The sequence below is a fragment of the Myxococcus qinghaiensis genome, from assembly GCF_024198215.1.
GTDB classification, from domain to species: domain Bacteria; phylum Myxococcota; class Myxococcia; order Myxococcales; family Myxococcaceae; genus Myxococcus; species Myxococcus qinghaiensis.
Genome location: NZ_JAKCFA010000012.1, coordinates 170,150 through 227,523, shown reverse-complemented (window position 1 = coordinate 227,523; position 57,374 = coordinate 170,150). Strand labels below are relative to the sequence as shown.

Annotated in this window: 48 protein-coding genes (2 of these 48 running past the window's edge); 31 read left to right on the top strand and 17 right to left on the bottom strand. The window is 69.1% G+C overall.

The genetic code is table 11. From position 1 onward, the window contains the following. Positions 1-127: the 5' end (the start) of an insulinase family protein gene (locus tag LZ199_RS23695; RefSeq protein WP_253996010.1), read on the bottom strand. The gene continues 1,391 nt to the left of window position 1, outside the view; the window shows 127 of its 1,518 coding nt (coding positions 1-127); the start codon lies at positions 125-127; its stop codon lies beyond the left edge, outside the window. After that, the gene (locus LZ199_RS23690; protein ID WP_253996009.1) at positions 127-1,533 is read right to left on the bottom strand and encodes a M16 family metallopeptidase; all 1,407 of its coding nucleotides are present in this window, start codon (positions 1,531-1,533) and stop codon (positions 127-129) included. Before LZ199_RS23690 ends, LZ199_RS23695 begins: the two co-directional genes overlap by 1 nt. 194 nt (positions 1,534-1,727) lie before the next feature. On the opposite strand from LZ199_RS23690, the gene LZ199_RS23685 reads away from it, so the two are divergent. Next, positions 1,728-2,516, top strand: coding sequence for a DUF4190 domain-containing protein (locus tag LZ199_RS23685; protein WP_253996008.1), 789 nt, complete (start codon positions 1,728-1,730; stop codon positions 2,514-2,516). Between the two features lie 86 nt (positions 2,517-2,602). Then, positions 2,603-3,088, top strand: a complete 486-nt coding sequence (locus LZ199_RS23680; protein ID WP_253996007.1) for a DUF2267 domain-containing protein — start codon at positions 2,603-2,605, stop codon at positions 3,086-3,088. 12 nt (positions 3,089-3,100) lie between these two features. Here LZ199_RS23680 and LZ199_RS23675 read toward each other — a convergent pair whose 3' ends face one another. After that, on the bottom strand, positions 3,101-5,023 hold the full coding sequence (locus LZ199_RS23675) for a HEAT repeat domain-containing protein (protein WP_253996006.1): 1,923 nt from the start codon (positions 5,021-5,023) through the stop codon (positions 3,101-3,103). A gap of 94 nt (positions 5,024-5,117) precedes the next feature. Then, entirely contained in the window at positions 5,118-6,470 is a 1,353-nt protein-coding gene (gene dnaA, locus LZ199_RS23670; protein ID WP_253996005.1) for a chromosomal replication initiator protein DnaA, read from the bottom strand. A gap of 551 nt (positions 6,471-7,021) precedes the next feature. On the opposite strand from dnaA, the gene rpmH reads away from it, so the two are divergent. The 8 genes from rpmH to LZ199_RS23630 all read left to right on the top strand — a co-directional run bounded on the left by rpmH (position 7,022) and on the right by LZ199_RS23630 (position 12,834). Then, the gene (gene rpmH / locus LZ199_RS23665; RefSeq protein WP_141648952.1) at positions 7,022-7,174 is read left to right on the top strand and encodes a 50S ribosomal protein L34; all 153 of its coding nucleotides are present in this window, start codon (positions 7,022-7,024) and stop codon (positions 7,172-7,174) included. A 12-nt stretch (positions 7,175-7,186) separates the two neighbouring features. Next, on the top strand, positions 7,187-7,609 hold the full coding sequence (rnpA, locus tag LZ199_RS23660) for a ribonuclease P protein component (protein WP_163868635.1): 423 nt from the start codon (positions 7,187-7,189) through the stop codon (positions 7,607-7,609). Beyond that, the gene (yidD, locus tag LZ199_RS23655; protein WP_253996004.1) at positions 7,606-7,824 is read left to right on the top strand and encodes a membrane protein insertion efficiency factor YidD; all 219 of its coding nucleotides are present in this window, start codon (positions 7,606-7,608) and stop codon (positions 7,822-7,824) included. The genes rnpA and yidD overlap by 4 nt, the downstream gene beginning before the upstream one ends. A gap of 48 nt (positions 7,825-7,872) precedes the next feature. Then, a complete protein-coding gene (gene yidC / locus LZ199_RS23650; protein WP_253996003.1) occupies positions 7,873-9,693 on the top strand; it encodes a membrane protein insertase YidC in 1,821 nt (606 codons plus the stop codon). After that, on the top strand, positions 9,690-10,523 hold the full coding sequence (locus tag LZ199_RS23645; protein ID WP_253996002.1) for a hypothetical protein: 834 nt from the start codon (positions 9,690-9,692) through the stop codon (positions 10,521-10,523). The genes yidC and LZ199_RS23645 overlap by 4 nt, the downstream gene beginning before the upstream one ends. An 11-nt stretch (positions 10,524-10,534) precedes the next feature. Further along, entirely contained in the window at positions 10,535-10,762 is a 228-nt protein-coding gene (locus LZ199_RS23640; protein WP_141648817.1) for a hypothetical protein, read from the top strand. A 41-nt stretch (positions 10,763-10,803) separates the two neighbouring features. Continuing rightward, on the top strand, positions 10,804-12,144 hold the full coding sequence (mnmE, locus tag LZ199_RS23635) for a tRNA uridine-5-carboxymethylaminomethyl(34) synthesis GTPase MnmE (protein WP_253996001.1): 1,341 nt from the start codon (positions 10,804-10,806) through the stop codon (positions 12,142-12,144). Positions 12,145-12,222: 78 nt separating this feature from the next. Further along, positions 12,223-12,834 (top strand): Uma2 family endonuclease, encoded by a 612-nt coding sequence (locus LZ199_RS23630; RefSeq protein ID WP_253996000.1) that lies wholly within the window; start codon positions 12,223-12,225, stop codon positions 12,832-12,834. Positions 12,835-12,840: 6 nt separating this feature from the next. On the opposite strand, the gene LZ199_RS23625 is transcribed toward LZ199_RS23630, so the two are convergent. From LZ199_RS23625 to LZ199_RS23610, 4 genes are all read right to left on the bottom strand, one after another. Then, the gene (locus LZ199_RS23625) at positions 12,841-13,884 is read right to left on the bottom strand and encodes a GspE/PulE/PilB domain-containing protein (protein ID WP_267145155.1); all 1,044 of its coding nucleotides are present in this window, start codon (positions 13,882-13,884) and stop codon (positions 12,841-12,843) included. 336 nt (positions 13,885-14,220) lie between these two features. After that, positions 14,221-16,014, bottom strand: coding sequence for a signal peptide peptidase SppA (gene sppA, locus LZ199_RS23620; protein WP_253995999.1), 1,794 nt, complete (start codon positions 16,012-16,014; stop codon positions 14,221-14,223). Positions 16,015-16,211: 197 nt separating this feature from the next. Then, positions 16,212-16,865, bottom strand: a complete 654-nt coding sequence (locus LZ199_RS23615) for a metallophosphatase domain-containing protein (RefSeq protein WP_253995998.1) — start codon at positions 16,863-16,865, stop codon at positions 16,212-16,214. 121 nt (positions 16,866-16,986) lie between these two features. Beyond that, the gene (locus LZ199_RS23610; RefSeq protein ID WP_253995997.1) at positions 16,987-17,676 is read right to left on the bottom strand and encodes a hypothetical protein; all 690 of its coding nucleotides are present in this window, start codon (positions 17,674-17,676) and stop codon (positions 16,987-16,989) included. A gap of 280 nt (positions 17,677-17,956) precedes the next feature. On the opposite strand from LZ199_RS23610, the gene LZ199_RS23605 reads away from it, so the two are divergent. After that, positions 17,957-20,788: a M16 family metallopeptidase gene (locus tag LZ199_RS23605; RefSeq protein ID WP_253995996.1), complete on the top strand. Its 2,832-nt coding sequence runs from the start codon at positions 17,957-17,959 to the stop codon at positions 20,786-20,788. A 133-nt stretch (positions 20,789-20,921) separates the two neighbouring features. Here the strand turns inward: LZ199_RS23605 and LZ199_RS23600 are convergent, their stop codons facing one another. Continuing rightward, a complete protein-coding gene (locus LZ199_RS23600; protein ID WP_253995995.1) occupies positions 20,922-22,142 on the bottom strand; it encodes a multidrug effflux MFS transporter in 1,221 nt (406 codons plus the stop codon). Between the two features lie 785 nt (positions 22,143-22,927). On the opposite strand from LZ199_RS23600, the gene mnmG reads away from it, so the two are divergent. From mnmG to LZ199_RS23580, 4 genes are all read left to right on the top strand, one after another. Continuing rightward, complete coding sequence (gene mnmG, locus LZ199_RS23595) at positions 22,928-24,775, top strand: tRNA uridine-5-carboxymethylaminomethyl(34) synthesis enzyme MnmG (RefSeq protein WP_253995994.1); 1,848 nt, start codon at positions 22,928-22,930, stop codon at positions 24,773-24,775. Between the two features lie 98 nt (positions 24,776-24,873). Further along, entirely contained in the window at positions 24,874-25,527 is a 654-nt protein-coding gene (gene rsmG / locus LZ199_RS23590) for a 16S rRNA (guanine(527)-N(7))-methyltransferase RsmG (RefSeq protein WP_253995993.1), read from the top strand. 155 nt (positions 25,528-25,682) lie between these two features. After that, complete coding sequence (locus LZ199_RS23585) at positions 25,683-26,351, top strand: hypothetical protein (RefSeq protein ID WP_253995992.1); 669 nt, start codon at positions 25,683-25,685, stop codon at positions 26,349-26,351. Positions 26,352-26,553: 202 nt separating this feature from the next. After that, complete coding sequence (locus LZ199_RS23580) at positions 26,554-26,940, top strand: VOC family protein (protein ID WP_253995991.1); 387 nt, start codon at positions 26,554-26,556, stop codon at positions 26,938-26,940. A gap of 17 nt (positions 26,941-26,957) precedes the next feature. Here the strand turns inward: LZ199_RS23580 and LZ199_RS23575 are convergent, their stop codons facing one another. After that, the gene (locus LZ199_RS23575) at positions 26,958-27,842 is read right to left on the bottom strand and encodes a hypothetical protein (RefSeq protein ID WP_253995990.1); all 885 of its coding nucleotides are present in this window, start codon (positions 27,840-27,842) and stop codon (positions 26,958-26,960) included. A 6,439-nt stretch (positions 27,843-34,281) separates the two neighbouring features. On the opposite strand from LZ199_RS23575, the gene LZ199_RS23570 reads away from it, so the two are divergent. The 6 genes from LZ199_RS23570 (at position 34,282) to LZ199_RS23545 (ending at position 38,128) form a co-directional block, all read left to right on the top strand. Then, complete coding sequence (locus LZ199_RS23570; protein WP_253995989.1) at positions 34,282-35,073, top strand: ParA family protein; 792 nt, start codon at positions 34,282-34,284, stop codon at positions 35,071-35,073. 31 nt (positions 35,074-35,104) lie between these two features. Then, positions 35,105-35,992 carry a ParB/RepB/Spo0J family partition protein gene (locus tag LZ199_RS23565; RefSeq protein ID WP_163868622.1) on the top strand — a complete coding sequence of 296 codons (888 nt, stop codon included), beginning with the start codon at positions 35,105-35,107 and terminating at the stop codon, positions 35,990-35,992. A 3-nt stretch (positions 35,993-35,995) separates the two neighbouring features. Further along, entirely contained in the window at positions 35,996-36,451 is a 456-nt protein-coding gene (bacM, locus tag LZ199_RS23560; RefSeq protein WP_253995988.1) for a bactofilin BacM, read from the top strand. Further along, complete coding sequence (locus LZ199_RS23555; RefSeq protein WP_253995987.1) at positions 36,452-36,994, top strand: hypothetical protein; 543 nt, start codon at positions 36,452-36,454, stop codon at positions 36,992-36,994. Positions 36,995-37,214: 220 nt separating this feature from the next. Beyond that, positions 37,215-37,676, top strand: a complete 462-nt coding sequence (locus LZ199_RS23550; protein WP_253995986.1) for a CoA-binding protein — start codon at positions 37,215-37,217, stop codon at positions 37,674-37,676. 266 nt (positions 37,677-37,942) lie between these two features. Next, positions 37,943-38,128: a hypothetical protein gene (locus tag LZ199_RS23545; RefSeq protein WP_253995985.1), complete on the top strand. Its 186-nt coding sequence runs from the start codon at positions 37,943-37,945 to the stop codon at positions 38,126-38,128. 65 nt (positions 38,129-38,193) lie between these two features. Here the strand turns inward: LZ199_RS23545 and egtD are convergent, their stop codons facing one another. Further along, entirely contained in the window at positions 38,194-39,222 is a 1,029-nt protein-coding gene (egtD, locus tag LZ199_RS23540) for an L-histidine N(alpha)-methyltransferase (RefSeq protein ID WP_253995984.1), read from the bottom strand. Between the two features lie 9 nt (positions 39,223-39,231). Then, positions 39,232-40,575 (bottom strand): ergothioneine biosynthesis protein EgtB, encoded by a 1,344-nt coding sequence (gene egtB / locus LZ199_RS23535; protein WP_253995983.1) that lies wholly within the window; start codon positions 40,573-40,575, stop codon positions 39,232-39,234. Positions 40,576-40,872: 297 nt separating this feature from the next. Here egtB and LZ199_RS23530 point away from each other — a divergent pair, with 297 nt between their 5' ends. Beyond that, the gene (locus LZ199_RS23530; RefSeq protein WP_253995982.1) at positions 40,873-41,262 is read left to right on the top strand and encodes a response regulator; all 390 of its coding nucleotides are present in this window, start codon (positions 40,873-40,875) and stop codon (positions 41,260-41,262) included. Between the two features lie 25 nt (positions 41,263-41,287). Here the strand turns inward: LZ199_RS23530 and LZ199_RS23525 are convergent, their stop codons facing one another. Then, complete coding sequence (locus tag LZ199_RS23525; protein ID WP_253995981.1) at positions 41,288-41,557, bottom strand: hypothetical protein; 270 nt, start codon at positions 41,555-41,557, stop codon at positions 41,288-41,290. A 358-nt stretch (positions 41,558-41,915) separates the two neighbouring features. On the opposite strand from LZ199_RS23525, the gene LZ199_RS23520 reads away from it, so the two are divergent. After that, entirely contained in the window at positions 41,916-42,443 is a 528-nt protein-coding gene (locus tag LZ199_RS23520; protein ID WP_253995980.1) for a hypothetical protein, read from the top strand. 185 nt (positions 42,444-42,628) lie between these two features. After that, positions 42,629-43,009 carry a helix-turn-helix domain-containing protein gene (locus tag LZ199_RS23515; RefSeq protein ID WP_253995979.1) on the top strand — a complete coding sequence of 127 codons (381 nt, stop codon included), beginning with the start codon at positions 42,629-42,631 and terminating at the stop codon, positions 43,007-43,009. A 217-nt stretch (positions 43,010-43,226) separates the two neighbouring features. Here LZ199_RS23515 and LZ199_RS23510 read toward each other — a convergent pair whose 3' ends face one another. Next, positions 43,227-44,441 (bottom strand): serine/threonine-protein kinase, encoded by a 1,215-nt coding sequence (locus LZ199_RS23510; protein ID WP_253995978.1) that lies wholly within the window; start codon positions 44,439-44,441, stop codon positions 43,227-43,229. Positions 44,442-44,752: 311 nt separating this feature from the next. On the opposite strand from LZ199_RS23510, the gene LZ199_RS23505 reads away from it, so the two are divergent. Both LZ199_RS23505 and LZ199_RS23500 read left to right on the top strand, forming a co-directional pair. Beyond that, positions 44,753-45,247 (top strand): hypothetical protein, encoded by a 495-nt coding sequence (locus tag LZ199_RS23505; RefSeq protein ID WP_253995977.1) that lies wholly within the window; start codon positions 44,753-44,755, stop codon positions 45,245-45,247. A gap of 20 nt (positions 45,248-45,267) precedes the next feature. Next, positions 45,268-45,747 carry a cupin domain-containing protein gene (locus tag LZ199_RS23500; RefSeq protein WP_253995976.1) on the top strand — a complete coding sequence of 160 codons (480 nt, stop codon included), beginning with the start codon at positions 45,268-45,270 and terminating at the stop codon, positions 45,745-45,747. 9 nt (positions 45,748-45,756) lie between these two features. Here LZ199_RS23500 and LZ199_RS23495 read toward each other — a convergent pair whose 3' ends face one another. Further along, complete coding sequence (locus LZ199_RS23495) at positions 45,757-48,618, bottom strand: Ig-like domain-containing protein (RefSeq protein WP_253995975.1); 2,862 nt, start codon at positions 48,616-48,618, stop codon at positions 45,757-45,759. Positions 48,619-49,035: 417 nt separating this feature from the next. Beyond that, positions 49,036-51,891: an Ig-like domain-containing protein gene (locus LZ199_RS23490; RefSeq protein WP_253995974.1), complete on the bottom strand. Its 2,856-nt coding sequence runs from the start codon at positions 51,889-51,891 to the stop codon at positions 49,036-49,038. Between the two features lie 478 nt (positions 51,892-52,369). Between LZ199_RS23490 and LZ199_RS23485 the strand changes: the two genes are divergently transcribed. The 3 genes from LZ199_RS23485 to LZ199_RS23475 are packed head-to-tail and all read left to right on the top strand — an operon-like array spanning position 52,370 to position 54,367. Further along, positions 52,370-52,807 (top strand): hypothetical protein, encoded by a 438-nt coding sequence (locus LZ199_RS23485; protein ID WP_253995973.1) that lies wholly within the window; start codon positions 52,370-52,372, stop codon positions 52,805-52,807. A gap of 10 nt (positions 52,808-52,817) precedes the next feature. Continuing rightward, positions 52,818-53,303: a phage holin family protein gene (locus LZ199_RS23480; RefSeq protein ID WP_253995972.1), complete on the top strand. Its 486-nt coding sequence runs from the start codon at positions 52,818-52,820 to the stop codon at positions 53,301-53,303. After that, complete coding sequence (locus tag LZ199_RS23475; protein WP_253995971.1) at positions 53,249-54,367, top strand: ATP synthase subunit B family protein; 1,119 nt, start codon at positions 53,249-53,251, stop codon at positions 54,365-54,367. The genes LZ199_RS23480 and LZ199_RS23475 overlap by 55 nt, the downstream gene beginning before the upstream one ends. A 177-nt stretch (positions 54,368-54,544) precedes the next feature. Here LZ199_RS23475 and LZ199_RS23470 read toward each other — a convergent pair whose 3' ends face one another. Next, positions 54,545-55,504 (bottom strand): ornithine cyclodeaminase family protein, encoded by a 960-nt coding sequence (locus tag LZ199_RS23470; protein WP_253995970.1) that lies wholly within the window; start codon positions 55,502-55,504, stop codon positions 54,545-54,547. A 79-nt stretch (positions 55,505-55,583) separates the two neighbouring features. Between LZ199_RS23470 and LZ199_RS23465 the strand changes: the two genes are divergently transcribed. Further along, positions 55,584-56,534, top strand: a complete 951-nt coding sequence (locus LZ199_RS23465; RefSeq protein ID WP_253995969.1) for a DUF1152 domain-containing protein — start codon at positions 55,584-55,586, stop codon at positions 56,532-56,534. A 106-nt stretch (positions 56,535-56,640) separates the two neighbouring features. Beyond that, positions 56,641-57,374: the beginning of a protein kinase domain-containing protein gene (locus tag LZ199_RS46485; RefSeq protein ID WP_323389801.1), read on the top strand. Its footprint extends 2,887 nt past the window's final position; 734 of the gene's 3,621 nt are visible here — the first part of the coding sequence; the start codon lies at positions 56,641-56,643; its stop codon lies off the right edge, out of view.

The window sequence follows — 57,374 nt, the reverse complement described above, 5'->3', positions numbered from 1 at the left end:
CTGCGGGCGTCGCGGGCTTCGGGGCCTGAGGCGCGGAGGTGTCCTGGGGCTCGGACGTCGCGGGCTTCTGCTGGCTGGCGCAGCCGGCGAGCGAGACGGTGACGAGGGCGGTGATGAGGCGGCGCATCAGTGGCGCTCCTTCGGTTCGACGGGTGCCTGCTTCCGCGCGGGCGGCACGGCGTGGAGGATGACGCGAGCATCGGGACGCAGCGTGTCGCGGGTGAAGAGCTTCACGGACTCGGGCGTCACCGTCTCGTAGCGCGCCAGGTCCTGCGCCACGTAGCTGGGCTCGCCGACGAAGTGGTTGTAGCTCTGCAGCACGTCCGCCTTGCCACCGAAGCCGCCGATGGACTGGAGGCCCGCCAGCGTGCGCGTGTCATAGCGGGTGCGGGCGCGCTGGATTTCCTCCGGGGTGATGCCGTTGCGGCGGATGTCCTCGAGCACCGCGTCCACTTCCTTCAGCAGCGCGTCCGTGGACACGCCAGGCCGCGCCACCACGTCGAGCGTGAAGACGGACTGCGCGCCCTGGCTCTGCTGGGTGACGTTGACGCTCTGGGCCAGCTGCTTGTCGAGCACCAGGCGGCGGTAGAGGCGGCTCGCCTTGCCGGTGCCGAGCGCCGTGGCCACCACGTCCGCGGTGGCGTCCCCGTCCTCGAAGTACCCGGGCGTCAGCCACTGGATGGACAAGAGGGGCAGCGTGGCCACGCGCTCCTCCTGGCGGAGGACGACGGGCTTGGAGAGCTTCACCGAGGCGACCTCGGGCTTCGTCGGCTTGGGGTGGCTGGGCAGCGAGCCGAAGTACTTCTCGATGAGGGCCTTCGTCTTGGCCACGTCGAAGTCACCGACGACGGCGAGCGTGGCGTTGGAGGGCGCGTACCACTGGCGGAAGAAGGCCTTCACGTCGTCCGGCGTGGCGGCGTCCAGGTCCTTCATCGAGCCGATGACGTCCCCGTGGTACGGGTGCGGCAGGGGGAAGAGGGCGTGCCAGGCCGCCTCGCGGGCGAGGCCATAGGGGGCGGTCTCCGTGCCCTGGCGGCGCTCGTTCTTCACCACCTCGCGCTGGGTGGCGAGCTTCTCCGGGGTGAGCGCGTCGAGCAGGAAGCCCATGCGGTCGCTCTCCAGCCAGAGGGCGGTCTCCAGGTGGTGGGTGGGCACCGTCTCGAAGTAGTTGGTGCGGTCGAAGCTGGTGGTGCCGTTGAGGTCGGTGGCGCCGAGCTGCTCCAGCATGGGGATGTGCACGTCATCCGCCACGTTGCGCGAGCCCTGGAACATCATGTGCTCGAAGAGGTGGGCGAAGCCGGTGCGGCCGGGCTGCTCGTGGTAGGCGCCGACGTGGTACCAGATGTTGACGGAGACGACGGGGAGCTTGCGGTCGACGGAGAGGATGACCTCCAGTCCGTTCGGCAGCGTGTACTTCTCGTAGGGGATGGCGAGCGCTTCGCGACCGGGCTCCAGCGGCTTCGCCTCTTGTGCTGAGAGAGCGAGTGCCGGGAGCCCGAAGACGACGAGGGCTGCGGCGACGAGGGCCTTCATTCGGGACAAGGTTCCTCCGGGGCTTCCGTGCCAGGGACTCACCTCGCGCTTAGCACGCGTCCCTCGCCGGGTGGGCAAGGAATGACAGTCGGAATGGGTGGCGGGTGACAACTGTTGAGGGCCGCCTCGGTGGGGGGCGAGGTGTCGGCTGACTCGTGTCCCCGCGCGAGACGCTCCATGAGACACTGGAGTGCATGGTTTCCCCTGTCGGCGTCACGCCTCGCTGCGCGGTCCACCCGGAGGTGGACGCGGGGGCGACGTGTCAGCGCTGCGGCGGCTTCGTCTGCGAGGCGTGCACCACGTGGGTGATGGGCGTGCTGTATTGCGCGGCCTGCTCGCTGCGCCCGGAGGTGAACTACCTGGAGGTCTTCCGACTGAAGCTCTGGGGGCGGCGCGACACGAACGCGTGGCTGGTGGGGGGCGGGACGCTCGTGCTGCTCGCGGGGGTGCTGACGGCGTTCGTCGAGGGTGAGTGGCGGCTGGCGCTGGTGATGCTCGGCTCCGCGGGCGTGGGTGGGGCGTTCTACCTGGGGCAGCGCTGGGCGAGGACGGCGCTGGTGTTCACGCCGGTGGTCGCGGGCCTGGTGGGCATGGCGCTGTTCGGCCCGGTGATGTTGGTGGGTGGGTTCCTGCTTTTCGTCACCGCGTTGCAAATCTTCCTCGACCCGAGGAGCCGACTCTTCTTCCGGGTGGACGTGTCGGAGAAGGAGCTGCGGCGGCTGTGGGACTTGCGCGTGAACAACCCGTTGGCGAGGCATGCGCTGTCGATGGGCTTCGCGTCGTTCTTCTTTCCGTTGTTCGGTCCGCCGGCGGTGGTCCTGGGGGCTCTCGCGTTGCGGAAGGTGGATGCGCGGGCGAGGCCTCCCATCGGCCGGGGGTGGCAGGCGCTGGCGGGCATGCTGCTGGGCGCGGGAGGGATGGCGCTGTGGGTGCTGGTGCTGGGGCCGCTGATGAAGGGCCTGCTGGAGCGGCTTCCCGCCTGAGTGCCGGCTCGCCGCCCCGGCGCGCGCGGGGGGTGTGGTGCCTTCCATGGCCAAGGTGCCCACGGTGAGAGGTGGGAGGCCACGACATGGCGAATGAAAACGAGGGACGGGAAGAGGCAGGCGAGCGCCCGAGCACGTCGACGGAGGAGCTCCGCGCGAAGCGGCACGAGTCGCGGACGGCGCGGACGTACTCGTTCTTCTTGAAGGACCTGGAGGCGAGGGCGGGCGTCGACCGTCCGCTCGCGGAACGGGCGGCGGAGTCGGTGCTGTGCACGCTGGAGCAGCGATTGATGGGCGGAGAGGTGAAGGACCTGGAGGCGCAGCTTCCCGAGAAGGTCAGGGACCTTTTGCAACGCTGCCCACGACACGAGGGCCTGCCTCCCCGCAAGTTCAAGATGCTGGAGTTCATCCAGATGGTCGCCGACGATTTGGACACGACACCGAACGAAGCGGAGCGCCTCACGAGGGCCGTGTTCGCCACGGTGCGCGAGCATGTCTCCGAGGGCGAGACGGATGAAGTGATTGGCCAGCTCCCCGCGGACTTGCGCGCGCTGTGGGTTCCGGAGGTGTGAACCAGACGTGTGTCATTCCGCGAGGAGTGATGAAGCCAGACGGCGCACGTCCTCGGAGTCATCGCGGGCGACCACGTCGCGCAAGAGCTCACCGGCCGCGTGCTCCACGGTGAGCAGCGTCCCCAGCATCCGCACCACCTCGGCGCGGACCTGGGGTTCTGTCTCCATGCGCAGCGACTGCGCCACCGCGCGCAGGTGAGGCCCGGCCACGCGCCGCGAAATCATCACCGCCGCCTGCACGCGCACCCGCGCCTCCGGGTCCTCCAACAGCACCCGGTCCAACAAGACATCCACGTCCGTACCGGCCATCGCCCCCAGTGCCTCCGTGGCCGCCACGCGCACCTCCACAGAACGGTGTGACAGCGCCGCGCGCGCGTACTCCAACCCCCGAGCCGAGCCCGCCCGAGCCAGCGCCCGCAGGCACGTCTCCGCATCCAACCGCTTCGCCTCACATCGCCCCATCAATCCATCGAGCACCCCAAGCGCACGCCCAGGTTCGGAGCGCTCCATCCCCTTCACCAACGAACCCAACGCCAACCCGACCGCGCGCCTCAGCTCACCCTCCTTCGTCGCCCCCACGGCCCGCGCCAGCGCTTGCGTCAGCTCCGCCGAGGGCTGCGCCACCTTCCCCACCGCCGTCGCCACCAACGCTCGAGTCGTCACCCGCAGCCGCGACTCTCCCAGCAACCGCGCCAGCTCCCGCTGCGCCTCGAGAGTGCCAGCGCTCCCCAGTGCCTCCAGCACCTGCGCCACCACGCCTTCCTTCACCGCTCCCTGCCGCACACGCCGCGCCGCCAGCCCTGCCTTCGCTGGCAACAAGCGAAACAGCGCCGCCAATCGCTCACGAGCCTGACTCCGCTCCTGCTCTCGCGTCTCCGTCTCCAGCACACTGAGCAGTACATCCAGCGTCGCGTCCCCCACCAGCCGCCGGTCCCACTCCACCGCCACCGCCCCCACGCGCGGAGTCTCCAGCCCCGTGAGCGGCTCCGCACGCAGCCGACCCCGAGCCTCCCGAAACGTCCGCATCGACAACGCCGTATGCCTCGGAGTCTCCAGCCGGGTCAGCGCCACTCGAGTCTCCGCGCGAGTCTGGGGCAGCCCCGTCTCGCGGCCTCCCTGCTCCACCACGTCAGAGCCCGTCACCTCCCGCACCAACCCGTCCTCATCGAGCATGAAGTCCAGGTGCCCACGCAGCCGAGGCACCACCACGCCCGGCCCCCGAGGCCCCATTGGCGCCCACAGCGGCAGCTCCGTCCGCAGGTAGCGCCGCTTCGTCTTCACATACGTGTTCACGCTCCCCCCCGCGCGGTACTCCGACTCGTAGTCCCCCGTGGGGTCCGTCTCCTCCGTGCTCCAACTCCGTCCGTCCTCCGCGACGAACTGGGTGGCCGCCAGCAGCAGCCGCAAGAACCGTCGCGTCTCCGCATCCACCTCCTCCTCGAAGTGGACGGAGAGCACGCGCCCCCGCGCGTCCTGGGCCACGAACACGGGCCGCTCCAGTCGCGAGCGGAAGGCACTCAAAGCCTCATCGCTCAGCGGCTCCACCCGAGTGGGCTCCACCCGCGCCGAGAAGAAGTGCTGCCCTCCCTCCTCACCCAGGTAAGTCAGCTCCAGCACCCCACTCCAGCCAAGGTGCCTCCAGTTGCGCCCCGTCTCCGCGCCAGGAATGTGCTCGGCCGAGCGCACGTCCAAATCGAACGCATACCGGTGCTCCAGCCCTGGCTTCAGCACGCGCTGACGGCCGCGCTTCCCCGGTGGGACTGTCTTTGGGACAACGGTGGAAAGGGGCTCGTCGGAGCGCGGTGCGGGGTGGCTCACCGAGATGACCTGGGTCGTCGCGGGAGGCTTCCATCCCCTGGCCGACTCGAAGCTCCACAGGGCCACCAGCGCCAGCAAGGCGATGAGGAGCACCAGGTTCTTCGAGTGAGGGGACACGGCTCCTGGGGATACGGAGCCAGCCGCGCTTCCTGGTCGTCAGCCGCTCGTGACGCGGTGCCCCGACCTCCGCTCCCCCGCGCTCACCGAACGCTCAGTGACCGCCGAGCCGCAGCTCCAGCTCCGCCAGCTCCCGCTTCATGGTGGGGTCCGACTCGCGAAGTCCCTCCACCTTGCGCACGGCGGAGATGACGGTGGAGTGGTCCTTGCTGAAGCGCGACGCAATCTCCGGGAACGAGCTCTTGGTCAGCTTGCGGCTCAGGTACATCGCCACCTGCCGCGCATGCGCCAGCGCCTTGTGACGGCGGTCTTCCTTCAGCGACTCCACCGTGACTTTGTAGAAGCGGGCGACTTCGCGCTGGATGGCTTCCACGTCCACCACGTGCTGCGCGGGGAGGATGTCGCGCAGCACCTCCGCGGCGAACTCCTCCGTCACCGGCTGGCGCGTCAGGCTGTGCACCGCCGACAGCTTCACCAGCGCGCCCTCCAACTCGCGCACGTTCTTCTGGATGTGCTTGGCGATGAAGTGCGCCACCGCGTCCGGCAGGTCCAGGTTCTCCGCCACGGCCTTCTTCTGGAGGATGGCCACCCGAGTCTCGTACGTGGGCTCGCGGATGTCCGTCATCAACCCCATGGTGAAGCGACTGCGCAGCCGCTCCTCCAGGCCCGGAATCTCCGCGGGCACCGTGTCGCTGGTGAGGATGATGGCCTTGCCCAGCTCGTAGAGCGTGTTGAAGGTGTAGAAGAACTCCTTCTGCGTCTCCTCGCGCTTGCCCAGGAACTGGATGTCGTCGATGAGCAGCACGTCGCACTCTTCCCGGAACTTCCGGCGGAAGTCCGTCATGCGGTGCTCGCGGACGCTCTCCACGTACTCGTTGGTGAACTGCTCGCTCGACAGGAACACCACGCGCTGCGAGGGGTCCTTCTCCCAGATGTGGTTGCCCACCGCCTGCAGCAGGTGCGTCTTCCCCAGGCCCGTGCCGCCGTAGATGTAGAGCGGGTTGTAGTGGTGGCCCGGCTTGTCCGACACGGCCTGCGCCGCCGCCGCCGGCAGCTGGTTGCTGTCCGCCACCACGAAGGTGCTGAACGTGAAGCGGCTGTTCAGCCTCGAAGGACGGCCGATGCTCACCTTCACCGTGGGTGTGGGCGGGAAGTGGCCTTCCGGGACGAGTCCCTCCACCACTTCGTAGGCCACGGACACCAATCCGTCACCCAGCCGCGCCAGGTGTCCCTCCAGCAATCCGCGGTAGTGGTCATCCACCCAGTCGCGAAAGAAGCGGTCCGGAACACCCAGGACGAGGGCCCCGTCACGGACCTCCAGCGCACGCACCCTGTCCAGCCACTGGAGCGCGTACTGACGGCCCTCCTGACGGATGGCCTCCAGCATCTTGTTCCAGAGAATTCCGGCACTTGGAATGGAGGGTGCGACCTGGGCGAGGGCGTTCAAGTGTGTCTCAACCGTGCAAAGCGGAGGGAGTTACGAGCGTCGGGCGGTGCTAACAGACGCTTCCAAGTGGATCAAGCTACCGACCCAAAGCGGCGCCGTTGAAGGATCTTTTCCAGGCCCGGATGATCGGCAACGGCCATGCCGCTCCGGCGCCGTTGTGGGGATCCGCTCGACTCCCCCCAACCGCTGGGGTCCCGCTGTCCCGACTTGACTGTGAGTACGGAATGCAAAAGGACGCGGCTTCGTGCGCGCGAGCGTTTTCGATGGGCCGTGGCCACCCCTTATAGGAAGCGCATGGAGACGTCGGAGGGACCCAGGTTGCGATCCGCCGAGAGGCCCGGGCTTCCGTTTCCGGACCCCTTCAAGGAGCCGGACGCTCCCTCGGCGGGCGGGGGAGGACGGTTTGGTTCCCAGGATCGGGAAAATGGGGCGGCGGAAGGTGATCCTCCGTTGACTTACCCCGGAAATGGGGTTACGCCCCCGGCCCTTTCCCTAGTTCAGGTCGCGCCGGAGCAGCAGGAGGCGCCGCCCATCATCAAGGAGTTCAAGCCGTGTCCAAGCGCACGTACCAGCCGTCGAAGCTGCGCCGCAACCGCACCCACGGGTTCCGCAAGCGCAACGCCACCAAGTCCGGCCGGGATGTCCTCAAGCGCCGCCGTGCGAAGGGCCGCAAGCGGCTGGTCGTGTCGGCTGCGAAGAAGTAGGCGAGTCCGCGTGTGAGGGCCGAGGGTGCGACGCCGGGGCAGCAGGGCCCGGCAGACCAGCGCTTCCCCAAGGCCCTTCGCCTGCTCAGCAGGCGTGAGTTCCTCGAGGTCCAGGACGGCGGGCAGAAACTCCCCTCCGACTGTCTCCTCGCTCTCTACAAGCGCAATGGCCGGGCGTACTCCCGTGTTGGCCTCACCGTGTCGAGCAAGGTGGGAAACGCGGTGGTACGAGCGCGCCTGAGGCGGGTGCTGCGGGAGTTGTTCCGCAAGCGCCGCATGCAATGGCCTTCGGGCCTGGACGTGGTGTTGGTGGCGCGCTCGTCCGCGAAGGAAGCCTCCTTCGTGGCTCTGTCCCGCGCCTTCGACGGTGTCACCCGTAAGCTGCAGCGGCTCCCGCCGGCCGCCGAGCCGAAGCCGAAGGAGCCTCCCAGATGAGCCCGCTCGCCTTCGCCATCTCGCTGCCCATCCGGTTCTACCGGAAGTTCCTCGGGCCGCTCCTGCCGAAGGTGTGCCGCTTCCACCCCTCCTGCTCCACCTACGCCATGGAGGCGCTGGAAAAGCACGGAGGCCTCAAGGGCTCCTGGCTCACCGTGTGGCGCCTGATGCGCTGCCAGCCTTTTCACCCCGGTGGCATCGACCCGGTGCCGTGACGGGGCTTCCACCCCTTGCCGCACCCTCCCCCGAGGGGAGGGACCTCTATGAACGATCCGCTCTCGCCCCAGTCGAACGACTCCCAGAAGCGGCTGCTGGTCGCCCTGCTGCTCTCCTTCGCCGTCACCGCCGGATGGATGTTCCTCTTCCCGCCCCCGCCGGCCGCCCCTGGCGCCGACGACGCGGGGGTGACGACCACCGGCGCGGCGCAGGACGCGGGCACCACCGCCCAGGCCGCTGTCCTCCCCCCCTCCGGTGAGGGCACGCCGCCCCCCGGCACGCCTTCAGATGCCACCCCTCCCCCGCCCGCACGGCAGGTGGAGCTGATGCGCAAGGAGTCCGTCTACCGCTTCTCCTCGCAGGGCGCGGGTCTGACGGAGGCCCAACTGCAGGGCGTGAAGATGCGGGAGCAGCACTCGCTCACGCTGTCCCAGGGCTTCCAGCTGCTGGTGGGCAAGGAGGTGCCTCCCGCGCCGCAGATGAACCTGGCGCAGCCGGTGCCCAACGAGCCGCTGCCGCTGTCCGTCACGATTGAGGGCTCGAGCCCCCTGCCGAAGAACGTGCCCTACGCCGTGGAGGAGAAGAAGGGCGGCGAGTCCGAGTCCATCACCTTCACCGGCCGCCAGGGTCCGTGGGAAGTCGTGAAGGTGCTCCAGTGGCCGCGCGAGGGCTTCGAGCTCACGTACACCATCCAGGTGAAGAACACCTCCGGACAGCCGCAGAACGGCGAGCTTCAAGTTCACTACGGCCGCGCCATCGACCCGAACTTCGAGCACGCCCCGTCCTTCTTCGGCGGCGTGGGCAACCTGAGCCGCTCCGCGTGCTGGGTGGACGAGAAGCTCCACAACATGAACCCGGGCGACGACAAGCCCGAGGACACCAAGGGGCAGATCCACTTCTTCGGCATCAACCAGCAGTACTTCCTGTCCGCGCTCTACCCGCTGGACGGCCCGCGCCCCGGTCACTGCATCCTCACCGCCACGCCCACCGCGCGGCAGGTGACGGCGGCCTTCCCGCTCAGCGTGGGCGCCGGTGAGACCGTGACGTTGCGGCTCGGCGGCTACCTGGGCCCCAAGGACCCGGACCTGATGGCCGTGGTGCCAGGGCCTGAGCTGCGTCAGGCCGCGGGAATGGGCGAGGCCGTGTTCCACCCGAAGCTCGAGGACACCGTCGACTTCGGCATCTGGGCGGTCATCTGCAAGATTCTGCTGGGCATCATGAAGTTCTTCCACGGCCTGACGGGCAACTGGGGCGTGGCCATCATCCTGCTCACCGTCGTGGTGAAGCTGGTGCTGCTGCCGCTCACCTACCGCTCCATGGTCAGCATGGAAGAGGTGAAGAAGCTCCAGCCGCGCATGGAGGAGATCCGCAAGAAGCACGCGGACAACCGCGAGCAGCAGAACCTCGAAATCATGAAGCTGTACCAGGAGGCGAAGGTCAATCCGCTCGGCGGCTGCCTCCCGCTGCTCATCCAGATGCCAGTCTGGATTGCGCTCTTCACGGCGCTGCGCAACAGCTTCGACCTGTACGGTGAGCCCTTCTTCGGTCCTATCTGGAGGGACCTGACCTACAAGGACCCCACGTACCTGCTGCCCCTGGCGCTGGGCATCTCGATGATCATCACCCAGAAGATGCAGCCGCAGATGATGGATGCCACCCAGGCCAAAATCATGACCTGGTTCGTGCCCGGCATCTTCACGCTGACGCTGCTCCAGTACCCGGCGGGCCTGTCGCTCTACATCTTCACCAACAACATCCTCTCCATCGGGCAGCAGTACGGGCTCCGGAAGTGGCTGGACCGGAAGAACAAGCCCCAGGCGGGTGGCGGGACGCCGGCGGTGGCGACAGCGGGAGGAAAACGCAAGTGAGCGAGCAGCAGGTTCCTCAGCAGGCCCCCGCGGGCGGCGCTCCGGGCTCGGGTAGCACTCCGGCCCCGGACTTCCGGCCGCGCGTGGAGAAGCTCCTCGGTGACATCCTCGGGCTGATGGGCTTCCCCGCGCGCCTGGACATGCAGGACGCGGCGGATGGCAGCCTGTCCGTCGCGCTGCACTTCGAGGCGGGCCCTCCTCCCGGCGTGGAGCAGGGCCGCCGCAGTCAGGTGCTGGACTCGCTCCAGTTCCTGCTCAACAAGATGCTGCACCGTCCCGGCGTCGAGCGGCGCTGGGTGGTGCTGGGCTGCGGTGCGCACCCGGAGCCCCGGCAGCGTCGCGAACCGCAGCAGCAGGCCCCCGCGCAGGCGCCCGCCCCCGTGGCTGGCGCGGCGGCGGCTCCCGCTCCGGCGGCGGCTCCCCGGGCTCAGGAGAAGGCGCAACAGCCCCAGGCTCCCGCACAGGCGAAGCAGGCACGGGGAGCGGCAGCGGCCCAGGCTCCGGCGGCTCGGGGCGCGGGACCCAAGGGCGCCGCGGGCGGCGAGTCGGATGAGCGCTCGGTGGCCGTGGAAGAGGATGCGGCGTTGCGAGAGGCGGTCCGGAAGCTCGCGGAGAAGTCCGCCAGCCTGGGGCGCTTCTACGCGCTCGCCGCGATGAAACAGGACGACCGCGCGCGCGTCTTGAAGGCGGTAGAAGGTGTCGCGGGGTTGAAGGTGTCGGCCGAAGGCGAGGGTCGCAACCGCCGTGTGGTGTTCACTCCGGAGAAGCCGGCGCCGCTGCCCAAGCGGAGCTTGCTGCCGGATGATGACGAGGACGATTTCGACGAGTGAGAGGGCGGTGCATGGGCAAGGCGAAGGGTCTCAAGGACAAGCTGTACGGCGCGGCGGTGCTGAAGATGAGCTTCCGCCTGCGCGGGGATGAGGAGTCTCCCGCCTTCCGCTTCGTGTACCCCGGAGTCCTTCGGGACTTGGAAATCGAAGACGGGGCGGTGGAGAAGTACATCGAGGAGAATCGCGAGGCCGTCGAGAAGGCCGCCCGTGGTTCCACGCCCCCGATGGGGCCTCGTTAGAGTTCCCGTGAGCGGAGGGGAGCACCCGCTCCCCAGCCCACATGACGTCAGCCACCTCCACCATCGTCGCCCTGGCCACGGCTCCCACCGCTGGAGCCGTGGGAATCCTCCGGCTGTCCGGCCCCGCCGCGTTGGAGGTGGGGCGCCGCCTGGCGCCGGGTGTGCCCGTGGAGCCCACGCCTCGTCACGCGTACCTCGCGAGCTTCGTGGATGCACAGGGCCGCGCGCTGGATGAGGGCCTCTTCCTGTACTTCCGCGCGCCGGCGTCCTTCACGGGCGAGGACGTGGTGGAACTGCAGGCGCACGGGAGTCCGCGACTGCTCCAGTTGCTGCTGGCGCGCGCGCTGGAGGACGGTCTCGCGCGTCCCGCCGCGCCCGGTGAGTTCACCCGGCGCGCGTTCCTGAATGGCCGCATCGACCTGACGCGCGCGGAGGCCGTGGCGGACCTGGTGGCGGCCGACTCGGAGTCCGCCGTGCGCGCGGCGGCGGCGGGCCTGTCTGGTGCGCTCACCGAGCGGGTGCGCGCGTTGGAAGAGCCGCTGCGCTCGCTGCACGCGGACCTGGAGGGCGTGCTCAACTTCCCCGACGAGGCCGAGGGCGCCGACGAGAACTCGGAGGCGCGGGTCCAGGCGCTGCGGGCCCAGGCGGAGGCGCTGCTCTCCGAGGCGGGCCACGGCCGGCTGGTGCGTCGGGGCGCGCGCGTGGCGCTGTTCGGCCCCGTCAATGCGGGCAAGTCCACGCTGTTCAACCGGCTGGTGGGCGAGGCGCGAGCCTTGGTGGACGACGAGCCCGGCACGACGAGGGACGCGCTGGAGGCTCGTGTCGAGTGGAACGGCCTGGGTGTCACGCTGTTCGATACGGCGGGCCTGCGCGAGACGCCGGGGCGCGTGGAGGCGCTCGGCATTGCCCGGACGCGTGAGCTGCTGGCGGGCGTGGACCTGACGGTGCTCGTGCTGCCGCCTGGGACTTCGGAGGCCGACGCGGAGCGCTGGCGGGCCGAGGCGGGCGTGACGGACGTGCTGGTCGTCGACGGCAAGTGCGACGTGGCCGTGGGGTCGGAGGCGCCCGGCAGCGCGCCGCGTCCGCGTGTCAGTGGGCTCACGGGTGAAGGTGTTGACGCCCTGCGTGAGTCTCTCCTCTCACGGCTGTGGGGTGGCGGCACGCCCTCCGCGGTCGCCCTGGTGTCCGAGCGTCACGCCGATGCCCTGCGTCGCGCCGCAGAGGCACTGTCGCGCGCGGAGTCCGCGTCGCGCCTGTCCACCCTGGAAGTCGTCTCCGGTGAGGTCTCCCTGGCCTTGGAGGCCCTCGGCGAACTGTCCGGAACCTCCGCTTCCGAGGCGCTCATCGACGCAATCTTCCAGCGCTTCTGCATCGGAAAGTGACGTGTTCCGAGCAGTCCGGGGACGTGTCAGACCCCTTCCTAGAATGCCGCCCTCAACCGACGCACCTTCGGAGGCGCTGTGACGGAAGGCATCATCCACCTGGCGAACCACTCGATGCTCTCGGCCCTGCCCTCGGGCTGGGTGGGAGAAATCCTGGACGAGGAGTTCGTCGCTTCACCCAGGCTGACTCCCGCGCAGACCCGCGCCGCCTTCATGCTGGGAGTGGAGCTGGGCGAGCAGCTCGACCGCCGCCGGGGTGGCAGTGGCCGCTGGTGCTTCCTGCGCGCCCCCGAACTGCGGCTGGGCCACGACGTCCTCGTGCCGGACGTGGCCGGGTGGCGTCGAGACCGCGTCTCCTCCCCCATCGACCCGGACGTGCCCTTCCTCACCCTGGCGCCTGATTGGGTGTGCGAGGTGCTCGCGCCCTCCACCACCGCCCTGGACCGCACGCGCAAGCTGCCCCTCTACGCGCGCCACGGCGTCTCCCATGTCTGGCTGGTGGACCCGGCCGCGCGCACGCTGGAGACGTACCAGCGCGTCAAGCGAGGCTGGCTCCTCACCGGCTGCTACGAGTCCGACGCGCTGGTGCGCGCCGAGCCCTTCTCCTCCGCCCCCGTGGAACTCGAGTCGCTGTGGCTCAACGAGTCCTCGTTGGGAGGAGAGAGCTCGCTGCTGGCCGCGGTGCCCTGAGGCCCTTCAGCTGGCGCGGCGGAGAAACGTGGCATCGCCCGAGGGCGACACCATCCTGCGCACCGCACGCAGCAGGAGGTCGGGGTCCACCGGGGCGGCCAGGAAGCCCCGGGCTCCCACCGCCTGGGCGCGAGGCAGGTCCACCTCGGGCATCTTCCCCGCCACCACCACCTGTGCGGGGACCTTCCGGCCCAATGCCTCCAGCGACGGCAGCGGCGTCACCACCACCTGCGCCTCGCTCGAAGCCAGCAGCTCCTCGGTGCTCGCCACGCGGGAGCTGAGTCCCGCGGCCGCCAGCACCTTCACCAGCCCCGCCGCCGCGTCCACGCCCCAGCCGTACACCAGCACCTGGGCCATCGGCTCAGGACGGGCCGCCGTCAGCGTGGGCAGCTTCGAGCGCAACGGCGCACGCGGCGCGGGCACCTTCACCACGGGCTGGGGACGCGCCGCCTCCTCCTCCAGCGAGGACAACAGCGGCAGGCCCTCCTCGGGAGGCGCCTCCATGTTCGTCAGCTCCACCATGCTGGCGCCGAGCACCATGGTCATCTCCTCGTCCGCCTCGGGCAGGGAGAAGCTCTCCATTCCGGGCCGCCGGACGGCGACGTCCGTCTCGCCCCGGTACATGCGGCCGATGGCGCGGCGGATGGACGCATCCGTGGCCAGCTTCGCCACCACCCGCGCCCTCCCCGTCACGCTCTTCACCGCATCCAGCGACGCCAGGCTGCCCGGCGCGGCCATGGCCACCACCAGCGTGTCTCTGGGAGCGTGTCCTTCCAGCCGCAGGGGCACCACCCGGTGCGTCTCCGCCACCCGCTCCGGAATCAACCGCGCCAGCCCGCGCTCGGGCGGCTGGGACTCCAGGTCCACCGTCTGCATCCCCACCTGCTCCGCCAGCGCCGCCAACACCTGATCCGCCGAGCAGAAGCGTTGATCCACCACCACCTGCCCCAGTGGCACCCCCCACTTGCGCTGATACGCCAGCGCGGAGTGGAGCTGCAGCGCATCAATCACGCCGCGCGCCAGCAAGATGTCCCCCAGTCGCTTCTTCATGACCCGGCTCCTCCGGCCCCCCACTGCGGCCACTACCCTTGGGAACGCACTCGTCCCGGAAAATTGAAACAGTTCTACGCTCGCCCCGGCCGTCCTGGCTTCCTCGCCGGCGACAGACGGTTCCGCGTCCGCGACATCTGCAAGGCAGGGGCCCGGGGTGCCCGCCCACCGTGGCGCGTCGTCACGTCTCCTCCGGGAGACGGAGCGCGTCCAGCGGTGTGACGGCATGAAAAAGGGCCTGAAGGCGCGAAGCGCACCCTCAAGCCCGTGGATCCACGGCGTTCCCGCATCACGCCCCTGCGTCCATAAGACACGCAGGGACGCGGAAGGTCCGCGCTACCAGCGCGTCTCGGGCAGCGGCGTGTACAGCGCGCCACGCTGCTCGGGTGCGAAGACCCCCATCTTCACACCCAGGCCATGCACCACGCGCGTGGCCTCCACCAGCGGCGCCCAGGGCGTGGCGACCGACGTCGTCGCGGAGGTGTCCTCGCTGTTGTCGCCCGTCTCGCCCAGCGCGGCGGAGAGCACCTCGGCGGGGCTCTTCTTGCGCGGGTACTCTTCGACTCGCACCCGGGCATCCGCGGGGAGCTTGGCCGCTTCCTTGGCCAGCTCGAGCGCCTTCGCGTAGCCGCCCAGCGCGTCCACCAGGCCGTTCGCCAGCGCGTCCTCGCCCGTCCACACGCGGCCCTTGGCCAGCCCCTGCAGCTTCTCCAGCGGCAGCTTCCGGCTGCTCGCCGCGCGCGTGGTGAAGTCCGTGTAGATGCGGTCCAGCTCCGCGTCCACCCGCGCCTGCTGCTCCGGCGTGTAGTCCGCGTCCGAGCTGGCGAGCGTGGCGTTGCGTCCCATCGCCACGGTGTCGAAGTTGACGCCCAGCTTCTCCCAGAAGCCATTCGTCACGAACTTGCCCGTGTACACGCCGATGCTGCCCGTCAGCGTGCCGGGCTGGGCGACAATCTTGTCCGCCTCCATGGCGAAGTAGTACCCGCCGCTGGCCGCGTACGTGGCCATGGTGGCGATGACGGGCTTGCCCGCCTCGCGAGCGCGCTGCACCTCGCGGCGCACGGTGTCGCTGGCCACGTAGCTGCCGCCGGGGCTGTCCACGCGGAAGATGATGGCCTTCACCCGCGAGTCCTCCGCGGCCTTGCGCAGCGCCGTCGCGACGCTGTCTCCGCCCATCGCCTCCTCGCCGAACGGGCTGCCTCCGCTCTTGCCGCGCGCCACCGCGCCCACGCCGTACACCAGGGCAATCGTCTCCCCCGTCGTGTGTGGCCGGCCCGCGCGCTCCAGGTACTTCTTCACATACAGCAGCTCCGCGCCGTCGCCCGCCGCCTCCTTCTGCTCGGCGTAGACCTCGTCGCGGTAGCGCAGGCCGTTGAGCAGCTTGCCTTCCAGGGCCTCCGGCGCGAGCAGCGGCGCCCGGTCGATGAGCGCGCGCACTGCTTCCTCCGTCAGCCCGCGTCCCTCGGCGATGCCCTTCACCATCTGCCCGAAGAGGCTGCCCGCGAAGCGCTCGGTGGCCTCCAGGTGCGCCGGCGTGTAGCCCTGCTCGGTGTAGCTGTTGACCGCGTTCTTGAACTCGTAGCGCTTGTCGAACTGCGGCTTCACGCCGAGCTTCGCGAGCGCATCCCGGGCGAACGGCGTCTCGAACGCGAGGCCGATGACGTTCACCGCGCCGGACGGCTGCATGTAGATTTCATCGAAGGCCGACGCGAAGTAGTACGCGCCGGTGGCGTTGCCCTCCTCGCCGAAGGAGTCGGTGAAGGCGATGGCCTTCTTGCCCTTGGCCCGGAACGCCTTCACCGCGTCTCGCAGCTCCTGCGTCGTCGCGGGGCTGCCAGGGCTGGTGCCCACGCGCACCACCAGCGACTTCACCCGCGAGTCCTCTCCGGCCTTCTCCAGCGCATCCACCACGTCGCGCACCGTGAGCGGGTCCTCACCGAAGGCCCCGGCCAGCGAGTCTCCCGACACGTGCTCCGGCAGAGGCTGCGACAGGTCCATCTCCAGCACGAGGTTGGACGGCACACCCGGGCGGCTCGTGGAGGCCATCACGATGAGGGCGATGAGGCCGAACATGAAGAGGACGGACATCGCGCCAATGAAGGCGAGCGCGCCGATGAGAAATCGTTTCATCCGAAGAAGCTCCTGGTACCTGGGAGACGGGCCACGAATCCGGCACGCGGTCCTTACTACTTAACGGGCCAGGGTGCCGATGCTTGCATGTTCCCTCGGGCCTCCCCGCCGACCGAGCGACACTCCGGAGGGCGTTCCCGGCTCCCCGCCTGGGGACGGGGCGCTCGTCCCGGGCCGGCGCGCACGCCTGGCGCGAGTCAGGGCGCGAGGGACTCGGGCTCCCACTCCAGCACCACGGGGGGCCGTATCCCGAACGGGTGGAGGTGACAGTTGGCCGCGTTGATGAAGCGGGTGGGCACGTCTGGGAGCGCGTGCTCGCCTGGAGACTCGTGGATGTGGCCGAAGACGTGGAGGCGCGGGCGGACCTTCTGCACGCGAGCGAGCAGATCCGCGCAGCCCACGTGCGCGCCGAGGAACGTGCGGTCCCCGAGGCCCTTGGGTGGGCCGTGGGTGATGAGAATGTCCAGGCCCTCGGGGATGCGGTTCCAGTGGGTGAGGATGTCGGCGCCCCGGTCGCGGTTGAAGGCCATGCTTCCGAAGCGCGGCGTCACGGGCGAACCCCAGAGGCGCAGTCCGTGGATGAGCGCCTCCTCGTCGTTGAGGTAGTGCACGCCCGCTTCGTGCGCGAGCGTCCGGGTCAGCCCGGGCTCCTTCTCGCAGATGAAGTCGTGGTTGCCCGCGACGAACACCTTCTCGCGGGCCGGGCGGCTGCCGAACCAGGTGAGGAAGGACTCCAGCTCCGGCTGCTTTCCCCGGCGAGAGAAGTCACCCGCGTGGATGAGCACGTCACACGCGGGGACCTCCAGCTCCTCGTGCCGATTGTGGGTGTCGGAGATGAGCACCAGCCTCATACGAATCCCTTCGCTTCGGACGTGGCGGCCCGAGGCCGGGGACGGACGCTACACCGGTACGGCACTGACCCGCCGCGAAGGGAGGCACGAGGACCTCCCTCCGCGACACTTCACGCGGGAGTCAGTTCTTGAGCAGCTTGTTCAAGATGCTCTCGTGGGCTTGCAGCCGCCGCTCGGTGTCTTCCCGGTCGACGGTGAGTCGGGCGACCTTCCCGTTGACGTGGAACAGTCCCCGACGCAGCTCCGAGGTGTGCTCGCTCAACTTCGCGAGGGACTCGACGGCCTGCTCGAAGCCCGCGCGGACCACCTGGAGGTCGCGGGAGAACACGTCGACCTTCTCCTCGACGACCAGGAACCGACGGTCCGAGGCCTTCGACTTGTCTTCCAGCGTGTGGACCCTGCTGTCCAAGGCATCGACCTTGCTGTCCAGGGCATCCACCTTGCTGTCCAGAGCCTCCACCTTCTGGTCGAAGGTGTGGACCTTCGCGTCCAAGGTCTCCACCTTCTGGTCGAGCGCGGCCACATCCTGCTTGAGCGCACTCACATCGTGTTTCAGCTCACCGACGTCCTGCCTGAACGCCGTGACGTCATGCTTGAACGCCGCGACGTCCTGCTTGAACTCCGTAACCTCCCGTCGCAGCTCCCCTGCTTCGAGCGTGACCTCCCGGAACGCCTTCCGTCCGTCCCGGATGGCCTCCTTGAGCTCCATGTGACTTCGGTCGAGCGCATCCAGACGTACTCGCGTGCGCTCCAGGACCTTCGAGAGGTCGTTGATCGCCGCTTCCACTCCCCCACCGTCAAATCTCGCCATCCCGACTGCCTCCCTCCGAGCGGCCCCATGCCGCTTCCAAGGTTGAAGACACCCTACCAAACCAATCTGACACGGTGGCAACCAGACAAACAACCCGTGAGGTCGTCCCGGAAATCCAGACGAACCCGCGCGTCGAGGGGCCGAGGGGCGGGTCCGGGTGCTCCCTCCCCTGTCTCACGGCGGACGCCCGTCTGGAGGAAGTGCTGGCTTCCGGGATGGCGGATGCGCCGTACCGGGTTAGAAGCGCCGTGCACTTTCTGAAGACCCCCGCGAGGACCGCATGAAGCGTCGTACCCCGCTTTCCCTGTTGGCCCCCCTGATGCTGGTGGCCACCACTCCAGTCTGGGCCCAGGCCCCTGTCCCCTCCCCTTCCGCCACCCCCGCCGCGAAGGCCGCTCCCGCGAAGGCGGCCAAGGGCTCGGCGCTCGCTCCGGTGACGAGCGTGGAGGGCATCACCGAGTACCGCCTCGCCAATGGCATGCGCGTGCTGCTCTTCCCCGACCCGACCAAGCCCAACGTCACCGTGAACGTCACGTACTTCGTGGGCAGCAAGCACGAGGGCTACGGCGAGACGGGCATGGCCCACCTGCTCGAGCACCTGCTGTTCAAGGGCACGCCCACCACGAAGAACGTGCCCCAGGCGCTCACCGAGCGCGGCGCGCGTCCCAACGGCACCACGTGGCTGGACCGCACCAACTACTTCGAGACGCTGCCCGCCTCGGACGAGAACCTGCGCTGGGCGCTGTCCTTCGAAGCCGACCGCATGGTCAACAGCTTCATCGCCAAGAAGGACCTCGACAGCGAGATGACCGTCGTCCGCAACGAGTTCGAGTCCGGCGAGAACGACCCGGGCAGCATCCTCCAGGAGCGCGTCCTCAGCGCCGCGTACATCTGGCACAGCTACGGCAAGTCGACCATCGGCGCGCGCTCCGATTTGGAGAACGTGCCCATCGACCGGCTCCAGGCCTTCTACCGGAAGTACTACCGCCCCGATAACGCCATGCTGGTGGTGGCCGGCCGCTTCGACGAGGCGAAGGCGCTGAGCTACATCCAGTCCTCCTTCGGCAAGCTGAAGAAGCCCGCCACGCCCCTGCCCGCCACGTACACCGCCGAGCCCACCCAGGACGGTGAGCGCGAGGTGACGCTGCGCCGCGTGGGCGACAACACCCTGCTCGCCAGCGTGTACCACGTGCCCGAGGGCGCCCACCCCGACTTCGCCGCCATCGACGTGCTGACGCTCGCGATGGGCGACCACCCGTCCGGCCGTCTCTACAAGGCCCTGGTGGAGACGAAGAAGGCGTCGAACGCGTCCGCGTACAACTACCAGTTCCGCGACCCGGGCATCATCGGCTTCAGCGCGGACATGCGCGAGGACCAGCCCCTGGCCGCCGCGCGCGAGGCGCTGCTGAAGACGGTGGAGGATGCGGCGCGCACCCCCTTCACCGACGAGGAGGTCTCCCGCGCGAAGACGACGCTCCTGAAGATGATGGAGCTGACGCTGAACAACTCCGAGCGCGCCGCCATCGGCCTGTCCGAGTGGGCCGCCACTGGAGACTGGCGCCTGATGTTCCTGCACCGCGACCGCATCGAGGCGGTGAAGCCCGTGGACGTCACGCGCGTGGCGGCCACCTACCTCAAGGCCTCCAACCGCACGCTGGGCGCGTTCATCCCCACGGCGAAGCCGGAGCGCTCGGAGCTGCCGCCGCCGGTGGACATGGCGAAGATGATGGACGGCTACAAGGGCCGCGCCGCGGTGGCGCAGGGCGAGGCGTTCGACCCCTCCCCCGCCAACATCGAGGCGCGCGTGCAGCGCGGGGAGCTGCCGGGCGGCATGAAGTACGCCGTGCTGTCCAAGAAGACGCGCGGTGAGATGGTGAACGCGTCCCTGTCCTTCCACTGGGGCACGGAGGCGGCGCTGCGCGGGAAGGCCGACGCGGCGTCGTACGCGGGCCGCATGCTGATGCGCGGCACCAAGAAGCACACGCGGCAGCAAATCCAGGACGAGTTCGACAAGCTGAAGGCGCGCGTCGGCGTGGACGGTGGACTTGCCGGAGCGTCGGTGTCCATCGAGTGCCCGCGCGCGAGCCTGCCCAAGGTGCTGGCGCTGGTGGCGGAGATTCTTCGCGAGCCCTCCTTCGACGAGAAGGAGTTCACCCTGCTCAAGCAGGCGCGGCTGGCGGACCTGGAGTCGCAGCGCAGCGAGCCGGAGACGCAGGGCAGCATCGCCTTCTGGCGGACGCTGTCGGGCCACTACACGAAGGGCCACCCCTACTACGTGCCCACGCTCGACGAGCGCATCGCCGGCGCGAAGGACACCACGCTGGAGCAGGCCCGCGCCTTCCACAAGGCGTTCTACGGCGGCGCCAACGCGGAGCTGGCCGTGGTGGGTGACTTCGAGCCGAAGGACATCATCGCCGAGGCCGGCAAGCTGTTCGGCGACTGGAAGAGCCCGGCGCCCTACGAGCGCGTGCCGGAGGTCTTCAACGACGTGGGCCCCAAGGCCGTGGCCCTGGAGACGCCGGACAAGGCGAACGCGTACTTCTACGCGGGGCAGACGCTCAAGCTGCGCGAGGACGACAAGGACTGGCCGGCGCTGATGCTCGGCAACTTCGTGCTCGGTGGCGGCTTCCTCAACTCGCGGCTGGCCACGCGCATCCGCCAGAAGGACGGCCTGTCCTACGGCGTCGCCAGCAACATCGACCCCGGTGACTTGGACGCGGTGGGCACGTTCATCACCTACGCCATCTACGCGCCGGAGAACGCGAGCCGGCTCGAGACGGCGATGCGCGAGGAAGTGACGAGTGTGCTGCAGAAGGACTACTCGGCGGAGGAGCTGGAGAAGGCTCGCGCGGGTCTGCTGGAGTACCGGCAGGCGGCTCGGGCGCAGGACGGCAACCTGGCGCGCAAGCTCTCCAGCTACCTGTACCTGGGGCGCACCCTCACCTTCGACGCGGGTGTGGAGCAGCAGCTCTCCAAGCTCAAGCCGACCGACGTGCGCCAGGCCATGTCGCGACACCTGGACTGGACGAAGGTCACCCAGGTGAAGGCCGGTGACTTCGCCACCGCGGAGAAGAAGGCGAAGGCCCCCGTGCCGGCTCAGGCCGCGCCGTGACGCGGTGACGGCTCACCCTTCACCGGGTTGAGCACCCAGCCCCGAGGTGCCTGCGTGGCGCCTCGGGGCTTTTTCATGTCCACGCGCGCCGTGCTTCGCGTCGACTCCCCTGCCCTCTTGCTGGGCCGGCCGCTCAATGACTGACAGCGGCGTCCGCGGCGCGCGCGCGTGCCCGGTGGCCCAGGAAGCCAGACAGCCACGCCAGCACGGCCGCGGCCAACACCACACCGCCCATCGGCTTCGCGGTGTTGTCATTGAGCACGCTCACCGCCCAGGACGCGGAGGCCGCCGCGGTGAACTGGAGCGCGCCCAGCACCGCGGACGCGAGGCCCGCGTGCGCTGCATGCCGCTCCAGCGCGATGGCCGCCGAGTTGGGACCCACGAGGCCGAGCGTTGGCACGAAGAGGAACAGCGCTGCGGCAATCCCCCAGAAGCCCCCTACCCCACTCCAGGTGACGGCCATCACCCCCGCCGCCGTCAACACATACAGCGTCAATGCCAGACGCAGCAGCCGGTGCAGCGGGATGTGGCGCAGCAGCTTGCGATTGAGCTGCGCCAGCGCCACCAGCCCCACCGCGTTGGCGCCGAAGAACCAGCCGAAGTCCTGCTCCTTCACGCCGTGCAGCGTGATGAACACGAACGGCGCGCCCGCGATGTACGCGAACATCCCCGCGTACGCGAAGCCACCCGCGAGCGCCGGGCCCACGAAGTCCGCGTCCCGCAGCAGCTCGCCCAGGCGCGCGCGCATGCCCTTGGTCTTGGAGTGCTCGGGCGCCGTCTCCGGCAACACCCTCCACGTGGTGACCAGGGCCACCGCGCCAATGATGGCGAGCAAGATGAAGATGACCCGCCAGCTCGCGTGCTGGAGCACGAAGCCGCCCAGCAGCGGCGCGAGCACGGGCGCCACGCCCACCACGAGCATCAAGCGCGACATCGTCCGCGCCGCGTCGGCACCGGACCACAAGTCTCGCACCACCGCGCGCGGCGCCACCAACGCCACCGCGCCGCCCAGCGCCTGGAAGAAGCGCATCGCCACCAATGCCGTCGCCGTGGGCGCGAGCGCACAGCCGAGCGAGCCCAGCACATACACCGCCAGCCCCGCGTACAGCGGCCGCGTCCGTCCGTACCGGTCGATGAGCGGCCCGGTGAAGAGCTGCCCCAACGCCAGCCCCGCGAAACACGACGCGAGCGTGAGCTGGATGATGGACTGCGTCGACTGCAAGTCCTGCGCGATGCGTGGCAGCGCGGGCAGGTACATGTCGATGGACAGCGGCGCGAACGCGGTGAGCATCCCCAGCAGCAGCTCCAGCGACAACGTGCCCGACGGGGGCGACTTCTTCGTGAGGGCGTTCATGCCATCCCAGGCGTGAGGCGCGCACTGTTGCGCGCGCGAGTTCGTGCCGGACTCCAGATGCCGGGCAGACGCTCCCTCGGCGGGTCGCTCGCGAGCGGCGCGGTGGCGACTCCCTGGGAGGTGCTCCGGACTTTCATCATCGTGGACGCTGGATAGCGGCGCGGGCCCTGGCTGACCAGCACCACGAGGCGCCACGCAGCGTTCCACGCCGGGAACAATTGCCCACGTCCACGCCGAAGCACCTCCAAGCGGCCCACCGCCCGAAAGCCGGCATGTCAGACCCTCCGGTTATTCATATCCCCGTCGCGCACACGGGGGTGCAGGACCCTTCGGAGTCTCGAGCTCGAGTTTACCGTCGCGCCCTCACCGCCACGGTCCCAGGTCCGCCCTCCGTGTGTGCGACACCATGAAGTCAAAGCGCGCGAGGCGGCAGGGGCCCTCTCGCGCGCAAGGGGGAAGGGGCGCCGCGCGAAGGTGCGGCCCCGAGGTACCGGCGAAGCCTTCGGGCTCGCCCGACATTTTTGAATCGCCATCCACGCCGGAGGGAAAGCCCGTCGCACGGGACTGACCTTCCGGAGGATGGCCGGTGCGCGCGAGGCAGGCAGCCCTCAACCCCTCCCACTGCCCGCCTCGCGCGCTCCCGTAAACCTTCCCTTTGCTTGCCAAGGGGGCGCACCGGAGACATAGGGGACCTCACAGGTCGCGGCGCGCGGAGCCAGGGTGCTCGGTGCCTGACGGAGCGGGCCGCGTCAGGTCCCGAAGCCCTCCGGCGACCCTCGTGAGCGATGGGACTCCAGTACGACGTCATCGTGGTGGGCCTGGGCCATGCGGGCTGTGAGGCGGCGCTCGCCTGCGCTCGCCTGGGCCTGGCCACGCTCGGTATCACCCTCAAGCGCGAGCGCTCCGCGGTGATGAGCTGCAACCCCGCGGTGGGCGGCACCGCCAAGGGCCACCTGGTGCGGGAGTTGGACGCGCTCGGCGGACAGATGGGGCGCGTGGCGGACCTCGCCGGCACCCATTTCAAGACGCTCAACGCCTCCAAGGGCCCCGCCGTCCAGGCGACTCGCGTGCTGTGCGACCGCGAGCAGTACTCGGCCCTGATGCAGTCCGTCCTCTTCACCCAGCCGAACCTCACCGTGCTCGAGGGCGAGGTCTCCACGCTCGTCGTCGAGGACGCGCGCGTGACGGGTGTGCTGCTCGGAGACGGCACGCAGGTGTCCGCGTCGGCGGTGCTGCTCACCACGGGCACCTTCCTCCAGGCGCTGATGCACGTGGGGGAGAAGAAGGAGGTCGGCGGACGCCTCGGCGACGACGCGGCTCGCGGCCTGTCGGATTCGCTGCGCTCGCTCGGCTTCACGCTGGGCCGCTTCAAGACGGGGACACCGGCGCGGCTGGCGCGCGCGAGCATCGACTGGGACGCGGTGGAGCCGCAGCCCGGTGACTTCCCGCCGCGTCCGTTCTCCTGGCGCACTCGCGAGGAGTCGGCCCGCGGCGTGCCGTTCCCGCGTCAGCCCTCGGTGACGTGCGGCATGACGGCGACGACGCTCCAGACGCACCGCGTGCTGCGCGACAACCTGCACCGCTCGCCGCTGTACCAGGGGGAGATTGTCGGGCGTGGGCCGCGCTACTGCCCGTCGCTGGAGGACAAGGTGGTGCGCTTCGCGCAGCGCGAGCGGCATCAGGTCTTCCTGGAGCCCGAGGGGCCGGACTCGCCGCTGGTGTACCCGGCGGGCCTGTCCACCAGCCTGCCCGCGGACGTGCAGCTCGACTTCCTGCGCACCATCCCCGGACTGGAGCGGGTGGAGGTCGTCCGCTACGGCTACGCGGTGGAGTATGACTATTCGCCGCCCACGCAGCTCAAGCCCACGCTGGAGACGAAGGCCGTCGCGGGCCTGTTCTTCGCGGGGCAGCTCAATGGCACTTCCGGCTACGAGGAGGCCGCCTTCCAGGGCCTGTGGGCCGGGCTCAACGCGGGCCTCCAGGTGAAGGGTGAGCCGCCGCTGCTGCTCGGCCGCGACGAGGCGCATGGCGCGGTGCTGGTGGATGACCTGGTGACCAAGGGCGTGGATGAGCCGTTCCGCATGTTCACCAGTCGCTCCGAGCACCGGCTGCGATTGCGCGAGGGAAACGCGGACCTGCGGCTGGCGCGTCACGGGCACCGCGTGGGGCTGTTGCCGCGCGAGGCGCTGGAGCGGGCGGAGGCTCGGGGACGCGAGGTGGCCGGGGAGGTGGCGCGGCTGAAGCGCACGGGACTGGCGGCGCGACTGAAGCGGCCCGAAGTCACGTATGGGCAGTTGGGGGAGGGGAGGGCGGACTGGCCCGTGGTGGCGGAGGACGTGGCCGAGGAGGTGGAGGTGGAGGTGAAGTACGAGGGCTACATCGCCCAGGCGGCGCGAGCGGCGGCGCGCGAGTCGGAGGCGACGGACCGGTGGCGGATTCCGGAGGGCTTTCGCTTCACGGAGGTGCGGGGGCTGAGCAAGGAGGCGGCGGAGAAGCTCGGCGCGCACCGGCCTTCGACGGTGGGGCAGGCGCGGAGGATTCCAGGCCTGACGCCCACGGCCGTGTCGCTGTTGCTGGTGGCGCTCAAGCGCGTCTCGGGCCCCTCGGGCGGAGGCAATACCCCCCTGGAGTGATCAGAACAGGGGGTGTGGACAACGTGTGGACAACTTTGGGGATGAGAATCCCCTGAATGATTCCGGAGGGTTATGGGCCTCCGGGCTGTGGAGGTGCTGTGGATAACACGAGGTTCGTAGATCTGCTGGCATCCGGCTGCCAGGCGCTGGGCGTGTCGGTGGGCGAGGACGTGGGGCCCCGATTGCAGCGGCTGATGGCGGAGCTGCTGAAGTGGAACGCGAAGGTGAACCTCACGGCGATTACGGCGCCGGAGGAGGTGCTGGAGAAGCACTTCCTGGACTCGCTCGCGGTGCTGCCGGAGGTGACGGGCGCGGCGTCGTTGTTGGATTTGGGCGCGGGTGCGGGCTTCCCGGGACTGCCGTTGAAGATTGCGTTGCCGGCGCTCGGCGTGACGTTGGTGGACACGGTGGGCAAGAAGGTCGCGTTCATCAAGGCCGCGTCCGCGAGCCTCGGGTTGCAGGGCGTGCGCGGGTTGCACGCGCGCGCGGAGGGGACGCCTGAGACGGAAGGGATTCCACGTGCGGAGCTGTTGATTGCGCGCGCGTTCATGGACCTGCCGGACTGGCTGGCGTTGGCGCCGGCATATGTGGAGCAGGGCGGTCGCGTGGTGGCGATGCTCGGCAAGTCGCAGTCGGACGCGGAGCTGGCGGCGCGCGCCGAGGAGCGACAGCTGCGAGTGGTCTCCGCGAGGGCGTACCGGTTGCCGTTCTCCGGCGCCGAGCGACAGGTCGCCGTGTTCGCGAAGCAGTAGGGCAGGGGAGGGCGGGCTCGCGCGCGCACCGTGGAGGTGCGCGCGTGGCGCCATGCGGACAACTGCCATCCAGTATCAGTTGTGGACGTGGCGTGGGAGTGAGGGGCAGGCATGCGAGGAGGGGCCGCGTTAGCTTCAATCCGGAGGTGCCTCGCATGCAGCCGATTCCGACGGACCGGCCGGTGGTCTGGGGTGACGACGAGCCCCATGAAGCGGAAGTCGCGGCGGCCCGAACGTCCCGCGCCGACTTCGAGCAACGCTGGGGACCTCCGCACTTCCGAGACGTGGAAGGTGACGGACTCGGACCCACTGACTACTGGGGTTGGCGCGCGGACTGCGGCTTCCAGTTCTTCGTCTTCTATTTGAAGGTCACCGACGACTTCCATGTCATGACCTCGGAGGAGGAACTGAGCCATGCGCTCGCGCATCTCGACTGGTGGCGCGACGAGGTGGTGTGGCGGGCCAACCCTGGAGCACCTCCGCTGACGGATGGCTGGGCGGTGTACCGGCAGGATGACACGGGGCATCGCCATGATGTCTGTGTGATGACGAGCCGAGGACATGCGGAGTGCCTGGCGCGTCGGATGGAGGCTCGGGCGCACAAGCAGTGGTACGCGGTGGAGTCGCGTGGAGCTCCGCCCGTGAGGCAGCCCCGTCCTCGTCGGGGGTGGGCGGTGATTCGACAGGACGAGCACGGCAACCGGGCGGAGGTGGCCGTGTTCCCGAACGAGAGGCATGCGCGGGAGCTCGCCGCCGCGTACGAGTCCGAGCCTCGGCACAAACAGGCGTACTTCGTGGAGCCCGTGTCTCCGCTGAATGCCTGAGGTGACGGCCCACGGCGCTGACGCGTTGGCCTTCTGCCATTGCCTTGCCGTGTGTGAACACGCGCGCCGGGGATGGCGCGATGCTTCCGCGACTTCATCGTGCACCGAGCGCTGCTCGTCACTGAGCGCGCACGCGTCACGACCGTGAGACGCGCGAGCCTTCTCCGGGTTCGTTCGTGGTGAGGACGGACCTGGGATGGACATGTGCAAGCTGCGAGTCGCTCGACCGACGCGAAGCCTGGCGACAGTGGTGCGGTTCTATCGAGAGGGGCTTGGCTTCGAGCTCGTGGGAGGCTTCGAGGACCATGCGGGCTTCGACGGGGTGATGCTCGGCCAGGTGGGGACGCCGTACCATCTGGAGTTCACGGTGGAGCGCGGACACGAGGCACCTCGCGCCCCTTCGCCGGAACACCTGCTGGTCTTCTACGTGCCGCGGCGCGCGGAGTGGGAATCGCGAGTGAAGCGCATGGTGCAAGCGGGCTTCCAACCGGTGCGCTCACACAACCCTTACTGGGACGTGCACGGAAAGACCTTCGAGGACCCCGACGGATATCGCGTCGTGCTCTACCAGGGAGAGTGGACGCGCTGAGCTGTGCGCCGTGGGAGTCAATCCAGGTCGCGCAGGAGCGCGTCGCGGTCCGCGATGAGCTTCTTCGAGTTGAGGTGCTTGCGAATCACTCGCGCCGCCTCCTCGCGGACCGCTGTGTCACTGAGTCGAGCGAGCCACTGCGTGCGCAGCGCTTCGAGCTGTTGTCGCTGGGGCAGCGGGGTCGATGCGAACCATTGCTCCAGCTCGAGGATGACGTTGGGACGGGGCGGTCGAACCGGAGGCTCCGCGACGAAGTCGGAGGGCTTCGGCGTGTAGCGGAGCGAGGCCAGTTCATCGGAGAGCGGACCCCATGATTCGGCGAGTCCGCGCAGACTGATTCGGACCATGTCGAGCGGTGTTTCCAGGCGCGGGTCGGAAAGAAGCCCCCAGTCGACGAGTCGTTGCTTCACTGCTTCGCGTCCGTGGACTTCGTCATGCACTTCCTCGCCCAGGCGGGCGGTGCCCCAGACGTTGAATTGATGGTTGTGGTTGAAGATGGCGCTCTCGACATGGGCATCGCCGAAGACGCAGGTGCCCAGAGGTTCGTCTTCTCCGAACAGGCGGCGGACTCGAAGGTCCCCGAGGATGACGAGGTACTCGGAGGTGTAGACCGTGTGCGCGATGAGGTTGCCGCGCACGAAGACGAGTCCGCCCGGGTTTTCGAACCAGCCATCGACGACCAGGTCGCCGTCGATGAACGTCGAGCCTCGGCTGTTCTCCAATTTGAGTGACGAGACGCGACCGCCTGCAAACAGCCCGGCACCGCTGCTGCCGAAACCGTCGGAGAGGACGAGGGGGTCCACATCCATGCCGTTGCCGGCGCTTCGTTGCCGGAAGGCCGCGTAGGGACGGAGCACCTCGGCGGATTCTTCGGGGGACAACCAGCGTTTGAGCGGGAGCACGGAGTGACCTTCGGACGGTGATGGAGGTTCGTGTGTCGTCGCGAACGTTGCCTGCGATGTGGCGTGGGCACGAAGCCCGTCGTCGTGCGGCCATGCACCATCCCAAGGGTTCGAGCGTCACGGTCGCCGGGCTGTGATTCGACCTGCCATTCGCGCGGAAGCCGGCTCGGTATGGGGGCAGGGGAGGGCAGGTTGCTGGGTGGACTGGAGGGCTGGCGGTTTCTTCGTGGGAGTGAGGGAGAGGACTGGAGGCTGCATCGCTTCGGAACGGAGTCGGGGCGAGAGCACTCGCTTGATGGGTTGCTCACTCGACCTGCGAGGGACCCAGGGGTGGACCTGGCTGCTCGCGGGGCTGGAGGTGGCGGATGGGTCGAGCTTTGGGACCAGACGCTGACTCTGTTGCGTGAAGTCGGGTGGCCATTCAACACGCGGGAGTTTTCGGTGCGCGCGGCGCGGCGTTTCGCGGCGACTGGTGTCGAAGCGCGCGTGTGACGTGACGACCGTTCGCGGCGAATGCGGTGTCGAATCCGCAGGGACTTGAGCGCTCTTGTCCGCAGGAGGCCCCGCGTTCGAAAGGCTCCTGGTTGAAGAGGTTCACGAACGCGGAGCGGTCTGCTCGGTTCCCAGCTCCGCGTAGGACCGCGTGCCGGAGACTGGTGGGCAGAGTCGGTCACGAGGTTGGAGGAGGAGCATGCCTGCGGGCTCCGTCCTGCACGGCTGTCATGACTTGATGCGAGCTTCCAGGCAGGTGCACGTGAGGTCCGTTGCGTATGCGGAGGTCCGAGCCCTGGCTGAAGCTCGTTCCACGTGGAACAGGGCCGGCGTGGTGCCATTTTTCCGGGGGCCCCGACCGCGAAGTTCGAAGTCGTCGTCGTGAGGTGAGGGCTTCGAGACCGGACCCTGTTCGAACGCGCGCGAGAGGTTGTCGCTCTTGGGCATGGAGCCGGGACCTTCGAGTTCGCGACGTGAACTCCCTGGTGCGTGAAGCGCGGGCCGAAAGGCCGTTCAACATGCGCACCCCAGAGACTTGAGCCCCTGGTGCGGACTCCATGTGCTCCAGCACATGTGCCGGGTCCGTATTCATCCGCACTCAGATGGTTCGTGGTGGGAACTGGGACTCCGTTGCGAGGTCCGCGTGCGCCGGGTGGTCTTGGTTGTGAGGCCCGAGCTTCGGTCCAGGTGCTTAGGCACGAGCGATGGAGGCTGAGGGCTCGCGGCGACGGGAGTTGGAGCGAGCCTTCGATGCGACCGCCGACCTGGTCAGGTCTGGGCGAAACGGGGGCACTCGCGGTTGCCCGAGGATGTGAACGCACCAGTTCGTGTGGCCACCGGATGTCCGTTCGCGTGAGGGTTCCTCGCGCTTCTCGGTCGCGGACTTCGATGAAGAGCGTGGATGGGGCAGGGGAGCGGATGCCGTCCTCCACTTTCGGCCGTCTCCACATGCGCGAGCGATGGAGGCCACGAGCCATCCAGTCCTTTGGGTCAGTTTTCTGAAGGGAGCCTGCGCCAGTGATGCCGAGCACGAGCCCGTTCGGCGGCGCGAAGCGCGGGTGCGCCGACTTCACGAGGTGCCGCGGACTGCGTGGGTCGGCGAAGTGAAGAGGCCCTTGGGTTGGTAGGGGAGGGGGACGTGCTCGTCCTCGTCCTTGGGGAATGGAGTGAGGTCTGGCTGCGGTGCCGGCGTCACATCGGTTTCCTGAAGCAGCGCCTTGGGTGGCGCGCCGACCATGAAGACTCGCGTGAGGTTGAGTCCCTGAACGGAGACGAGTGCAGGGGGTGGGGCGGCGCGTTGGCTCTTCTTGAGAGGTCGCCGACCCGTGGTGCTCGTGGTGCCCCGTTCAGCCGTGTGCCCGGCATGAGTGTTCGCGCCGGCTGCTTCACGTGGACGAAGTCGCGCAGTCGCGGTGGCATCGGGTGGGGGCCATCCACATCCGTGCCCCCAAGGTTCACGGCTCCCGATGCCGCGTCGTCCTTGTTCCGCGGGGTCACCGAGAAACTCCTTCACGGTGCCAGTGCGCATCGACTCGCGTGAAGGTCGAGCCACCTGGCGCTGCCGCGCGCCATGTTCCACATGGAACGGCGAAGGGGAGGGATGAGCACCCGGTGTTGGCCTCGCGGGGTCGGAGTCGCTTCGCGGCACCGCTCATGCCGATTTGGGTGAAGCCTCAGCCGTCCGGAGATGCCGTGCGCCGTGTTCCACGTGGAACGGCGACGAGGCTGGGCGAACCTTCGTGGAGTCCGCACCTGTTCGATGAAGCCGCTTCGCGTTGCCGTGCATGTCGACTCGCGAGAAGCCTCAGCCATCCGGCGATGCCGCGTGTCGTGTTCCACGTGGAACGGGAAGAGACGCGGATGAGCGCCGTGTTGGCCGTACGTGGATGAAGAGGCCGGCGCGCAGCTCCTTGCCGGGACACCTCACGTGAGACCTCGACCCGCTTGAGATGCCGTGCGCCGTGTTCCACGTGGAACGAAGAGGGGGCGCGGATGGGCGCCGGGGTCGGGCCGCACGTGGTTGAGCAGGTCGCTGAGAAGTTCGTGCGCATGCGCATGCCGGACAACTCGCTTGAAGGTCCGGTCAGCCAGCGATGCCGTGTTCCACGTGGAACGAGGAGCAGCTCGATGCGGGCCGTGTGCTGGACTCATGTGGTTGAGGAGCACGCCGAGAAGTTGGTTCGCGTGCCCAGGCCGACACCTCGCTTGAAGGTTGGGTCAGCCAGCGATGCCGTGTTCCACGTGGAACGAGGAGCGGCATGGATGAGCACCGCGTGCTCGCCTCACCTGGTTGAAGAGGTCGCCGCGAAGGTCTCTTTCAACGTGCCCGCGCGGGGCAGTTCGTGGCCGTCCACCGATGCCGTGCGCGGTGTTCCACGTGGAACGAGAAGCGACCTGGAGGCGTGCGCGTTGCCATCCTCTCTTTGCTTGATGAGGTGGCTGAGAAGGCGCTGCGTGGTGGCGGTGACTGATGGTTCGCGGCGCATGCCATGAGCGGTGTTCCACGTGGAACGCGTTCGACGATGAGTCGGTGATGCGTGGAGAAGCGAGGCCACGGTGCGCGACCTGACGACGCGATGACTTCTTCGCGAGCACGTGCGCTTGCGCGCATCCGTGTTCCACGTGGAACGCACCTGGCTTCATGTCGAGATGACCGAACGCCGTCACCTCCTCAGCGAACGACCAAGGCTGGCATCCGGGTGCTCACGAGAAGTCCAACACCACCACGTGTTGTCGCGAAGCGAGGCGCTGGTGGAGACGCTCGCGGGTGCGTGACGTGTGGCCGTGTTCCACGTGGAACGAGGTGGCGCGGAACTGGAGGGAAGCGCCAGTCATCGGTGTCGACCAGGGCCTCGTGGATGCGTGTTCGTGTTCCACGTGGAACAGCGAAGAGGCAGCGCGCGACACGTGGTGCGGCCTCGCCGAAAAGTGGTGAGCGAGTGCGCCACGAAGTCCGCACCTGGCGCCATGCATGAGGTGGAGGGACTTGGAGGCGACGCGAATCGTGTTCCACGTGGAACGCGAAAGCGGTCAGCGCGAGCGGCCGAAATCTGGGCGGACTCGATGCCGTGTTCCACGTGGAACGAGGTGGTGCGTGAACGGGTTCGAAAGAGCCGCGGTGGCAGCGTGCTTCATGCCCGCGTGGTCCACGTGGAACGCCGAAGCAGTTCAGGCGGAGCCGTGAACCATGGGCCAGTAGTTCACCAGCGTGGTGGTGGACCGTGGTTGGTGAAGCTCAGGGACGCTGCCTCAGGTGATGGCGATGCGCGCGGTTGATGCGGCGTGAGTCGTGTTCCACGTGGAACGCGAAAGCGGTCGAACGGTGGTGGGTTGAGCGTTGGTGTCGTGGTCCACGTGGAACGCGGAAGCGACCCGCGTGGTGATGACCGCGACTTCTTCACGGCCTCATCGATGCGGTGCTGAGGACCGTTGAACAGGTTCTTCACGTGACGGCCCTCGCGGTGGCTTGAGGGCTTCGCGTGCCGTGTTCCACGTGGAGCGCGGTCACGAGCAGGAAGAACTGGGACGCATCCGCGAAGACAGCGGGCCATACGATTCGGTCCGATGTCGCGGACCCGCAGATGCGTGGCGCGTGGTGGTCGTGCGCGAGTTCGCCTGGCCTGACGGACGTTGTTCAGTCATCTGGGGGCTACGTAGAACGCCGTGATGGCGTGCGCCGGTGCGGTCCTCAGGTGTGCAGAAGAAGCGCGCTTCAGCAGGTGCCGTGTTCCACGTGGAACGGGTGTTGTGGTCGATGGGTTCGGACCTCAGGCATGGCGCGAACACGGTGGTCTGCTTCGGCACGTGTTGCCGCCGCGTTCTTGGACCGCATCGGCACGCGTTGTCGCCGCCGTGCACCTGGACCGAACCTGCGTTCGTGGCTTCCACCGCGTTCTTGGACCGCATCTGCATGCGTGGCCGCCATCGTGTTCCTAGGCCGCATCTGTAAGCGTGGCCGCCACCACGTGCCTGGGCTGCATCTGCATGAGCGGCTGCCACCACGTTCCTGGGCCGCATCCGCATGCGTTGCCGCCACCGCGCTCCTGGGTCGCATCCGCGGACGTCGCGGCCGTCGTGTTCCTGGGGCGCACCGGCACGCGTCGTCGCCGCTGGGCTCACTTGGACCGTTGGCTGATGCGCGCGCCTGGGTGGCGATGAGTCTGCGCCGCCTTTCGCGCGGAGCGGGTGGAGTGACCGGCTGGAGTCCTGATGGTGGAGATGCGGACTCAAGGGGCGCAGTCCCGCACCCGGTTCGACATGGACCGCGCGTTGGGTCGGTCGGTCCTCGGATGTGGTGGTGACGCCGTGCGCTCCTGCGCGCCAGCGCCGGCGTGAAACAGGCCGTGCGGTGGCCCGCGGTTTCAAGTGCTGGTGCCGAACGATGCTTCGATGGCTCCACGGCAGTGGCACCACGTGAGGCTCATGCCTTGTGCCAAGTGGTGCGTGACACCCACTGGATGTGGAGCCGCTCAAGGTCGAGGCCGCCCGCCATGGGCTGACCAACTGGATGCGGCGCGAGCTGGGGCCATGTGGAATGCCGGCGAGGTCCGTGGCTCAGCGTCTCGATGGAGGCCGAAAGGGCGACCTGCGTTTTGGCACTCAGCGGGAACACCCGTGCATCGCTTCAAGTAGCGCGCGATGAAGATGGCGAACCGGTTCACACCAGCGCTGAGCCCGCGCACCAGAGGGTGTGGAGAACGGGCCGGTGAATCGGCGGGCCGGTTCAGGCAGGTGCTTCCGACAGGGCCCTCAAGGAAGGGGCCTCAGCGAACACGGATGCACCCACGTCATCGACCAGGTGATGAGGGGGGCGAACCGGTTCACGCTGCCGCGGTGGGCGGCACCGCACGGAGGTCGCGCAGCGACTCATGGCGCGCAGGCGATGGACGTGGTGAGCCCGTTCAGGTGCAGGCTCGATGATGACGCTTCGATGAGCGCCGCAGGAGAGGGTGGCCGCGCCACGCCTCATGTCGAACGGATGCTGAAGGTGGCGAGTCCGCTCTTGCGAAGGACGGGAGGCAACGCATCAGCGGATGGTCGCCGCATTGCTGAGTGGTCGCGCTACGACTCATGTCGACCGGGTGATGGATGCAGTGCGCTGGTTCGAGCGGAGGTCCTCGAGGAATTCTCATCGAGGATTGCCGCAGCTGGCTGGGCCACCGCGTGTCATGGCGCAATCGATGGAGGTGGCGAGCCGGTTCGTGCGGAGGCGCTCCATGACAGGGCATCGGTTGGAGGCCGCACCGATAGGCCATCGCGCTTCATGGAGAACGAGCAACGGACAGGGGCGAGCCGGTTCGCGTAGAGGCTCGCAGCGGTAGCTGGTCACCGCAGGGGAGGGTGGCCGCTCCGCGCCTCATGTCGAACGGACCGTGGAACTGCGCAGTCCAGCTGGCAGTCGGCCTCGTCGTACGCCGTTGGCCCCCGCGCTCCAGTTCGAACGGTCGAAAGCCGCGGCGAACCGATTCAAGCAAGAGCCTCCGACACCCTCCCCAGAGAGTCGCCACTTTGGACCGCGCACACGCACCGTCCTTCAGGCCGAACAGGTCACAGCGCTCCGCCCGCTTCACGAAAACCGGACGCACGGAAACCAACCCCTCACCTGAGCGCGTTCGCCCACCTGCACCCCAGGCCCGTTCCATATGGACCGGACCCCACCCCAACGCCTCCTTATAAGGAGGGCATCCGAGCAGCCTCCACCCACCACCCGAATCCAGGATGCGAACGCCCGGTCGGCCGGGTTCTGGACGTAGGAAACCGTGCGTCCAAGTCTCCGGAATCAGGCCTTCCGGCTTGCTCGGACGTCCTTGAAAAGAGTCGTCACGCCGGGAGCGCCGTGAATTTGATCCAACACCGAACCGCGTGCTAGCAGCGGATCAGCGTGCAGTCGTGCACCGCATCACGCACGGCGCCTGGCTCTCGCCGGGCAAGAGAGAGGATGGGGCTCGTGGGTCGAATCATCTGCATCTCCAATCAGAAGGGTGGCGTGGGGAAGACCACCACCGCCATCAACCTCGCCGCGAGCCTCGCCTCCGCCGAGCGCCGCACGCTCCTGGTGGACATGGACCCGCAGGGCAACGCCGGCAGCGGCCTGGGCCTCAAGCAGGACAAGCTCCACGGCACCATCTACGACGCGCTCCTCAATGGTCGCCCCATGAAGGAGCTCTTCCACCCCACCGAGCTGCGCTACCTCCAGGTCGTCCCCGCGACGCCCGACCTCACCGGCGCCGAAGTCGAGCTCGTCAACCTGGACAACCGCGAGTTCCGCCTCCGCGACGCCCTGCGCCCGCTGGCCTCCGAGTTCGACTACATCATCATCGACTGCCCGCCCTCGCTCGGCCTGCTCACCCTCAACGCCCTGTCCGCCGCGGACTCCGTCCTCATCCCGCTCCAGTGCGAGTACTACGCGCTCGAGGGCCTCTCCCAGCTCACCCACACCATCGACCTGGTGAAGCAGGGCCTCAACCCCGACCTCAAGATGGAGGGCATCCTCCTCACCATGTTCGACGCGCGCGCCAACATCGCGCACCAGGTCGTCGACGAGGTTCGCGGCTACTTCAAGGAGCAGGTCTTCCAGGTCGTCGTCCCCCGCAACGTGCGCCTGTCCGAGTGCCCGTCCTTCGGCAAGCCCATCATCCTCTATGACATCAAGTCCAAGGGCTGCGAGAGCTACCTCGCCCTCGGCCGCGAGCTGATGAAGCGCGACACTCCCAAGACGCCCCGCCGGCGGGTGGCGTGAAGCCCTCCGCTCGCGGCACTGGAGTCATGACTTGGTGAAAGCAGACACGCAGAAGCGCGCCCTCGGTCGTGGGCTCTCCGCACTCATCCCCCAGGCCGCTCCCGGCAAGGCCGCCGAACAGGCCGCCCTCAAGGCCGGCGTCCTCAAGCTGCCCATCGAAGCCATCCACCGGGACAAGGACCAGCCCCGGCGCTACTTCGACGAGGAGAAGCTCAAGGAACTCACCGAATCCATCAAGACGCAGGGCATCCTCCAGCCCATCCTCGTCCGCAAGGATGGCGACGGCTACAAGCTCATCGCCGGCGAGCGCCGGTGGCGCGCCTCCCAGGCCGCGGGCCTCAAGGAAGTGCCCGCAATCGTCAAGGACGTCACCGAGGTCCAGGCCTTCGAGCTGGCCCTGGTCGAGAACCTCCAGCGCGCGGACCTCAACCCCATTGAAGAGGCGGAGGGCTACAAGCGCCTGACGGACGAGTTCCGCCTCACGCAGGAGCAGGTCAGCCAGCGCGTGGGCAAGGAGCGCTCCACGGTGGCCAACGCGCTGCGCCTGCTCGCGCTGCCCGCCGACGTGAAGCTGATGGTGGCGGATGGCTCGCTGAGCATGGGCCACGCGCGCGCCCTGTTGGGCGTCCCCCGCCTGCCCGAGCTTCAAAACCTGGCCAAGCAAGTGGCCGAGAAGAAGCTGTCCGTGCGTGACACGGAGCGGCTGGTCCAGCAGAGTCGCACCCACGGCAAGAAGGATGCGGGCAAGACGCCGCCGAAACAGAGCCCGCAGGTGAAGTCCTTGGTGGAGGAGCTCCAACGTCGGTTGGGAACCAAGGTCCGGTTGACCGAACGAAGCCCCGGAAAGGGCACCATCGAGGTGGACTTCTTCTCCTACGATGACCTGGACCGGCTGTTGAAGCTGCTCAGGAAGGAGTAGCGCGTGGCGCTCCTTGGCGGGAAGAAAGACGATTCACCCAGCAAGCCCCTGTTCAAGCGGGAGGAGGAATCCGTGTCGCAGCGCTCTGGTGAGGTTCATACGCTTCTGGGCAAGGGAAGCGAGTTCGAGGGGAAGCTCACCTTCGAGGGGCAGGTCCGCATCGACGGCAAGTTCCAGGGGCAGATCATCACCAAGGACGTGCTCGTCATTGGGGATGGCGCCAAGGTCCAGGCCGAAATCCAGGCCGGCACCGTCATCATCAACGGTCAGGTCGAAGGCAACGTGAAGGCCACGCAGCTCATCGAGCTGAAGAACCCGGGCCGCGTGAAGGGGACCCTGGAGACGCCGTCGCTGTCCATGGACCGCGGGGTCATCTTCGAGGGCTCGCTCAAGATGGAGAACCTGGGTGGCAACGCGCCCTCGCGTCCTCCTCCTCCTGGCGGCGAGTCGAAGAAGTAGGTGCGCCGGCACGCGCACATCGCGCCAGCCCTGGTGCTGGCGCTGTCGCTGCTGTCCGGTTGCAAGGGCTGCAACAAGGATGAGGGTGCCGACACCGGCGCCCTCTCCGCGGACAGCGGCGCGCAGACCCCACGCTCCGGCGTGAAGGTCCCCCTGCCGGACGGCTGGTCCGCGCAGGTCGCTCCCGATGACAGCTTCCAGGCGGGCCCGCCCGGCCGCCCGGTGCTGCGCGTGGACCTGCGCCGGGGCCAGGGCGAGCAGCTGCCCTCCGTGGATGACCTGGCCGACCGCGTCCGCGAGGAGTCGAAGAACTTCGAGGTGTCACTGGACCAGGAAGAGTCCAAGGACACGTACTCGCTCTTGCGCGTGACGATGGCCCCGAAGCTCGGAGACGGTGGCGTCGGCCTCCAGGCTCCCGCGCTCTTCGGTGCCCGCCGCGTGGGCAACGACTTGTTCCTCTGCGCCACGCTGCCCGGTGCCTCGCCGGAAGACGTCCGGCTGGCCACCGAGGCGTGCCGCGAAATCGAAGTCCAAGCCAAGTAGTCGCGCGGCGCCTCGCGGTGGACTGATGGGGAGGTGCCTCCTCGTCACGCGAGCGAGCCGCCGAGCCCTCGAAGCAACCCCTGTCCCCACGCAGTGCCGTCGTGCTCGCCCGGGCAATGGACCTCCAAGGTCCATCCTCGTGGCGCGACGCGCACGGTTCTCCCGTGTGGTGGGTCGCCACCGGGAGCAGGCGTGGCAAGGTTTGCCCCAGGAGGTCGCCATGGACGACTGGAGAGCGAATCTCGTCGAGGACGACGCGGGTGTGCGGCAGGTGCTGGAGCAGTCCCGGCGGGTGGCGGTGCTGGGCATCCGCTCCGAGGCTCAAGCGCACAAGCCGGCGTACTCAGTGCCGGCGTTCCTCCAGAAACACGGCTACGACATCGTCCCCGTGTCGGTGCACGGCGAGACGGAGCCCATCCTCGGCCGGCCCGTGTACTCCGCCGTGGCGGACATCCCGGGGGACGTGGACCTGGTGCAGGTGTTCCGTCGCCCGGAGGACATCGACGCGCACGTGCCGGATTTGCTCGCCAAGAAGCCGCGCGCCGTGTGGTTCCAGCTGGGCATCCGCAATGACGCCGCGGCGGAGAAGCTGGCGCGCGCCGGCATCCGCGTGGTCCAGGACCGGTGCATGAAGGTGGAGCTGATGCACGTGCTGCAAGCGCGTCAGCCCGGTGGCGCCTGACTTCCGAGAGCAGGCAGGCGTGACGCGGTGCTGAACATTCAGCGAGCGCCGGGCGTCCATCTGATTATGGATGAGAGAATGGAGCGAAAAGCTCCGAAGTCGGGACGAGGGGTGCACTTCCGTGCACGCCGCGTCGCCATCGTCGCACGGGGACTTCCAGAATTCTTCGCGAGTCCCTAACCTTGTCGTTCCCCGGCCCGTGGTGGGTCTTGCGCCCCAGCCCCTCCTCCGGACCTCCACGCAGCGCCCCCCAAGGAGTTCCCCGCATGTCGTTCACCGGAATGCTCCCTCTTCACCTTGCCACCGTGGACCTCAGCCCCCTGGGGGAGCGGCTGTTCGCCGCTGGAGGGCTGGCCGTCACCGTGTTGGCCGCGCTGTGGTTCGCCTGGACGCGGCCCCAGCCGCAGCTCGTGCCCGTGCGCGTGCAGTCCCGTCGCAACCCCCGACGCTAGTTGTCGGAAGGACGCCGGACCTGGTGGCCGGGTGATGCCCGACCCCAGGTCCGAGCCCGTGGAACTCAGCCGCGCTTGAGCGCGAGAGACAGGGCGAAGTCGCCGGCCCTGTCCGTCCACCACGCCGCCAGTCCCAGCCCCGCCGCGTCCAGCTCCGCTTCGACGCGCGCCTGCTCGAACTTGCAGCTCACCTCCGTGCGCAGCACCTCGCCCTCGGCGAAGTCCACCCGACGCTTCAGGGAGGACAGCCAGACGGACTGCGTGCGCTGCGACACCAGCCGCATCTCCACCCAGGAGTTGTGCTCGTCGAAGGGCGCGATGTGCTGGAACGCGTCCGGGTCGAAGTCCGCGCCCAGCTCGCGGTTGAGCACGCGCAGCACGTTGCGGTTGAACTCGGCCGTCACCCCGGCGCTGTCGTTGTAGGCGGCGAACAGCCTGTCGCGGTCCTTGATGAGGTCGGTGCCCAGCAGCAGTCCGTCGCCGGGCTGCAGGCCCGAGGACAGCTCGCTCAGGAAGCGCGCGCGCTCCAGCGGCTTCAGGTTGCCGATGGTGCCTCCCAGAAACGCCACCAGCCGACGTCCGCCCGCGGGCAGCCGGGACAGGTGGTGCTCGAAGTCACCCACCACCGCGTGCACGGTGATGCCCGGGTACTCGCGCGCCAGCGTCGCCGCCGCGCGGCGCAGGAAGGCCTCGCTCACGTCGAAGGGCACGAAGCGCGAGAGCTGTCCGGCCTCCTCCATGGCGTCCAGCAGCAGGCGCGTCTTCTCGCTGGTGCCGCTGCCCAGCTCGATGAGCGTCGTCGCGCCGCTCAGCCGGGCCACGTCCCCGGCGTGGGCCAGCAGGATTTCCCGCTCGCGCCGCGTGGGGTAGTACTCCGGCAGGCGGGTGATGTCGTCGAAGAGCTGGCTGCCCCGCTCGTCATAGAGCCACCGGGGTGACAGCTCCTTGGGTGAGTTGCACAGCCCCTGGAGTGCTTCCTGCCGCAGCGCGCGCTTGGCGTCGCCCGGCTTCACATACACCTCCACCTTCACCCCGGGAACGCCGTGCGTCCCCTCGCCCGAAGTCGTCTCCACTGGCTGCACTGTCGACCTCATCGCTTCACCTCACACCTCTGACGCACAACGAAAGCCGGCGAAAATCTGCCGGCGGATGGGGTAATCCCAGTTGCGAAAGCCATTGCGTACCGCCACGGGCGCGCTCGCCCAGGCACCTCCTCGAAGCACTTTGTATTCGTCGCCGAAGAAGACCTCCGAGTACTCGCGATAGGGGTAGGCGCGGAACCCCGCGTAGGGCTGGAAATCGCTCGCCGTCCATTCCCAGACATCTCCCAGCAGGCCCCAGACACCCTCGCGACTGACGCCCTCCGGATGACTGCCCACCAGCGCCGGCCCCCACCCGTCACCGCCCAGGTTGGCGTGCGCGGGCGTGGGCGCGTCGTCACCCCACGGGTGCTCGCGCGGGACACCATCCGCGCCGCGCGCGGCCGTCTCCCACTCGGCCTCCGTGGGCAGCCGTCGTCCGGCCCAGCGCGCATAGGCGTCCGCTTCGTACCAGCACACGTGCTGCACCGGCTCGTTCGAGGGCAGCGGCTCCACCCTTCCGAAGCGCCTGCGCAGCCAGCGGCCGCCCTGCTGCGGCAGCCAGAACTGCGGGTGGCGCAGCTGCTCCGCGCGCACGAAGTCCCAGCCCTTCGGATGCCACCAGCGCGCGTCGTCGTAGCCACCGGACTCGACGAAGGCCAGGTAGTCCCCGTTGGTGACGGGGTGCGCGTCCAGGAGGAAGGGCGCCACCTCGCGCGCGTGCGCGGGCTTCTCGTTGTCGTAGGCCCACGGCGAGTCGCTGCCCAGGCGCACGGTGCCGCCGGGGATGAAGACGGGCTGCCGGGAGATGGGCACCGGATGCGGGTGCGGCCGCGGCGAGACGATGCGGTACTCCACGTCCGTCATCAGCTGCAGCGTGGCGGCGAGCGTCTCCGCGTGCTGCTGCTCGTGCTGCGCCACCATGCCGTAGACATAACCCCCGGCGAGCAGCGGCGCGTCGCTGTCCTCGGGCACGTGGTCCGCGAGGTGTGCTCGCACGGCCTCCCGCACGCGCGCGGCGTAGGCGAACGCGGACTCGGGTGGCAACAGCGGCAGCAGGGCGCGCGTGCGCCGGGGGTGCTGGAAGGCGTCGTAGATGGCGTCGAAGGCCGGGTCCGTCAGCGCGGGCGCGCCGAGCGCGCGCAGGAGCCACTGCTCCTCGTAGTTGGCGACGTGCGCGACGTCCCAGATGAGCGGCGACATCAAGGGCGAGTGCTGGTTCATCAGCACGTGCTCCGGCAGGCCGGAGAGCATGCGCAGCACCCGCGCGCGCGCGGTCTCCAGCTCGGCCCAGGCCCGAGCCTTCCAGGTCCTCCCCGGACTTCCGCGGAGGTGTCGTGTCATCGAGGTGTCCGTCGTGCGGGACATGGCGCCTCAAGCTAGGGAGTGGAAGGGCGCGCGGGAAAGTCCCGGGCCCCTCGGGCGCGAGGCTCTCGTGCGGGAATGTACGTTTCCGTGGTGAGCGGTCAACCTGGCCGGTGCTTCGTCACCTCGCCGCCACCCCACCCGTGACATCCGCCCACGCCTCGCGTGCACGCCAGGTGGCGTGGGCGAGCGCGTCCTCCCTGGGAGGATGCGTGACGAAGGCCGTGAGCACGCACGGTTTTGTCCACTATCGCCGTGTCGCGCGAGACACCGGGTCGCCGTGAGGGGGAGGGGGACTCTATGCTGTCCACCATGGCCAGCATCGCGAAGCACAGCTCCGTGCTCGTCGTGGAGGACGAGGACGACATCCGTGCCGCCATCGCGGAGATTCTCGAGAGCGAGGGCTACGAAGTCACCATCGCGACCAATGGACGCGAGGCGATGGAGGAGCTCTCCGACGTGCGCTACGTGCCGCGCCTCATCCTGCTCGACTTGATGATGCCGGAGATGAACGGGCATGAGTTCCTCGCGCGTCGCCAGGCCATCCCCCGGCTGCGCAACGTGCCGGTGATGGTGCTCACCGCCGTCACCACGGACATTCCCCCGGGCGCCAATGGCCTCTTGCGCAAGCCCTTCTCCGTGGAGGAGCTGCTGGACGCGGTGCGGAGCATGCTGCCCATCGCCGCGTGAGTGACGCCGCGCGCGCACCGGGTGCTCACGGCTCGCGCTCCAGCGACAGCAGCGTGAGCGTGCGCGAGCGGTCATCCCACGCGTAGTCCAGGACCAGCCCGTGGCGGGGCAGCTCGTGGCGGCCGGTGCCGCTCGCCTCGTTTCGCGGCTCGCGCACCAGGCCGTCGCCCAGCCGCTCCAGCGCGCCCTGGAGCGCGCCGAACGTCTCCGCGCTCATGCGGCCCACCTCTCGCCACGCCTGGGGCGAGTAGTGGATGCGGTGCGGTCCTGGGAGGCGGGGGCGGGACTGCGGCATGTTCCGGGGGCGACGTTCCTTTCCGTGTCGCTCCCTTGCGATTGCCGTGCCCGCGTGGATCCACCCCTCCTTCCCCTGAGGGTGCGGGGGAGATGCTTCGAGTCTGAAGGAGTTACCGAAGACCGCCCGTGCGGGGCGGAAGAAACGACAGGTGTCGAGGGGTCCTCTGCCCGTGCGTGGGGCGGGGGAGCGTGCGAGGAGGCATGGTGCCCGGGCGCCTGGGACTGGCCCGCCCGCGTGGCAGGGGGGGAGGCGGGACCCCGAGCCGTCCTTGTGCTCTGGCTGCCCGCCCCGGGCTCGCGTGCTCACGTTTTGACACACGGGGAGGGCTTGGGCCCCGACAAGACAAGGAGAAGCCATGGCGGCACGGCGCAGATACACCCCCTGGTCTGCCACGAACGGGCTGCTGTTCGGCGTCGTCGCGGGCGTGGTGCTGGGGCTGGCGGAGGTGGTGATGGCGCTGGCGGCGGGCGACAGTCCGATGCGGCCGGTGCGCATGTCCGCGGGCATGGTGTTGGGGCCTCGCGTCTTCGGCGAGGGCTTCCCCGCGGGCACGTTGGTGTTGGTGGGCGTGGGCATCCACCTGGCCGTGTCCGCGCTGGTCGGCGTGTTCTATTCGTTCCTCGATGCCATGTTGCCGCCGGATGGACGGGGACGTTGGGAGTTCCAGGCCGCGGTGGGAATGCTCTTCGGAATCGCCGTGTGGCTGGTGGACTTCCAGTTCATCGCGCGCGGCTACTACCCGTGGTTCCTCGACGTGCCGCAGTTTCCCCAAATCGTGTTGCACGCGGTGTTCCTGGGGTTGCCGCTGGCGCTGCTCTTCACCGCGGCGGAGCGACGTCGCGCGCTGATGGATGTGGAGGAGAGCGTGTCTTCCGCGCCGTGACGTGACGGTGGCGCGCGAGGCCGCGAATGCGAGTGAAGTGGAGGCCGCGACAGAGGCGCGCGAGGCGTGGCGCGCGTTTGAAAAAACGCTGAAGGTATGGTGAAAGTACCCGACCTTCAGGGTTATCTAGGGGCTTCCGAGGTGCCTGGAGCGGGGCCCTCCTTTCGTGGACGACTGACACACGCATGGACACAGAACTGGCGAGCATGCTGGGCGCGGCGGCGAGGGCTGCCCGGGTGCGGATGGGCCTGACGCAGGCCGATGTGGCGGAGCGGATTGGGATGGCGTCGGAGGTGTACGGCCGCCTGGAGCGAGGCCACATGCTCCCCAGCGTGCAGAACCTGCGGCGGCTGTGCGTGGTGCTGAATGTGCCGCCCCACCAACTGCTGGGGTTGGATGATGACCTGGCCGCGCCGCCGCCCGCGAAGGACAAGACGGGCGGCAAGTCTCGCGAGGACGACACGCCGGAGATGCGGCGGCTGATGCGCAACCTGCGCAAGCTGTCCCCGGTGCAGCTCAAGCTGATGAACCTGGTTGCCTCCGCGATGCAGCAGAAGAAGAAGTGAGGCACCCGGGCCCCGGCGCCAGGCGCGCGGGGGCCGTGTCCTGGGCTCGCGGACCTGGTGGTGTGGAGGTCCGCTGGAGCCCGGAGTGGATCCGCTGGAGGCGTGGGGGATGCACCGCCGCGAGCGGGCGACGGGGCCTCCGGGCCTGGCCCGCCGGGCGCGCAAGTCCCCGGGATTCCTGCTGGAACCGAGGGTCCCCGGGTAGGAGACCCCGTGTTCAGCGCAGGGCCAGGAGCGCCCAGGTCAGCAGGATGATCAACGCGACCCCTGCGCCCACCACCCAGGGCTTGAGCGTGATGACGAGCTCCCGGGGGGGCTTGGGCGCGTCTGGGAGGACGCGGGCCTCGCGGGGCCGAGCCCGGGTGCCTCCCTCCTCGGACGAAGCCATGGACCTCGCCTGAGCGCGTGAGCCTCCGGGTGGAGTGAGTCTCCTCGGCCGTCCGCGGATCATCCGCGCGGGCTCACCGGAGTTGCGTCGGGGAGTTGGCGCGGTCCGCTCTGGCGGCGGGCGCTCGAAGAGGGGGCGGTCCCAGTCGGACGTCGCGTCGTGCAGCGCCGCCTCCAGCGCGTCGTGCAGCGTGCCGCCATCCGGGAACCTGTCCTCGGGGCGCTTGCGGAGCAGCCGCTGGGTGATGGCCTCCATCGCCAGGGGCACGCGCGCGTTCACCGTGGAGGCGGGGGGCGGCATGCGCGTCTCGATGAACTCGGTCAGCACCTCGCGAGGCAGGGTGGGCGAGAAGGCCGGGGCGCCCGTGAGCACCTCATGGAGCGTCACGCCCAGCGCGTAGAGGTCATCCGTGGCGCGGAAGGCGTAGCGCGCGGTGCGCTGGGAGTGGTTCTCCCGATGGAAGCGCAGGGCCTCCGGGCTTCGGTACTGGGGCGTGCCCGGTGGGAGGGGGCCCTCGGTGAGGGGCAGGGACTCGGCGTGGTTCGCGCTGCCGAAGTCGACGAGGACGGGGGCGTCGTCGACGGCGCGCACCAGGATGTTGGAGGGCTTGAGGTCGCGGTGGAACACGTTGCGCGCGTGCAGCTCCCCCAGCGTCCGGGCCAGCCGGGAGAACAGGCGCGCCACGCGACGCGCGGAGGGGGCCTCGCGCTTCACCCACGCGGCCAGGGTGGCGCCCTCCACGTAGTCCAGGACGACGTAGTGGTAGCCCGTCCGCGCATCCGGCCAGCGGCCGTGGGCCCAGACGCGCACGACGTGGGGATGCACGGCGTGGAGCAGACACGCCAGCTCGCGGATGGCACGGGCGTCCGTGCGGTCCAGGTCCTCGCTGCCCGGACCTCGCAGCGCGAACTTGAGCGCGTGGAGCCGACCGCCGTGCTCCACCTGGAACACCGCGCCGAAGGCCCCTTGCCCCAGCCGACCGAGGACGCGCCAGGGGCCCACCCTCATCCCCGGACGCAGCGCGAGCGGATGGCCCGTCGTCATGGGGACCTCCGGTGCAGCGTGACGGCGACGCGGGCACGGCTGGGAAAAACGGGGCGGAAGGAGAAGGGGGCAATCATCGACGGGACCCGGGGGTTGGGTTGGAGCAATGGGTGACGACCTCCTGGGTTACAACCTAACAGGGTGGCCCCACGTTGGAAGATGGAACAGGTAGGGGTTCGCGCTTGGAGGTCGGAGGACCCTCCTGGAATCCATGCCCGTCCGGGCTGTAACCACGGGCCGCGCGCGGACGTAGCGGAGACGACACCCCTCGGTGGGCTCAGGGCCCGCCGTCACGTCACGAGGTCCCCTCCGTGAGAATGCGCTTTCCGCCGTGCGCCGTGCTCCTGCTGCTGGCCGCCTGTGGCCCTTCCTCCTCGGTGGATGAGGGGCTGGGCGTGGTGGGGGAGCTGGACACGTCGGAGGCGGGCATCACCGCCTTCGTGCGCGCGGGGCGCTACCTGGAGTGGCTCGCGGAGCCCGCGCCGCGCAAATCCGTGAACTCCCACGGGGACAAGGTCCGCGTGTTCTTCAACGCGCCGCTGGCGGAGTCGATGAGGGCGGGGAACGCCACGCACCCGGTGGGCAGCATCACCGTGAAGGAGCTGTTCGAGTCGGACGGGAAGACGGTGCGAGGGTACGCGCTCGACGTGAAGGTGTCCGAGGGCTCGGGCAAGAACACGTGGGTGTTCTACGAGGGCTTCGGGCCGGACTACGACGACAACTACTACGGCCGGGGGCATGACACCTGTCATGGATGCCACGCGGCCAACGGGACGGACTACGTCGCCACCCCGCTGCCTCGCTGACGGCGCGTAGACTCCCGCCCATGGTCGACGAGCTGATTCGCGGGCTGGGCCTCCTGCCGCACCCCGAGGGTGGTTTCTACAAGGAGATGTACCGCGCGGCGCTGAAGGTGGAGACCCCTCGCGGGACTCGCTCCGCGAGCACGGCCATCTACTACCTGCTGACCCAGGACACCTTCGCCGCGTGGCACCGCGTCACGTCCGACGAGGTGTGGCACTCCTATGAGGGCGCGCCGCTCGCCCTGTACCTGGTGGGCGCTGACGGGCGATTGCAGACGGTGATGCTGGGGCGCGACGTGACGAAGGGCGAGCAGCCCCAGTTCGTCGTCCCCGCGGGCGTGCTGCAGGCGGCGGAGTCCCGGGGCGCGTATTCGCTGGTGGGCTGCACGGTGGCCCCGGGCTTCGACTTCTCCGACTGGGAGATGCCGACCCCGGAGTCGCTGGTGTCCGAGCACCCCTCGCACGCGGCGCTGATGCGTCGACTGTCCCGGCCCCGCCCCTGACCGAGCGCGCTACGGCACGTTGTCCGTGGAGAAGGGGAAGGTCAGGAGGCTGAAGTTCCCCGCCTCGTCCTCCAGCCAGACCTCCACGGTGTGCGCGCCGTCCACCAGCTCGCGCGTGTCCAGCTCCGCGGTCCACAGGCCCTCCTCGTTCAGCGTCGCGCCGCGAATGCCCGAGCCGTCCCGCGTGAAGGCCACGCTCCTCACGCCGCTGACGTCGTCCGTCACGCGCGCCGTCAACATCACCACGCCGCTGTAGGTGCCGTCCGCTCGGGGAATCAGCAACTCCGCCACCGGAGGCGCGTTGTCGTAGCGCACCGTGCGCGTGAGCGTCGTGCTCAGCCCCGACTCGCCCGTCACCGTCACGGTGAAGACGTTGTCGCCCGGCACCAGGGGCAGCAGCACCTGCACTCCGCCACCGCCTCGCGGCACCGAGTACGTGCCTCCTCCGGGCGTCACCTCCACCTGCGTCGCCGACTCCGCGTAGACGCCGATGTCATAGGACAGGACGTCCCCGGGCTGGGTCCCCACGAGCCACCCGTCCGGAAGCCCCGTGGCCACCCACGGCGCCTGCGTGTCCACCCAGACGCGGACGATGCGCTCCGTCACGTGGCCCACCGCGTCCGTCGCGATGATGAGCAGCTCGTTCGCTCCCGGCTCCAGTCCCACCGTGTGCGTCACCACGCCACCGCCCGAGGGCAGCTCGGTGGTGTGAATCCAGTTCGTCTCCACGCGCACCGGTGACCAGTCTCGCACCAGCAAGCGGAGCTCCACCTGTCCGTCCGCCAGCATCGAGTCCTCCTCGGGCGAGAGCACCGTGATTTCCGGCGCCGTGGCGTCCACCATCACCGTGGCCTCCTGGCTCGCCTGCGCGCCGAAGGTGTCGGTGGCCACCAGCCGGACGACATTCGCGCCGTCGCGCAGCGGAAGCCGCGTCTCCACGAAGCCGCCGTTGAAGTCCGGCTCCACCGGGTAGCGCTCGCCGTGGAGGATGAAGGCCACGGACTCGATGGTGGCGCCCGGGGCGAGGGCCGTCACGTAGCCACACACGTCCAGCGCGGCGTCGCTCGTGAAGTCGGGCAGTCCGCACAGCGTCACCAGGGGCGGAGGGTAGGGCGACGGCAGAATCTCCACTGCGCGAGAGGAGGAGCTGCCCAGGCGGTTGTCTCGCACCGGCTGGAGCGTCACCCCCGAGTACACCGCCCGGATATCCGACGGCCCCAGCACGCCCCACGTCCCACGCGGTCGCCACACCACCGAGTACACGCCGTCCCCGTTCGCGTCGTTGTCCGTGCCCACGGTGACGCCCGCCACCATGAACGTCACCACGCCCAGGCCCGGTCCTCGCGCCACCCAGCCGTCCGCGCCTGTCACGCGCGCGGAGAGCACGTTGTCCAGCGCCACCGTGAGCTGTCCGTCCTCGGGTGACACCACGGTGGTGAGGGTGGGAAGGCCCTCGGTGGGGGGCGGCGGATTCGTGTACGTGGTGACGAGCGCGGAGTCCTTCACGCCCTGCGTGCTGTCCGACGTGGCCACCACCATGACGCTCGACGAGAGCGACGGGGCGAGCCCGGGAGGCGCGGACACGGTGAGCGTGATGGTGGCCTCCGCGTCGGGGCCCAGCTCCAACGTGGTGCGGTCCAACGTCGCCGTCCACCCCGTGAGTCCGCCCTGGGTCTCGAGCGTGTACGAGTCCGCCTTGTAGCCGTGGTTGCGGACGGTGAGCGTGTACTCGGCGCTCTGGGCCCGCGGCAGGTCCTGCTCCAGCGGCCTGCGTGGCGTGCCGTCCACGGCGACGGTGACGCTGAAGTCCCCGAAACACGCGAGCGCGAGCGCGCCGAACGTCGTCGGGATGTCCGGGTAGCGCGTGCCCACGCCCCAGCTCCCCTCCGCGGTCTGCCGCGACTTGAGCCACTCGAGCGCCTGCGTCATCCGCCCGTCCGTGCCCGGCTTGCGGCCCGCGACACACAGGGCGTACAGCGCCAGGCTGGTGGACGTCTCGTCCGCGGGCGCGCCGTCCAGGTTGCCCCAGCCCGGCGAGTCTCCCTGCGCCCGGGTCGCGAGCAGGCGCGAGGCCAGCGCTTCCAGCGCGGCGGTGTTCTCGCCCTGTGCCCCGGGGCCGGCGGCCTTCATGCCCACGGCCGTCCAGGCCACCTGGAACGTGTAGCGCTGGCTGTCCTCCAGCGGCCCGTCGGTCATGTCGTCCAGGTGCGCGCGGAGGTACGCGGCGGCGCGCTCCAGCGACTGCTGGTACTGGGCGGCCTTGGCCGGGTCCACGCGCTCGCGGGCCTGGGCCACGGCCGTCATCAGCCGCGCGGTGATGCCCATGTTGGAGGCGCCGATGGGCTCGAAGGGGAAGTCCTCCACCCAGCGGCCGCTCAGCTCCTGCGTGCTCACCGCCCAGTCGGCCGCGCGCACCAGGGCGTCCGAGTAGCGCGTGCCCACCTTCGCGTCGTAGCCCGCGAGCCCGAAGGCCGCGTAGCTGGAGCGCGCGTTGCGGTAGTGGATGCGCTCGTGAATCCACGAGCCGTCGGGCTCCTGCTGCTCCTGGATTTCCCGCGCCATGGTCTCCATGTTCTCGCGGTTGGTGCGGCCGTTGCGCGTGACGGCGTCCAGGTCGAAGCCGGACGCGCCCGCGTGGGCCAGTCCGTAGAGCGCCGCGCCATGCCGGTGACATGCGGTGCAGCCGAAGATGCCGGACCACGTCACCGCGTCCGCGCTGACGAAGTCGAGCGCCTTCTGCGCGGCCTCCGCGTTGGTGGCCGCGCGCGCCGACGGGACGGACAGCCACAGCAGCGTGAGCACGAGCCCCAACGAGGCGGGCGAGACAATGCGAGGCGACAGCGCGCGGATGGACATCGGTCGAGTACCCATGGGCCGGACCGCCGCGCGTGGTTCACGCCCAGGTGCCTTGGCGCCTTGGACCGAATCATCTCCCGGATGCACGCAATCACAAACAAACCGAGGCGAGTCGCCACGGCCCCTCCCCACCCGAGGGCGGAACGTGAAGTCGAACCGTGCTCCAAGCGTGGATGACGCGGTGCTGAAAGCAGGAAGGAGTGGCAGCGCGGGTGCCGGGGAGAGGAATCCACGAGTCGCGTCATCGAGTCCGAGGAATCCCGAATGACAGTCATCATGGAACGAGCCCAGGGGCCAGGGCCCGGGTGCTGAAGTCGGAGGGCGGGCGAGGGAGCTCACGGTGCTGGCGGAGCCGAAGCCCGGGGTGTCACACGACAACCCCATCGCCCGGGATGACCTCCCCTTCGAGGCCACCCCGAGCGCGGGGGAACATCAGTTGTCGACGAAGAAGTTGAAGCGCTGGACGGTGGAGTTGCCCACGCCGTCGCTCATCCACACGTCGATGGTGTGCGCGCCGTCGAGCAGCTCCGTCGTGTCGAGCTGCGCCGTCCAGTTGCCGTCGGGCTGGAGCGTGCCCTGGCGGATGCCGGACATGTCGCGGCTGAAGCCGATGTTGGACACCGGGCCGAAGTTGTCGGTGACGCGGGCGCGCAGGGTGATGGTGCCGCTGGCGGTGCTGCCCGCGGCGGGGGCGAGCAGCGTGGCGACGGGCGCCTGCGTGTCGTAGTTCACCCGACGCGTGGTGGTGGTGGTGACGCCCGTCTCGCTCGTGGTGACGATGGAGAGGTTGTTGACGCCCGGGCTGAGCGTCAGCGTCGTCTGCACCGCGCCGCCGCCCCGGTTCACCGCGATGGGCGCGCCGCCGTTGATGCGCACCGTCGTCGCGGACAGCGACTGCACGTTGACGGTGTACGTCAGCTGGTTGTTCGTCAGCGGGCCGTAGAGCTGGTTGTCCCCCGGGTTGGTGCTCACCACGGGCGAGCCCGGGTCCACCCAGATGAACACCAGCTTCTCCGTCACGTTGAAGGCGCTGTCCGTGGCGCGGACCAGGATGACCTGGTCGCCGTAGTTCATGGGCACCGTGTGCTCGACCGTGCCGTTGCCGAACTCCAGGAGCGACGTGGCCACCCACTGCGTCTCCACGCGCACCGGCGTCTGGTCCTGCACCGACGACGTCACCGTGACGTTGAGGCCGCTGAGCGCCGCGCCGCTGAGGGGCGACTGGATGGTGAGGATGGGCGGCACGCGGTCCACCGTGAGGTTGACCTGCTTGGTGGTGACGCCACCGAAGCTGTCACGCGCGGTGAGCTGGATGATGTTGGGGCCTTCCGTCAGGGTGATGGTGGTGTAGATGAGGCCACCGTTGCCGGGCGTCAGGGGAATCGTCGTCGCGCCATTGATGATGAAGGCCGCGTAGGTGATGACGGCGCCGGGCGCGCGCGGCGTGGCATAGCCCCAGATGTCCAGCGTCGTCTCGCGCGTGAAGGCCGGCGGGTTGCCGATGGTGACGGACGGCGTGTCGTGGGGGAACGCGTCGATGATGACGGTGCGCGCGTCGGTGCTGCCCAGCAGGTTGACCTGCGGCGCCGTGCGCTCCACGCCCGAGTACACCGCGCGGAAGTCCTGCGAGCCCGTCACCGTCCACGTGTCCGTGGGCGGCACCCAGTTGAAGGTGAAGAGGCCGTCTCCATCCAGGTCCGCGTCCGCGCCCACCGGCACGCCCGCGACGTAGAAGGTGACGACGCCCTGGTTGGTGGGGCCGACGACGGGGACGTTGTTCGCGTCCCGCACGCGCGCGGACAGCACGTTGCCCGTGCCGATGGTGATGTGCGCGTTGACGGCCGGCGCCTGGATGGTGGTGACGGTGGCCAGGCCCGTGACGGGCGGCAGCGGCGGGGTGTACGCGTTGACGCGCGCGGAGCCGGACACGCCCGGCGCGCCACCGGAAGCGGCCACCAGGGTGAACTCCGACGTGAGCGCGGGAATCAGCCCCGGCGGCGCGGTGACGGTGACGGTGACGTTGCTGTCGCCACCCGCGGGCAGGAAGAGGCTGACGGGGTTGGGGGACGACGCCCAGCCGGGCAGGCCGCCCGTGGTGCTCAGCGTATAGGTGTCCGCCTGGTAGCCGTGGTTCTTCACGTTGAAGGTGAAGGTGACCTGCTGCCCCTGCGGGGACGCGATGGCCAGCTCCTTGCGAGCCTCACCCACCACGGTGACGTGCACGCTGAAGTCGCCGTAGCAGGACAGGCCCAGCGACGCGAAGGTGGTGGGGATGTCGAAGGTCGCGGAGCCGGTGCGCCAGCTGCCGTCGGGGGACTGGCGCGTCTTCAGCCACTCGATGCTGCTGCGCACGCGCGGGTCCGTGGCGGGCTCGCGGCCGGCGAGGCACAGCGCGTAGATGGCGCTGCCGGTGGCCACGTCGTTGGCGGCGCCGTTGGGCAAGTCGCCCCAGCCCGGGTTGCCGGGCGAGGTGCGGGTGAGCAGCCGGTTGGCCAGGGTGTTGATGGCGGTGACGTTCGCGTTGCCGGGACCGGGGCCCGCGGCCTTCAGGCCCACCACGGCCCAGGCGACCTGGAAGGTGTACGGCATGCCGTTGCCCGTGGCGGACGTGTCGCCGTTGTCCAGGTTGGCCCGGATGTACGCGGCGGAGCGGTCCAGCGCGGCCTGGTACTGCGCGGCCCGCGCCGGGTCCACGCGCTGCTTCGCCTGGGCGATGCCCGTCATGATGCGCGCGGTGGTGGGCAGGCTGCCGTGGTCCACCGGGAAGCTGGCGTGGTCGGACGCCCACCGGCCGCTGGCCTCCTGCGTGGCGAGCGCCCAGTTGGCCGCGGCCACCAGCGTCGCGCTGTACTGCGTGGAGACGTTCTGGTCATACCCGGCCAGGCCGAACGTGGAGTACGACGTCTTCTCGTTGCGGAACGAGACGCCCTCGTGAATCCACGAGCCGTTGGCGAGCTGCTCGTTCTTGATGCGCTGGCCGAGGAACTCCAGGTTGACCTGGTTGGTCCGCCCGTTGGAGGCGACGGCGTTCATGTCGTAGCCGTTGGCGCGCGCGGCGGCGATGCCGAACGTCGTCGCGCCCACGCGGTGACAGGCCGCGCAGCCATTGGCGGTGACCCAGTTGGACACGTCCGCGCTCAGGAAGTTGATGGCGCGCTGGGTGGCTTGGGTGTTGGTCTGTGTCTGCGCCGACGCGGGCGCGGACAGGAAGGCGACGACGAGCGTCAGCAGGCCGATGAGGGCCGGCCGCCGCGCGCAACGCCGCGACGAGGTAGCAAGGGAAGACATGGAGCTCCGAAGCAGGTGGTTGGCTGGCGCCAGTCGATTGGCGCCCTGCGCGACACCTTTCGGGGCTCTGGGACGTGGCGTGCCGCTATCGGCGCCGGAATCCCTCCCAGGTTTCCGGTCCGAACGGGCGTGTCCAAAGAGTGAGTGGCCCCCCCACAGGCAGCGCGTATTCTTGAAATACTCCATAAATGCTGAAACTGTCCAGTAGCCGAAATTCGGACAGTCTCAGTGATAACGGGGTTTTGAGTGACACCCGCCCTCGTCGAGAGCGCGGCGCTTCCGGCTGAGGTCATGGGAGACCTGGGCCGGTCGCTTCATTCCCTCGAAGGTTGGACGTACCGCCGCATGCCTTACCGCCTGCGTGACGACCCCTCCGCGCGGATCACAGACAGCCCAGTGCAGATGCATAGCTTGAGATGCGGCAGTGATGCGTCGCCGCGGTGTGGCGCGGAAACACCAACCCCTGGGAGAGACCAAAATGAGCAGCGTCATCGAAGGGGACCGGACGAATACGTCCGGCTTCTACAACCAAGGTCAGAGCCAGTCGGCGAGCAGTGGGGGGGGGGAGGGGGACATCAAGCAGGAGGGGAAGGAGCAGGTGAAGCGCCTGGGTGGAATGACTCGCCAGCGCGCCTTCTCTCGAGTGGACGCGAAGAAGGGCGCCCTGGTGGAGGGGCTCGAGGACCTGGTCCAGGAGATGGAGTCCATCGCCGGCCAGGGGGATGGCTCGAAGTTTCCGCAGCAATTGGTGGGCAGTGCCGTGGGCTTCGTTCGCCGGACTTCCGACACGCTGAATCGCAACTCGACCGAAGACCTCATCCAGCAGGCGAAGACGCGAATGAAGGAGCGGCCCGGAATGGCGCTCGCGGCTTGCGCGGTGCTGGGCTTCGTCGCCGCCCGCTTCTTGAAGGATTGAGGAGGCTCCCATGGCGACTGATTCTTTTGGAAGCGAGCACCGCCGCTCCCAGGTCTGGGACAGCGATGCCGACCGTGTCTCACCTGGAGCGGCCGAGCGTCCCCTGGGAGCCCTGGTCTCCGAGTTCCTGGAGCAGGGCCGGCACTTGTTTCGCGCGGAACTCACGCTCGCGCGCGCGGAGGTCCGCTCGGAAGCAAGGAAGGCAGCGGCGGGGGGCGGGATGCTGGCCGCGGGAGGCCTGGTGCTCTTGCTGGGCGCCATGGCGCTCGTCGCCTTCCTCGTCATCGTCCTGGCGAACGTGATGCCGCTCTGGGCCAGCGCGTTGCTGGTCACCGTGGTGCTGCTCGCCGCGGGTGCGGGCTCCGCCATGGTCGGCGTGCGGCGGCTGAAGGCGGTCCACGCACCCCACAAAACCATCCAGACCCTCAAGGAGGACAGCCAATGGGCGAGCACGACGATGCGCTCCGCGAAATCACAGATGCACGGGCACGCATGAGCGAGCTGGCGGACGAGCTGGGTCGTCGCGCCAACCCCGAGTTGCTGAAGGCGCGCGCGAAGGAGTTCGCGCTCGAGAAGAAGGACGAGGTGAAGGAGCACGCGAAGCAGCTCGCCCACGAGAAGGGTGAGGAGCTGAAGCAGCAGGCTCGCGACAAGGTGCTCGACTGGAAATCGCAAGCGAGGGAGACAGCCATGCGCAAGACACACGATTGGACGGATGAAGTGACACATACGCCCCGAGGCCTTGGGCTGCTCGGCGCGGTGCTGGGCGCGGGCGTGGGCTCCGCGTTGATGAAGAGAGCCTTCCAGTCCCGCATCGAGGAGCGCCGCTACGGCGACCGCTACGCCGGTGACGGGCCGGTGCGCTACGGACGTGACGGGCGCTACTGGACCGACCAGGACGAGCGTGCCTATCGCTCCTCCGGGCGCGTCCGCGGCGTTCCCTACCCCGAGTACAGCGCCTCGCCTTCCGCGAGCGGCTCCACCGGAGTGGGCGAGGGGACCGGGTACCTCTCCGACAGCGAGCGCGATGACGGAGGCCCAGGCCTGAAGGACCGCGCGGCGAACGCCCTGGGCTCCGCGAAGGACTCCGTGAGCAGCGCCAGCCAGAGCGTGAAGGACTCCGTGAGCGGGACGGCGCACGACGTGCGCGGGCGCATGCACGACATGACCGACCATGTTCGCGAGCGCGCGTCGCACCTGCGCGAGCGCGTCCCCTCCGCGGGAGACCTGCGCTACCGCGGCACCGACTTGTTCGGTCGGGCAATCGATGAGCAGCCCCTTGCGCTCGCGCTTGGCGCGGTGGCCCTGGGCATGCTCGCCGCGAGCCTGCTGCCTGTCTCCAACAAGGAGCGTCGGCTCATCGAGCCCGCCAAGCGACGCGCGCGGGAGGAACTCTCCCGGCTCGGCGAGCAGGTGGGCCAGAAGATCGAGGGCAGCGAAGAGTCCGGGAACGCGTCGGCGCGCGAAGAGGAGACCTCACTCGCCGGCCCGACCCAGGCGGGCGCCACCGCTGGGATTCCCAAGCTCCCGCCGATCGATGAGCTCACGAAGGTTCACTGAGTCCGCGTCACGGAGACCCGCCCGGCTGGAAACGGGCTTCGTGGCGGGTTGCGGTGCGGCTCCCTTCACGATGCCTGTGTCGTCCGTAACAGGAGTTTCACGGTTGCATCACGAACGTGGCGCGCGGGCCCCCGGAGCGGGACGTGTGCCGGGGACCCGTGAGTCGTCAGGTGCGGCTCAGCCGCCGACGATGTCGAGCGACTGGCCGACGCCCCGTGTGCGCGCGACGTCGTAGAGGGCGCGAGCGAGGGCGACGTCCTGGAGCGCGAGGCCGGTGGAGTCGAAGACGGTGACTTCGTCTCCGGTGCGGCCGGGCTTCTTGCCGGCGATGACCTCTCCGAGGGTTCCCGCGATCTGCTCGGCGCGCAGCAGGCCGTCGTGGAGGGGGACGTTGACCTCACCGGAGTGGAGGGCCTGGTCGGTGTCGTCGATGAAGACGCGGCCTTCGGTGAGGATGCGTGGCTCCAGCTCCTGCTTGCCGGGAGCGTCAGCGCCCATGGCGTTGATGTGCGCGCCGGGCTTGAGCCACTCGCGCTTCACCACGGGGGTGCGCGAGGGCGTGGAGGTGCAGACGATGTCCGCGCCGGAGGCTTCCTGGAGGCTGACGACGCGGCCACCCTTCTCGGCCTGGAGGGCCTTGGCGGCGGCCTCCGAGTTGTCGGCCAGGAGCAGCTCCAGCTCCCCGAAGATGGCGCGGTGCGCGTCGATGAGGACGCGGGCCTGCACGCCGCAGCCGACGAGGCCGAGGGTGCGGGGCTTGGGCTTCGCGAGGAACTTGGACGCGACGCCGCCGGCGGCGCCGGTGCGCCAGGCGGTGAGCAGCGTGCCGTCGAGGATGGCGAGCGGGGACGCGGTGTCCGGGTCGCTGAGGATGTAGAGGGCGCGCACGGTGGGCAGGCCGTGCTTCTTGGGGTTCTGGGGATGGGCGTTGACCCACTTCACGCCCGCGGCGCCGTCGAGGAACGCCGGCATGGCCCGGAAGTCGCCGTCGTATTGCGGCAGGGAGAGGTACACCTTGGGAGGCATGAGCGACTCGCCACGACCGTGGGCTCGGAAGGCCCGCTCGACGGCTTCCAGGCCGAGCTCGACGGTGTAGAGGCCGCGCAGCTCTTTCGCGCTGAGGATGAGGGTGGACATGGCGGCGCTATATACCGGAGCGGCCGGGATGACGCCGTAAGCACGGTGTCGGCGGCGCTTCGGGAAAGGACTTCGCCCCTTGGACTTGTTCACTTCGCCCCTGTTGGAGCGGCTCGCGTCGGCCCGTCACGTGCTCATCGCGGGCGGAGGGGGTGGCTTCGACGTGTTCAGCGGGCTGCCGCTGTATTTCCGGCTCCGTGCGCTGGGGAAGACGGTGACGCTGGCGAACCTGAGCTTCACCCGGCTGGAGGCGCTGGAGTGCGAGCGGCCGGTGCCCGGTGTGTACCGGGTGGACGCGTCCACCGCGCCGCGGGGGTACTACTTCCCCGAGGGGTGGCTCTCTCGCTGGTTCGAGCGCAGGGGCGAGCAGGTGTCCGTCTACTGCTTCGACAAGACGGGGATGGCGCCGCTGCGCGAGGCGTATGCCGCGCTGCACGCGCACCTGGGGTTCGACGCGGTGGTGCTGGTGGACGGGGGCACGGACATCCTGATGCGCGGGGATGAACTGGGCCTGGGTACACCCGAGGAGGACATCGCGAGCCTGGGCGCGGTGCATGCGCTGCCGGTGCGCGAGAAGCTGGTGGTGTGCCTGGGCTTCGGGGTGGACACGTACCATGGCGTCTGTCACGCGCACTTCCTGGAGGCGGTGGCGGCACTGAGCAAGGAGGGCGCCTACCTGGGAGTCACCGCGCTGCTGGAGGCGATGCCCGAGGTGGCGCTGTACAAGGAAGCCGTGGCGTATTCGTGCGAGCAGATGTCCCGCTCACCGAGCATCGTCTCGCTCTCCGTGGTGGCGGCGCTGGAGGGGGAGTATGGCGACGTGCACCGCACGGAGCGCACCCAGGGCAGCACGCTGTGGATCAACCCGCTGATGAGCATGTACTGGGGGTTCGATTTGACGGCCGTGGCGCGGCGCTGTCTGTACCTGGAGGCGCTGAAGGACACGCGAACGCCTTGGGAGATGAACGCCATCATCGAGACGTTCCGGGCCTCGCTGGCCATCCGGCCGTGGAAGGACATACCGGTGTGACGTGGGGTGGGATGTCCACCCGTCGTTCCCTCCGACGTGTCAGGGGGCGTCGGCTTCGACGGAGTGAAGGGGCTCCGGTACGCTCGCGTCGCTGAACGGAGGTGCCGTGAGCGAGCAAGAGGATGCCGAGCTGCGCCATGCGCTCGCGGAGGGGCTGATCTCCCGGGATGAGGCAGACGCCCTGCGTCTGGAGGCCGCGCGCCTGGGACGCCGTCCGCTGGAGTTGCTCAGGGAGCGGGGTCGTATCTCCGAGGACACCTATGCCTCGGCGCTCCGGCTGACGCGGAGGGAGGGCGACCCGGTGGAGCCTCCGACGGGAGGGCGGCCCTCGACGGAAGAGCCCGAGGTGGCTCCCGTGACGGTGGGGTCGGACGCGCCAGCGTTTCCCCTGCCGGGCTGGGAGCGCTACACGCCCGTGCGCTTCCTGGGGCAGGGCGGCATGGGCCGCGTGTTCCTGGCGTGGGACCCGGGCCTGCGTCGCCACGTCGCGCTGAAGTTCGTGCGCGGCGATGAGCCGGAGCTGGTCCGTCGCTTCGTCTCGGAGGCTCGGGCCCAGGCGCGCGTCTCGCACCCGAGCGTCTGTGAGGTGTACGAAGTGGGCGAGGTCCAGGGCCGCGTCTACATCGCCATGCGGTATGTGGAGGGCCAGCCCCTGCACGCCCTCGTGGAGACGCTGTCCGTCGAGCAGAAGGCCCGCGTGTTGCGCCATGCGGCCGAGGGCGTCCACGCCGCGCACCGCGCCGGGCTCATCCATCGGGACATCAAGCCCTCCAATATATTGGTGGAGCGCGCGCTCGACGGAACGCTGGCTCCGTACGTGATGGACTTCGGGCTCGCGCG

What these genes read in the sequence shown, in the direction of transcription:
- LZ199_RS23690 (WP_253996009.1), bottom strand. Translation starts at nt 1,533, where the DNA reads ATGAAGGCCCTCGTCGCCGCAGCCCTCGTCGTCTTCGGGCTCCCGGCA.
- LZ199_RS23685 (WP_253996008.1), top strand. Translation starts at nt 1,728, where the DNA reads ATGGTTTCCCCTGTCGGCGTCACGCCTCGCTGCGCGGTCCACCCGGAG.
- LZ199_RS23680 (WP_253996007.1), top strand. Translation starts at nt 2,603, where the DNA reads ATGGCGAATGAAAACGAGGGACGGGAAGAGGCAGGCGAGCGCCCGAGC.
- yidD (WP_253996004.1), top strand. Translation starts at nt 7,606, where the DNA reads ATGAGCCCGCTCGCCTTCGCCATCTCGCTGCCCATCCGGTTCTACCGG.
- yidC (WP_253996003.1), top strand. Translation starts at nt 7,873, where the DNA reads ATGAACGATCCGCTCTCGCCCCAGTCGAACGACTCCCAGAAGCGGCTG.
- LZ199_RS23640 (WP_141648817.1), top strand. Translation starts at nt 10,535, where the DNA reads ATGGGCAAGGCGAAGGGTCTCAAGGACAAGCTGTACGGCGCGGCGGTG.
- mnmE (WP_253996001.1), top strand. Translation starts at nt 10,804, where the DNA reads ATGACGTCAGCCACCTCCACCATCGTCGCCCTGGCCACGGCTCCCACC.
- LZ199_RS23625 (WP_267145155.1), bottom strand. Translation starts at nt 13,884, where the DNA reads ATGAAGAAGCGACTGGGGGACATCTTGCTGGCGCGCGGCGTGATTGAT.
- sppA (WP_253995999.1), bottom strand. Translation starts at nt 16,014, where the DNA reads ATGAAACGATTTCTCATCGGCGCGCTCGCCTTCATTGGCGCGATGTCC.
- LZ199_RS23615 (WP_253995998.1), bottom strand. Translation starts at nt 16,865, where the DNA reads ATGAGGCTGGTGCTCATCTCCGACACCCACAATCGGCACGAGGAGCTG.
- LZ199_RS23610 (WP_253995997.1), bottom strand. Translation starts at nt 17,676, where the DNA reads ATGGCGAGATTTGACGGTGGGGGAGTGGAAGCGGCGATCAACGACCTC.
- LZ199_RS23605 (WP_253995996.1), top strand. Translation starts at nt 17,957, where the DNA reads ATGAAGCGTCGTACCCCGCTTTCCCTGTTGGCCCCCCTGATGCTGGTG.
- LZ199_RS23600 (WP_253995995.1), bottom strand. Translation starts at nt 22,142, where the DNA reads ATGAACGCCCTCACGAAGAAGTCGCCCCCGTCGGGCACGTTGTCGCTG.
- mnmG (WP_253995994.1), top strand. Translation starts at nt 22,928, where the DNA reads ATGGGACTCCAGTACGACGTCATCGTGGTGGGCCTGGGCCATGCGGGC.
- LZ199_RS23585 (WP_253995992.1), top strand. Translation starts at nt 25,683, where the DNA reads ATGCAGCCGATTCCGACGGACCGGCCGGTGGTCTGGGGTGACGACGAG.
- LZ199_RS23580 (WP_253995991.1), top strand. Translation starts at nt 26,554, where the DNA reads ATGTGCAAGCTGCGAGTCGCTCGACCGACGCGAAGCCTGGCGACAGTG.
- LZ199_RS23550 (WP_253995986.1), top strand. Translation starts at nt 37,215, where the DNA reads ATGGACGACTGGAGAGCGAATCTCGTCGAGGACGACGCGGGTGTGCGG.
- LZ199_RS23545 (WP_253995985.1), top strand. Translation starts at nt 37,943, where the DNA reads ATGTCGTTCACCGGAATGCTCCCTCTTCACCTTGCCACCGTGGACCTC.
- egtD (WP_253995984.1), bottom strand. Translation starts at nt 39,222, where the DNA reads ATGAGGTCGACAGTGCAGCCAGTGGAGACGACTTCGGGCGAGGGGACG.
- egtB (WP_253995983.1), bottom strand. Translation starts at nt 40,575, where the DNA reads ATGTCCCGCACGACGGACACCTCGATGACACGACACCTCCGCGGAAGT.
- LZ199_RS23530 (WP_253995982.1), top strand. Translation starts at nt 40,873, where the DNA reads ATGCTGTCCACCATGGCCAGCATCGCGAAGCACAGCTCCGTGCTCGTC.
- LZ199_RS23525 (WP_253995981.1), bottom strand. Translation starts at nt 41,557, where the DNA reads ATGCCGCAGTCCCGCCCCCGCCTCCCAGGACCGCACCGCATCCACTAC.
- LZ199_RS23520 (WP_253995980.1), top strand. Translation starts at nt 41,916, where the DNA reads ATGGCGGCACGGCGCAGATACACCCCCTGGTCTGCCACGAACGGGCTG.
- LZ199_RS23515 (WP_253995979.1), top strand. Translation starts at nt 42,629, where the DNA reads ATGGACACAGAACTGGCGAGCATGCTGGGCGCGGCGGCGAGGGCTGCC.
- LZ199_RS23510 (WP_253995978.1), bottom strand. Translation starts at nt 44,441, where the DNA reads ATGACGACGGGCCATCCGCTCGCGCTGCGTCCGGGGATGAGGGTGGGC.
- LZ199_RS23500 (WP_253995976.1), top strand. Translation starts at nt 45,268, where the DNA reads ATGGTCGACGAGCTGATTCGCGGGCTGGGCCTCCTGCCGCACCCCGAG.
- LZ199_RS23495 (WP_253995975.1), bottom strand. Translation starts at nt 48,618, where the DNA reads ATGGGTACTCGACCGATGTCCATCCGCGCGCTGTCGCCTCGCATTGTC.
- LZ199_RS23490 (WP_253995974.1), bottom strand. Translation starts at nt 51,891, where the DNA reads ATGTCTTCCCTTGCTACCTCGTCGCGGCGTTGCGCGCGGCGGCCGGCC.
- LZ199_RS23485 (WP_253995973.1), top strand. Translation starts at nt 52,370, where the DNA reads ATGAGCAGCGTCATCGAAGGGGACCGGACGAATACGTCCGGCTTCTAC.
- LZ199_RS23480 (WP_253995972.1), top strand. Translation starts at nt 52,818, where the DNA reads ATGGCGACTGATTCTTTTGGAAGCGAGCACCGCCGCTCCCAGGTCTGG.
- LZ199_RS23475 (WP_253995971.1), top strand. Translation starts at nt 53,249, where the DNA reads ATGGGCGAGCACGACGATGCGCTCCGCGAAATCACAGATGCACGGGCA.
- LZ199_RS23470 (WP_253995970.1), bottom strand. Translation starts at nt 55,504, where the DNA reads ATGTCCACCCTCATCCTCAGCGCGAAAGAGCTGCGCGGCCTCTACACC.